Below are 56,535 nucleotides of genomic sequence, written 5' to 3' on the forward strand. Positions count from 1 at the left end.
TGGCACGCTGTTGAGTTCTCAAGGAACGGACGCTTCCTTCGGACCGCCTTCCAGCGGGCCCTCCGGGCGCTTCGTTCTTTCGTGTTTCCAGCTTACCAGATGTTTTCTGCTCCGTTTACCGGGGCTTTTCGCATCTGAAATCTGGTGTTAACCGCCAAGTTGTGGCGACTCGACCAACCATAGCGGGTCGCCAGCCGGAGTGCGAATCGAGGCGCGCTCGGGGTCACTCGGACGGCGGCATGATTTGTTGCTCTCGCGAGCATATACAGCAATGGTCCTGATTCGCCAAGATGCCTGTAGAGTGCGGCGCATCGACCAAGAGGACTAGACCAGTCGCGAGTCGATGTGACGCCGGTCGGTAGACAGGCGGGGGCGTGGGTCTTCGCCCGGGAATGTCGACAGATGTCCGAAGTTGACATGATTTAGGCTTCAGTTGATCGTGTGCCGCACCTCGCGGCCGCTCGCTGAAATGCGCACTTGGGAGGCACAACCATGACCACTGTGACGTCGCCGCTGACCGGGCAGGTCGTCGGGCTCGCCGGCGTGCCGGATCCGGTGTTCTCGGGTGCGATGGTCGGCCCGGGCACCGCGATCGACCCGGTTCGCGAGCCCACCGAGGCGGTCGCTCCGGTGGACGGCGTCGTCGTCTCCATGCACCCGCACGCCTTCGTGGTGGTGGACGCGGACGGGCACGGTGTGCTGACCCACCTCGGGATCGACACGGTGCAGCTGAACGGCGAGGGCTTCGAGCTGCTCGTCAACAAGGGCGACACGGTGACCCGCGGTCAGGCCGTCATCCGGTGGGACCCGGCCGCGGTCGAGGCCGCGGGCAAGTCGCCGATCTCGCCGATCGTGGCGCTGGAGGCCGCCCCCGACTCGCTGGGTGGCCTGGTCGAGTCCGGCAAGGTCCAGGCGGGCGACGAGCTGTTCAGCTGGAGCTGACCCCTCAACCACCGACACACACCCGCCCCGCAGGAGTTGACGGGGCGACCCGGCACTCAGCGGTTCCCGGCGGGGCCGCTCCTCTCAGCGGAGATTAGGTACATGGAGAAGACACTGCGCGGCGTGGGTGTCAGCCACGGGGTCGCGATCGGCCAGGTGCGGCACATGGGCACGGCGGTGCTGGAGCCCCCGACCACCCAGATCCCGACCGAGGACGCCCCGCGCGAGCAGGCTCGCGCCCAGGCGGCCGTCGAGGCCGTCGCCGCCGACCTGATCGCGCGCGGCAACCTGGCCGGCGGCGAGGCGCAGGCCGTGCTGGAGGCCCAGGCGCTGATGGCGCAGGACCCCGAGCTGATGGCCGACGTGTCCCGCCGGATCGCCGTCGGCAGCAGTGCCGAGCGCGGCGTGTACGACGCCTTCGCGGCGTACCGTGCGCTGCTGGCCTCCGCCGGGGAGTACCTGGCCGGGCGCGTCGCCGACCTGGACGACGTGCGCAACCGCATCGTGGCGCGCCTGCTGGGCGTGCCGATGCCGGGCGTGCCGGACAGCGACGAGCCGTACGTGCTGTTCGCGCGGGACCTCGCGCCGGCCGACACCGCGCTGCTGGACCCGACGCTGGTGCTCGGCTTCGTGACCGAGGAGGGCGGGCCGACCAGCCACAGCGCCATCCTGGCGCGGGCCCTGGGCGTGCCGGCCGTGGTCGCGCTGCCGGGGGCGACGGACGTCGCCGAGGGCACCGTCGTCGCGGTGGACGGCAGCTCGGGCGACGTGCTGCTGGACCCCTCGCAGGAGAAGCAGGACGAGCTGCGGGCGATCGCGGCCGAGCGCAAGGCCGCGCTGGCCTCCTCCTCCGGCCCGGGGCGGACCTCGGACGGGCACCGGGTGCCGCTGCTGGCCAACGTCGGCGGCCCGGCGGACGTGCCGGCCGCGCTGGAGAACGGTGCGGAGGGCGTCGGCCTGTTCCGTACCGAGTTCCTGTTCCTGGACGACTCGGCGAAGGCTCCCTCCGAGGAGAAGCAGGTCGAGGCGTACCGCAAGGTGCTGGAGGCCTTCCCGGAGGGCCGGGTCGTGGTCCGGGTGCTGGACGCGGGCGCCGACAAGCCGCTGGACTTCCTGACCCCGGCCGACGAGCCGAACCCGGCGCTGGGCGTGCGCGGTCTGCGCACCCTGCTGGAGCACCCCGAGGTGCTGCGCACCCAGCTGCGGGCGCTGGCCACGGCGGCCGAGGGCCTGCCCGTGCACCTCGAGGTGATGGCCCCGATGGTGGCCGACCGCAAGGACGCCGCGGACTTCGCGGCCGCGTGCCGCGAGGCCGGCCTGGTCGCGAAGTTCGGTGCGATGGTGGAGATCCCGTCGGCCGCGCTGCGCGCCCGGTCGATCCTCCAGGAGGTCGAGTTCCTGTCGCTGGGGACCAACGACCTCGCCCAGTACACCTTCGCCGCCGACCGCCAGGTCGGTGCGCTGGCCCGGCTGCAGGACCCGTGGCAGCCCGCCCTGCTGGACCTGGTCGCCGCTGCCGCCGAGGCGGCGCAGGCGGTCGGCAAGAGCTGCGGCGTCTGCGGCGAGGCGGCCTCGGACCCGCTGCTGGCCGTGGTGCTGACCGGTCTGGGCGTCACCAGCCTCTCCATGGGCTCGGCCTCGATCCCGTACGTGCGGAGCACCCTGGCGAAGTACACGCTGGCGCAGTGCCGCCGGGCGGCCGAGGCGGCCCGGGCCGCGGACAGCGCCGAGGAGGCGCGGGCCGCCGCCCAGCAGGTGCTCTCCGGCGAGTAGGCCAGTAGGCGAGTAGGCAAGCGGTAGCCGCGAAGGGGCGCCCCCACCACACCCGGTGGGGGCGCCCCTTCGGCGTTCTGCGGGCCGGTCAGGCCTGGCGGTCGACCCGGAGCTGCTCGAAGAAGCGCAGGTGGTCGAGGTTGTCGACGGAGCCGGGGTTGACGGCCTGCTCCAGCGGGGTGCCGGAGAGGATCCGCTTGACCGGGACCTCGATGCGCTTGCCGGTGAGGGTGTGCGGCAGGCCGCGGACGGCGATCACCTCGTCCGGGACGTGGCGCGGGGAGAGCTCGGTGCGCAGCGAGGTGCGGATGCGGCCGATGAGGTCCTGGTCGAGTTCGGCGCCGGGGGCGAGGACGACGAACAGCGGCATCCAGTAGCCGCCGTCGGGCTCCTCCAGGCCGATGACCAGGGATTCGGCGATCTCGGGGAGGCGCTCGACCACCTCGTAGATGTCCGAGGAGCCCATCCGGACGCCCTGGCGGTTGAGGGTGGAGTCGGAGCGGCCGTGGATGACGACGGTGCCCCGGGAGGTGACGGTGATCCAGTCGCCGTGGCGCCAGATGCCGGGGTAGGTGTCGAAGTAGCTGTCGTGGTACCGGGTGCCCTCGGGGTCGTTCCAGAAGCCGGTGGGCATCGACGGGATGGGCGCGGTGACGACGAGTTCGCCGACGGTGTCGGTGTGCGGGTGGCCCTGGACGTCCCAGGACTCGACGGCGGCGCCCAGGCAGGGGGCCTGGATCTCGCCGAGGTACACCGGCAGGGTGGGGACGCCGCCGACGAAGCAGGAGCAGACGTCGGTGCCGCCGCTGACCGAGGCGAGCCAGACGTCCTGCTTGACCTCGTCGTAGATCCAGCGGAAGCCGTCGGGCGGGAGCGGGGAGCCGGTGGTGCCGATGCAGCGGACGGCGGAGAGGTCGAGTTCGCGGCCGGGGTGGAGCTCGGCCTTGCGGCTGGCGATGACGTACGCGGCGGAGGTGCCGAGGACGGTGGCGCCGGTGCGGGCGGCGACGGACCACAGGGCGCCGGTGTCGGGGTGGCCCGGGCTGCCGTCGTAGGTCACGATCGTGGCCCCGACCAGGAGGCCGGCCAGCAGGAAGTTCCACATCATCCAGCCGGTGGAGGTGTACCAGAGGAAGCGGTCCCGGGGGCCGAGGTCAAGGTGGAGGCCGGCCTGCTTGAGGTGTTCGAGCAGGATGCCGCCCTGGCTCTGGATGATGGCCTTGGGCAGGCCGGTGGTGCCGGAGGAGTAGAGGACCCAGAGCGGGTGGTCGAAGGGGACGGGCTCGAACACCGGCTCCACGTCGTCGGCCACCAGGTCGTCCCACTGGAGGGCGCCCTCGGGGGCCGGGGCGCCGAGCAGCGGCACGTGCACCACGGTGTGCAGGCTGGGGAGTTCGCGGCGCAGCTCGGCGACGACCTCGGTGCGGTCGTGGTCCTTGCCGCCGTAGTGGTAGCCGTCGACGGCGAAGAGGACCGCGGGTTCGATCTGCTGGAGGCGGTCGAGGACGCTGCGGGCGCCGAAGTCGGGGGCGCAGCTGGTCCAGACGGCGCCGACGGCGGCGGTGGCGAGCAGGGCGACGGCGGCCTGCGGGATGTTGGGCAGGTAGGCGCTGACCCGGTCGCCGGGTCCGACGCCGCGGGCGCGCAGGGCGGCGGCCAGGGAGCCGACCTGGCGGCGCAGCTCGGACCAGGTGAGGACGGCCGGCTGCTCGGTGGTCTCGTCCAGGTGGAGGATCGCCGGGCGGTCGGCGTTGGCAGGATCCTCCGCGGCGCGCAGGGCGTGCTCGGCGTAGTTGAGGCGGGCGCCGGGGAACCAGCGGGCGCCGGGCATCGCCCGGTCGGCGAGGACGGCCTCGGGGGCTTCGGTGAAGCGGACGTCGAACCACTGCGTCACCGCCGTCCAGAAGCGGTCGAGGTCGGCGGTGGACCAGGCGTGCAGGTCCGCGTAGCGCTGGGCGGCCTGCTGGTCGTCGGCGGCCGGGGCGAGCGGGGCGGCCGGGGCGCCGTGGTGTTCGGCGGCCCAGGCCTGGAAGGCGACCAGACTGGTGGCGGCGGCGCGAGCGGGGTTGGGGCGCCAGAGCGGCTGGTCCTGGGAAGGGGTGCTCACGGTGGTGGTCTCCCGGCCGGTGGTCGGGACGGGTGAGCTCGTGGCCAACCCGTCCGGTTGGGCTGTCGGTGCAGACCATGCCATGTGAGCGGCCGCTGCGCCAGGGTCGGCCGGTGGGGCCGGGGCCGGTCAGCGGGGGTCGAACTCGCCGTCGAACCAGCGGCGCAGGATGCCGTTGTGGAAGTCCCAGACGAGCGCGGTGTCGGCGGTGGCGAGCAGCCAGCCCTCGGTCTCGTCGGTGGGGAGCGAGGGCGGGAGCTCGGCGAGCGGGCGGGCGGGGAGCAGTCCGCAGAGCATGACGAAGCGGCCGTTGGGGTCGGAGGCGGTGTGGATCAGGCGGACGTCGGCGGCGTCGGCCAGGATGCCGGTCTCCTCGGCGAGTTCGCGCACGCAGGCCTGCTGCCAGCTCTCGCCGAAGTCCATGTAGCCGCCGGGGAAGGCGAGTTCGCCGTAGCCGGGTTCGATGGTGCGGCGGATGACGACCAGGGCCGGGTCGGCGTCGGGGCGGGTGACGGGCAGGACGGTGACGGCGACGGGGAGCGGGTTGCGGTAGCTGATCTCGGCGCAGCCGGGGCAGGTGCGGGGCCAGCTGTCGGTGCCGGGCGGGTACGGCGTGCCGCAGAAGTGGCAGTGGGAGAACGGCCGGTGGGTGGTGCGGGTCGCTTCGTCGGTGGTCATGGGCGGATGGTAGCCCGGTGCTCAGCGGGGCCGGTCGTCGGTGCCGGATGCTTCGAGGCCCAAGGGCCTCTCCGAAAGAGAGGCCCTAGCCGTCCTCGCGGGCCGGGCGGAGCAGTGCGGGGTGCAGCAGCTGGGCGTCGCCCGCGTGGTAGGTGCGGGCGCGGGGGCCGCCGCGGGCGCCGCCGCGCTCGGTGGTGGAGCCGGTGCTCTCGACGAAGCCGGGGACGGAGAGCACCTTGCGGTGGAAGTTGCCGGGGTGGAGCTTCTCGTCCCAGACGGCCTCGTAGACGGCGCGGAGGTCGGGGATGGTGAAGTCGTAGGGCAGGAAGGCGGTGGCGAGCGGGCTGTACTCCAGCTTGGCGCGCACCCGGTCGAGGCCGTCGGCCAGGATGCGGGCGTGGTCGAAGGCCAGCCGGATCGGGTGCGGTGCGACCGGCCGGGGGCCGGTGTGCCCGTCGACGCCACCCCCGTGGGTGTCGGCGGGCACACCGGCGGCTTTGGCGCGGTCGAGGGACCGCGGGGCCGGGTCGAGGTCGGCCACCGGGTGCCAGGCGGCGGCCGCGGCGTCCGTTCCGGCCTGCGGGTCGGGCAGGTCCGGGGCGAAGGCCAGGTAGGCGACGGAGACGACGTGCATCCGCGGATCCCGCTCGGGGGCGCCGTAGGTGCCGAGCTGTTCGAGGTGCAGGCGGCAGAGCGCGGCCTCGGCCTCGGAGACGCCCTGCAGGCCCGTCTCCTCGGCGAGTTCGCGGGCGGCGGCCTCGTCGAGGCCCTCCTCCCCCGCTCGCAGGAAGCCGCCGGGCAGCGCCCAGCAGCCCTGGTAGGGCGGGGCGCCGCGTTCGACCAGGAGCACGTGCAGCCGGCCGTGCCGCAGTGTCAGTGCCACCACGTCGACGGTGACGGCGATCGGGGCGTAGGCGCGCGGGTCGTACGCGGCGAGCCACTGCTGCTCGGCCGTGGGCCCGGCGGCGGGTTGGGGGGACGCGTCGTCCGCTGCCATCGCCGGCTCCTCTCCGCGCCCTGGGGCACTTGGTGCTGTCGTTCTCGGGATGAGCACAACGTAACGACTTCGTTCCCCGGCGGCAAACGGTTTTCCGGGTCATCGGAGGTCTCCGCCTTCTAGGCTGTGACCAGGAACGACCGCGCCCGAGGAGGCCGAGATGCCCACTGCTGCCCCGCCGGACTTCGCCGCCGCGCTGGCGGCCGGCCCGCTGGTCCTGGACGGCGGGCTGTCCAACCAGTTGGTCTCCGCCGGGCACGACCTGTCGGACGCGCTGTGGTCGGCGCGGTTGCTCGCGGACGACCCGGAGGCGGTGGTCTCGGCGCACCGGGCGTACTTCGCGGCCGGGGCCGAGGTCGCCATCACGGCGAGCTACCAGGCGAGCTTCGAGGGCTTCGCCCGGCGCGGGGTGGGGCACGCGGCGGCGGCCCGGCTGCTGGCGAGCAGCGTGGAGCTGGCCCGGGAGGCGGCGCGGGCCGAGCCGGGCGGGCGGCGGCGCTGGGTGGCGGCCTCGGTCGGCCCGTACGGGGCGGTGCTGGCGGACGGTTCGGAGTACCGCGGCCGGTACGGGCTGGACCACGCGGAGCTGGTGGCGTTCCACCGGCCGCGGCTGGAGGTGCTGGCGGCGGCCCGGCCGGACGTGCTGGCGCTGGAGACGGTGCCGGACGTGGACGAGGCCCGGGCGCTGCTGGAGCTGGTGCGCGGACTGGGGGTGCCGGCCTGGCTGTCGTACAGCGTGGCGGACGGCCGGACCAGGGCCGGGCAGCCGCTGGCCGAGGCGTTCGCGCTGGCCGCCGAGGTGGACGAGGTGCTGGCGGTGGGCGTCAACTGCTGCACCCCGCAGGACGCGGACCTGGCGGTGGCGGTGGCCGCCGAGGTGACCGGGAAGCCGGTGGTGGTCTACCCGAACAGCGGGGAGAACTGGGATCCGGACCGCCGGGACTGGCGCGGGGAGTCGACCTTCCGCTCCGCCCGGGTGGGCGGCTGGCTGGCGGACGGCGCCCGGCTGGTCGGCGGCTGCTGCCGGGTCGGCACCGACGGGATCGCCGCGCTGGCGGCGGAGGTGAGCGTACGGCGCGGGGTGCTGAGCGGGGCGGACGGCTGAGGCGCCCGACCAGGAGGACCGGCGTCGGCGGCGCGGAAGGTTAACACCCGGCTGAGTGCGGGTTACCGAGGGGGAAGGTGCACGGACGGACGGCGGCCTGGCAGACTCGTCCCGTCACCACTGCGGTCGACAATGTCGACCGCCTGTCGCCCGGAGGTATCCATGCCCGGCCCGATCCAGTCGCTCTCCCGGGCCGCCGCGATCATGCGCCTGCTGGCCGGCGGCGAGCGCCGCCTGGGGCTGTCCGAGGTCGCGACGGCGCTGGACCTGGCCAAGGGCACCGCGCACGGCATCCTGCGCACGCTGCAGCAGGAGGGCTTCGTCGAGCAGGACCCGGAGAGCGGGAAGTACCAGCTGGGCGCCGAGCTGCTGCGGCTGGGGCAGAGCTACCTGGACGTGCACGAGCTGCGCGCGCGGGCGCTGGTGTGGGCGGACGACCTGGCCAGGGCGGCCGGCGAGACCGTCTACCTGGGGGTGCTGCACCAGCAGGGCGTGCTGATCGTGCACCACGTGTTCCGGCCCGACGACACCCGGCAAGTGCTGGAGGTCGGTTCGATGCAGCCGCTGCACAGCACCGCGATCGGCAAGGTGCTGGTGGCCTACGACCCGGTCGCGCGCGGGGAGTTGGGCGACGGGCCGTACGAGTCGTACACCGTGCGGACGTTGACCGAGGCGAGCGACCTGGACGCCGAGTGCGCGCTGATCCGCGAGCGCGGCTGGGCGGACTCGATCGAGGAGACCTGGGAGGGCGTGGCCTCGATCGCCGCGCTGATCCAGGACCGCCGGCGCAACCCGGTGGGCGCGGTGTGCATCAACGGGCCGGTGGAACGGGTCTGCGAGGACGGCTTCGTGAAGCCCTCGCTGGTGGCCTCGGTGCGCAGCGCGGCGCGGGCGATCTCCCGCGACCTGGGCGCCGGGCGGTTCTGAGCAACGCGGTCGATTCGTCACGCTGAGGCGCGGACGGGCGGTGAGCCTGTCCGCGCCTTGGCGTTTTGCCCCGATTCGGGGCGCTCCGCTGGGTAACTTCGGGGGACCTTCCGAGGGAAGGGTCACAGCTGCGTAACCCCGCCTTGACGCGGGGCCGACCTGGGGAGGAAGCTTCCGCATGACGGTCGACATTGTCGAACGATGGCCGGGAAGATCACTCCCACAGCGCGCTCACCCGCACAGGGATCCACCGGCCACCTGCCCCCACCCGCACTTCGGGCCATGACAAGGGAGTCTTTGTGTCCGCCATCTCCAACGGCGACGTCTTCGTCGGCGAAACCCTCGGCACCGCCGCCCTGATACTCCTCGGCGGCGGCGTCTGCGCCGCCGTGACCCTCAAGAAGTCGAAGGCCTTCAACGCCGGCTGGCTGGCGATCACCTTCGGCTGGGGCTTCGCGGTCCTCATCGCCGCCTACATGACCGGTGCCAAGTCCGGTGCCCACCTCAACCCGGCCGTCACCATCGCCATCGCCGTCAAGACCGGCGAATGGAGCCAGGTGCCGCTCTACATCGGCTCCCAGCTGCTCGGTGCGATCATCGGCGCCGTCATGGTCTGGCTCGCCTACCTCGGCCAGTTCCAGGCCAACAAGGAGCCCACCCTCGGCATCTTCTCGACCGGGCCCGAGATCCGGAACCCGCTCCAGAACGTGATCACCGAGGTCATCGGCACCTTCGTGCTCTGCATGGCGATCCTCACCCTCGGCACCACCAAGGGCCTGGGTGACAGCGGCATGGGCACCCTGATCGTCGCCCTCACCGTCGTCGGCATCGGCCTCTCCCTCGGTGGCCCGACCGGTTACGCGATCAACCCGGCCCGTGACCTCGGCCCGCGCATCGCCCACACCTTCCTGCCGATCCCCAACAAGGGCGGCTCCGACTGGTCCTACGCCTGGATCCCGGTCGTCGGTCCGATCCTGGGCGGCCTCGCGGCCGGCGGCGTCTACAACGCCCTGTTCTAAAGGCCCGGTCGGAAACCACCGAGCCACGGGGACTGACCGGACGTACGGCTACCGAACGTCCGTGTCAGGCCCACCCACCCCGTAACCCCCGAACTTGAGCCGAGGACCCTCCACATGACCTCCACTGGCAACTACATCGCCGCGATCGACCAGGGCACCACCTCCAGCCGCTGCATCATCTTCGGCGCCGACGGCCGGATCGTCTCCGTCGACCAGCAGGAGCACCGGCAGATCTTCCCCCAGCCCGGCTACGTCGAGCACGACGCCGCCGAGATCTGGACCCGGGTGCAGTCGGTCGTCCGCGGTGCGCTGGAGAAGGCCGGCCTGACCAAGGACGACATCCGCGCGATCGGCATCACCAACCAGCGCGAGACCACCGTCCTGTGGGACAAGAACACCGGTGAGCCGGTGCACAACGCGCTGGTGTGGCAGGACACCCGCACCGAGGCGCTCTGCCGCGAGCTGGGCCGCAACGTCGGCCAGGACCGCTTCCGCCGCGAGACCGGCCTCCCGCTGGCCAGCTACTTCGCCGGCCCGAAGATCCGCTGGCTGCTGGACAACGTCGAGGGCCTGCGCGAGCGCGCCGAGGCCGGCGACATCCTGTTCGGCACCATGGACACCTGGGTGATCTGGAACCTCACCGGCGGTGTGAACGGCGGCAAGCACGTCACCGACGTGACCAACGCCAGCCGCACCATGCTGATGAACCTGAACACCCTGGCCTGGGACGAGAAGATCGCCGACTCGATGGGCGTGCCGCTGGCCGTCCTCCCGGAGATCCGCTCCTCCGCCGAGGTCTACGGCGAGGCCGTCGGCGACCTGGCCGGCGTCCCGGTCGCCGCCGCGCTCGGCGACCAGCAGGCCGCGCTGTTCGGCCAGACCTGCTTCAACGAGGGCGAGGCCAAGTCCACCTACGGCACCGGCACCTTCCTGCTGCTGAACACCGGCGAGAAGATCGTCAACTCGTACCACGGCCTGCTGACCACGGTCGGCTACCGGATCGGCGACCAGGCCCCGGTGTACGCGCTGGAAGGCTCCATCGCCGTCACCGGCTCGCTCGTCCAGTGGCTGCGCGACCAGCTCGGCATCATCTCCACCGCCGCCGAGATCGAGACCCTCGCCAACACCGTCGAGGACAACGGCGGCGCCTACTTCGTCCCGGCCTTCTCCGGCCTGTTCGCCCCGTACTGGCGCTCCGACGCCCGCGGTGTGATCGCCGGTCTGACCCGGTACGTCACCAAGGGCCACCTGGCCCGGGCCGTCCTGGAGGCCACCGCCTGGCAGACCCGCGAGGTCGTCGACGCCATGCAGAAGGACTCCGGGGTCGAGCTCACCGCCCTCAAGGTCGACGGCGGCATGACCAGCAACAACCTGCTCATGCAGAACATCGCCGACGTCCTGGACGCCCCGGTCGAGCGCCCGTACGTGGCCGAGACCACCGCCCTCGGCGCCGCCTACGCGGCCGGTCTCGCCGTCGGCTTCTGGAACGACCTCGACACCCTGCGGGCCAACTGGCACCGCGCCGCCGAGTGGACCCCGCGCATGGACGAGGCCACCCGGGAGCGCGAGTACAAGAAGTGGCTCAAGGCCGTGGAGCGCACCATGGGCTGGGTGGAGGAGGAAGAGACCAACTGACCGACCAGCCGGCCGGGGCCCCGCGCCCCGGTCGGCCGCCCGGTGTTCCGGCACCGGGCGACACCGTGTTTCACCGGCCCGCCGCACCGGGCCGACCGGCCTCTCCAGCAGAGGCCGTACCGCACCCGAGAGGAGTAACGGCGCAGCCGGAACAGCGCGCCGTACACAACCACCATGGCAACCATCCCGACCCTGGGCGCCGAGCGCACCGCCGGCCGCACCGCCTCCCGCGCCGAGACCCGTGAACTGCTCGGCAAGGCCACCTACGACCTGCTGGTGATCGGGGGCGGCATCCTCGGCACGGCCGTCGCCTGGACCGCGTCCCAGGCCGGCCTGAAGGTCGCCATGGTCGACGCCGGCGACTTCGCCGGTGCCACCTCCAGCGCCTCCTCCAAGCTCGTCCACGGCGGTCTGCGCTACCTGCAGACCGGCGCGGTCAAGCTGGTCGCCGAGAACCACAAGGAGCGCCGCGCGCTCTCCACCGACGTGGCCCCGCACCTGGTCAACCCGCTGACCTTCTTCGTGCCGGTCTACAAGGGCGGCCCGCACGGCGCGGCCAAGCTCGGCGCTGGCGTGTTCCTGTACTCGGCGCTGTCCGCCTTCCGCGACGGCATGGGCCGGGTCTCCACCGCCGCCCACGCCGCCCAGCAGGTGCCCGCGCTGCGCACCGAGGGCCTGCGCTCGGTGGCCGTCTACGGCGACCACCAGATGAACGACTCGCGCGTCGCGGTGATGACCGTGCGCGCCGCCGTCGACGCCGGCGCCGTGGTGCTCAACCACGCCGAGGTCACCGGCCTGCGCTTCACCGGCAGCCGGGTCACCGGCGCCGAGCTGCGCGACCGCCTGGACGGCAGCGAGTTCGGCGTGAACGCCCGTCTGGTGCTCAACGCCACCGGCCCGTGGGTCGACCACCTGCGCAAGATGGAGGACGCCGGCGCCGCGCCGTCGATCCGCCTCTCCAAGGGTGCCCACGTCGTCGTCAAGCGCCGCTCGCCGTGGCGCGCCGCGCTGACCATCCCGATCGACAAGTACCGCGTCTCCTTCGCCATCCCGTGGGAGGACCACGTCCTCCTCGGCACCACCGACGAGGAGTACACCGGCGACCCGAAGGACGTCCGGGCCACCGACGCGGACATCGACCAGATCATGGGCGAGGCCGCGCACGCGATCCGCGACGAGCACCTCGACCGCGACCTGATCACCTACTCCTTCGCGGGCCTGCGCGTGCTCCCCGGCGGCCCCGGCGACACCGCCGCCGCCAAGCGCGAGACCGTCGTCACCGAGGGCCGCGGCGGCATGCTGTCGGTCTCCGGCGGCAAGTGGACCACCTACCGGCACATCGGCCGCGCCGTGCTGGAGAAGCTGGCCCACGTGCCCGGCACCGGCCTCGCCGAGGACATGTCCCCGATCGCCCCGACCGTCCCGCTGCCGGGCGTCGGCGCGCCGAACGCCGTCGCGCACCGCCTGCTGATCGACCGCGAGCCGGGCTCCCGGATGGAGCCGCTGGTCGCCAAGCACCTGGCCAGCCACTACGGCACGCTCTCCTTCGACATCGCCCGCATGATCGACGAGAACCCGGAGCTCGGCCGGCCGATCCACGAGGACGGCCCGGACGTCTGGGCGCAGGTCGCCTACGCGGCCGAGAACGAGTGGGCGTACACCGCGGACGACGTGCTGCGGCGCCGCACCACCATGACGGTGCGCGGGCTGGACACGCCGGAGATCCGGGACGAGGTCGAGGCCTTTCTCGCGAAGCGTGGAACCAAGTAAGCACAGCCTCACCAAGCGTGGGACCAAGTAAGCAACTGCTGTACAGCGGGCGGGCGTTCGGGGTTTCCCCGGGCGCCCGCCCGGCGTTTGGCCGGGACCGGACGGTGGCGCGGGCGCTGGCGGACGTCCTGGAGCGGGCACTGCCCGAGCTGGTGCCCCCGGGGGCGGACGCCGGGCAGGCGGCGGTGGTGATCCTGGCGGCGCGCGAGGGCCTGCTGGCCCGGACGGCGGCGGGCGGTGCGGCGGCCGAGGAGCTGCTGGCGGCGACGTCGGCGGTGCTGTCGGGGCTGCTGGGGCACTGACGGGAACAGGCGGGAACGCCGAGGGGCGGCACCCGTACGGTACGGGTGCCGCCCCTCGGCGGTGCTGCGGGTGGGTGCGCTAGATGATCAGGCTCAGCGGCATGATCAGCGCGATCGCGACGACCGAGATGATCGTCTCCATCACCGACCAGGACTTCAGCGTCTGCCCGACGCTCATCCCGAAGTACTCCTTCACCAGCCAGAAGCCGGCGTCGTTGACGTGCGACAGGAACAGCGAGCCGGCCCCGATCGCGAGCACCAGCAGGGCCGCGTGGGTCGAGGACATGTTCGCGGCGAGCGGGGAGACGATGCCGGCCGCGGTGATGGTGGCGACCGTCGCCGAGCCGGTGGCCAGGCGGATCAGCACAGCGATCAGCCAGCCCAGCAGCAGCGCCGAGATGTGCCACTTGCCGGACCACTCGCTCACCGCGTTGCCGACGCCCACGTCGATCAGGGTCTGCTTGAAGCCGCCGCCCGCGCCCACGATGAAGACGATGCCGGCGATCGGACCGAGCGCCTTGCCGACGGTGTCGGAGATCCGGGCCTTGTCGAAGCCGGCCGCCTTGCCGAGGGTCAGCATGCCGAGCAGGGTCGCGGCGAGCAGGGCGATCAGCGGGGAGCCGACGAAGTCGAGGACCCGCTGGCCGGTCGCCTTCGGGTCGTCGATCACCACGTCGGCCAGCGCCTTGCCGAGCATCAGCACCACCGGCAGCAGGATGGTCGCCAGCACCGCACCGAAGGACGGGGTGCGCTCGTGCTTGACGGTCTCCTCGGGGGCCGTGGCGGCCGGGAGCTCCAGCGGGCCGACCCAGCGCTCGGCCACCCGGGCGAACAGCGGGCCGGCCACGATCAGGGTCGGGATCGCGATCAGCAGGCCGAGCGCCAGGGTGATGCCGAGGTCTGCCTTCAGCGCGTCGACGGCGACCAGCGGGCCCGGGTGCGGGGGCACCAGGCCGTGCAGCACCGACAGTCCGGCCAGGGCCGGGATGCCGACCCGCATCAGCGGCACGTTGCCGCGGCGGGCGACCAGCAGCACGATCGGGATCAGCAGGACCACGCCGACCTCGAAGAACAGCGGCAGGCCGAGCACGGCGGCGATCAGCGCCATCGCCCACGGCAGCGCCTTGTTGCCGGTCCGGGACAGCACGGTGTCGGCGATGATGTTGGCGCCGCCCGAGTCCGCGAGCAGCTTGCCGAGCATCGCGCCCAGGCCGATCAGCAGGCCGACGCTGGCCACGGTGGAGCCGAAGCCGGTGGAGAAGCTGCTCAGCAGCTTGTCGAAGGGGGCGCCCGCGACGGCGGCCAGCAGGCCGGAGCCGAGCGTGAGGGCGAGGAACGGGTGCAGCTTCAGCTTGGTGATCAGCACGACGATCGCACCGATGCTGAGCAGCACCGCGATCAGCAGCTGGGAGTCGCTGCCGGTGTGCGGCAGGGCCGGTGGGGCGGCCGCCGCCGCGAGGAGGGTGGGGGCGTTGCTCACGCGAGGTCTCCATTGACGGGCCGCAGCAGCGCCACGGCCATCTCGACGAGTTCTTCGGGGGACGGGCCCACGTCCAGGACCGCGCCGTGCTCGTCCGCACCCAGGGGCTCGAGGGTGGCGTACTGGGATCCGAGCAGCGACGTCGGCATGAAGTGGCCGGCGCGGTGGGAGAGCCGGTCCTCGACCAGCTCGTGACCACCGCTGAGGTGCAGGAAGAAGGCGTCCGGGGCGTCCGCGCGCAGGATGTCGCGGTAGCCGTGCTTCAACGCCGAGCAGGTGACCACGCCGCCGGTGCCGGCCTCGGCGTGCTCCTTGAGCCAGGCGCCGATGGCGCGCAGCCAGGGCGCACGGTCCTGGTCGTCCAGCGGGGTGCCGGCGGACATCTTGGCGATGTTGGCCGGCGGGTGGAACTCGTCCGCCTCGGCGAAGGGGAGGTCGAGGCGGTCGGCCAGGAGGCGGGCCAGGGTGGTCTTGCCGACACCGGAGACGCCCATCACCACGACGGTGAGGGGGGTGCCCGGGAGGGCGCGGTTCTCGACGTTGAGAGCCATCGGTGGTGCTCCTTCGTTGCAGGCCGCCACTATCGCCTCAAAGATATGACGTATTCAAGCGGGGGAAACCAAATCGTCATACTTTTACTTCCTCGCCGTGCGGGACCAGCGGGCGGGGTGGGGGCCGGCGACGGGTGGCGTCTAGGCTGGGCGGATGGAGATCCAGGGGCTGCCCGGTCGGGTGCTTGACGAGCTCGGGCCGGCGATCGCCTCCGGGGAGATCCCCGAGGGCGCGGTGCTGCGCGGGGAGGACCTGGAGGGGCGGTTCGGGGTGTCCCGGACGGTCGTCCGGGAGGCGGTGCGCGTCCTGGAGGGGATGCGCCTGGTGGCGTCCCGGCGGCGGGTCGGGATCACCGTCCAGCCGAAGTCGCTCTGGGACGTCTTCGACCCGATGGTGATCCGCTGGCGCCTGGCCGGCGCGGACCGGCCCGCCCAGCTGCGCTCGCTCGGCTCCCTGCGGGTGGCCGTCGAACCGGCCGCGGCCGCGCTCGCCGCGAGCCACGCGACCGACGACGACCGGCGCGAACTCAGCTCGCTGGCCGTGGAGTTGACGGTCGCCGCCCGGGAGGCCGACCTCACCACCTTCCTCGGGTACGACATCGCCTTCCACGCCCTCGTGCTGCGCGCCTCCGGGAACGAGATGTTCGCCCACCTCGGCGACACCGTCGGGGCGGTGCTCACCGGCCGCACCGAGTACCATCTGATGCCCCATCAGCCGGAGCCGTACGCGATCAGGCTGCACCGGGAGGTCGCCGACGCGATCTGCGGCGGGGACGCCGCGCACGCCGAGCGGGCGATGCGGACGATCGTCACCGGCGCCCTGGAGGAGCTCAACCTGCAGTTGGACTGAAGCCCCGGCCGCCGTCCACCGTCTGCCCGGATGACACGGTTTGGCGGCAGTTCGGTGGATTCGGACGCATGGTCCGGGTTCGACGGGGCAGAGTGAGGCGAGGGGGCGCATTTCGTGTGCACCCGTTCCGCGTCCACCACCCGTCCACCACCGAACCCGCGCCTGGGGGTCGCCCGATGCCCGTGCCACGCCGCCGTCGCCGCCTGCCCGACGAGGTGCGCTCCGCAGCCGTCCGGGCGGTGCTCTGCCTCTCCTTCACGCTGGTGGGCGTGGTGGTCGCGACCCTGGCCTCGTACGCGGGCAGTTGGCTGATGACGCCCGCGCTGATGGCGATGGGGCTCGGGGTGTTCGGCACGATGTGGTGCCTGCTGGAGATCCTGATCTCCCGCCAGGTCGCCGCCCAGCGGATGCGCGGGCCGAACTCGGCGTCGCCGATGGCGGGCAGCCGGGTCGCCCCCGAGCCGCTGGCCGCCCGCCCGTTCCCCCGGACGGGCCCGCGGACCTGACGGCTGGATCGCCCCGCCCGGGGAACCAGCGGCGACCGTACGGTGGTTGGCTGATCGTCAGGAAACGATCCGGTAGTGGGTGGTGAGCCGGCCGTCGCCGTCCAGGACGTGGAAGGCGAGCATCGGCGGGTGGTCGAAGGTGATGCCGCGCCCGCCCTCGCAGGGCAGCGTGATGGTGGAGACCACCCCGGGCGCGACCAGCAGCGGCAGGCCCGCGAAGGTGGTCGCGGCGGGGGTGTGGGAGTGCCCGCAGAGCAGCGCGGCGACCCGGGGGTGGCGGCGCAGCACCTCCGCCAGGCGCGCCTCGCCGAACTGGCGGATGCCGTCGACGTACGGGATGTGCAGCTCGACCGGCGGGTGGTGGAAGGCCACCAGGGCGGGCAACTCCTGGCGACCGGAGGCCAGTTGGGCGTCCAGCCAGTCCAGGGTCGGGTCGTCCAGCAGGCCGTCGTGCTGCCCGGGTATCGAGGAGTCGAGCATCAGCACGTCGGCGCCGGGCAGTCGGTGCAGCCGGTTGACCGGCTCCGCCGAGGGGTCCTCGCCGAGCAGCACCTGCCGGTACGGCGCGCGGACGTCGTGGTTGCCGGGGCAGGTGAGCACCGGGTGCCGCGAGGTCAGCGCCTTGGCGACCTGCTCGTACTCCTCGGGCAGGCCGTGGTCGGCGAGGTCGCCGGTGACCAGCACCGCGTCCAGCGGGCCGGGCAGGGCGTTGAGGTACGCCATCACCTGCTCGGCCCGCCGCCGGGCTCGCTTGCCGCCGTCCCGGCCGTGGACCTGGCCGAGGTGGATGTCACTGAGGTGCGCGATCGTCAGCATGGTGATCACGCTAGTGATTTCACGGCTGGGCGGGAACCTCCGCGGGGCGCTTGAACATCCGGGTGGCGGTGATCTCGCCGTGGATGGTCGGGCCGTCCGGGTCCTGGGGGGCGGGCAGGCCGGGGCGCAGGTGCTCCTCCACCGAGATGTACTTGAGGCCGGCCCGCAGGTCGGCGTCGTTGCGCAGCCGGATCACCAACGGGAACTCGGCGAGCGCGGTGGTGTCGAACAGGCCGGTGGTGTAGATCAGCTGGACGCCGAGCGCGTCCGCGACGGCGCGCTGGAGCTCCAGCAGGTAGGTGGCGTTGGCGCGGCCGATCGGGTTGTCGAGGAACAGCGTTCCGGCGTGCCGCAGTTGGGACTGGCCGCGGTCGTTGGCGCGCAGCGCGGCCATCGTGCAGTAGAGCGCGATCGCGGCGGTGAGCAGCTGGCCGCCGGAGAAGACGTCGGACATCTGGCCGACGCTCACCCGCTCGGCGCGCAGCACCGCGTCGGGCTTGAGGATCTCGACGCTGACGCCCTTGGGGCCGATCGCGGCGGCGACGCCGCGCAGCAGCAGGGACATGCCGTCGCGGCGCAGGTCGCTGTTCTTCCGGACGGCGGCGCGGGTGGCCTCGTCGATGACCTCGCCGAGGCGCTCGACCAGGGTGGCGTGGTCCGGGTCCTCGAAGCGGATCCGCAGGAACTCCTGGCCGGACCACTCCCCCAGGCCCTCGGGCAGCCGGGACAGCCGCTGGGCGGCGCGCAGGGTGGTGAGCGAGGACTCGACCAGTCCGCGCAGCCGGTCGACGATCGAGCCGCGGTTCTTCTCCAGCTGGGTCAGCTCGTCGGTGAGCACCCGCAGCCGGGGGGCGAAGGCGGCGGCCCAGGCGGCGGCGTGCTCGGGCAGCGCGGAGGCGGGCAGTTCGCGGATCTGCTGGCGGGCGGGGGTGCGGACGGCCTCGTAGCGGGCCGCGTTGGCGTGCCGGACCAGCGCGTCGGAGGCGTCCCGGACGGCGAGTTCGGCGGAGGACAGCTCGCCGACGGCGGTCCGCAGGCCGCGGCGGGCGTCGGTGGAGGCGTTGCGGGCCTCGGGCAGCGAGCCGAGGTAGGGCTCGACCGGCTGGCCGTCCTCCTCCTGCTGCTCGCGCAGGCCGTCGCGCAGCTGGCCGGCCAGCTCGTCGAAGTCGGCGCCGGCGGACTGGGCGGCGTCGAAGGTGCGCTGCAGGTCGGCGTGGGCGGTGCGGGCGGTGTCGACGGCCTCGCGGCACTCGGCGAGCCGGCCGGTGGCGGTGCGCAGCAGGGTCTGGGCGTGCTCGGGGTCGGTGGGGACGAGCTCCTCGGGCAGGTCGGTGTGCGCCTCGCCGTCGGCGGGGGCGGAGCGCTCGACCTCGCCGCGCAGCCGGCCGAGCTGCTCGCTGGCGGTGGCGGAGCGGGCCTCGATGGTGGCGACCAGTTCCTCGGCGCGGGCGGCGGCGGCCTGGCGGGCGGGGCCGTCGGCGCCGTCGGGGCTGCCGAGGAGTTCCTCGGCGCGGGTGCGGACCTTGTTGGTGAGGCGGTCGAGCTCGGTCGCGGCGGCGGCCTCGTCGCCTTCGGCGCGGGCCTGTTCGGCGCGCAGGTCGGCGCCGACGCCGACCTTCTCGTACAGCTGGGAGGCGGCCCGGTAGGCCTCGCGCAGGGCGGGCAGCGCGGCGGGGGCGGTCTGCTCGGCGGGCTCGTCGGCCTGCTCGGCGGCGGGGATCTCGGCGCGTTCGGCGCGCAGCGCGCGCACGGTGCGGCGGGCGTCGTCGGCGGCGCGCTGGGCGGCGCGGCGGTCCTCGTCGCAGGTGCGGGCGCGTTCGGCGCAGACGGCCTGGCGGCGGTCGCACTCGGCGGCGTCCTCGGCGAGTTCGCGCTGGCGGCGGGCCCAGTTGGCGCGCTCGCGCAGGCGGAAGGCGAGGCCGGAGAGGGCGTCGGCGCGGCGGCGGGCGCGCTGGGCGGTCTCGCGGTGCTCCTCGTGGGCGGAGGCGGCGGCCGCGTGGTCGGTCTCGGCCTCGTCGTGGTCGGCGCGCAGGGTGGCCAGGGCGGCGGCGGCCTGCTCGGCGTGCTCGCGGGCGGCTTCGGCGGCGGCGGCGAGTTCGGCGAGGGTGCCGGGCGGGCAGCTGGCGTGCCAGGAGGCGAGGCGGGCGGCGAGGGCGCGGTCGGCGCCGAGGCGGCCGGCGAGTTCGCGGATGTGCTCCTCGCGGGCGGCGGCGCGGGCGCGCAGTTCGCGGCGCTCGCCGTCGGCCGCGGACTCGTCGTGCATGGCCGGGTTCGGCGGCACCAGGAAGAAGGCGGGCTCGTCGGTGATCGGGGCGATCAGCGAGGCGGCGGCACCGACGGCGACGGTGGAGCGCGGCAGCAGGGCGGCGGCCTGGAGGGCCTCGCGGGCGCGCTCCAGCGAGGACGGGTCGGTGACGACCACGCCGTCGACGAGTTCGGGGCGGGCGGCGAGGATCGCCTCGTGGTCGGTGGGGTCGACGGACTGGGCGAGGTAGCGCCAGCCGGGCAGGGCGGGGATGCCGTGCTCGGCGAGGTACTCGACGGTGGCCAGCACGTCGGGGCCGGGCGGCAGCAGGCCGCCGTCGCCGAGGGCGGCGAGGATGCGGGAGTCGTCGGCGGCGGCGGTGCGCAGGTCGAACAGGGTGCGTTCGGCGGTGGCGATGGCCTCGTCGAGGAGTTCGCGCAGGTACTCGGCGTTGCGGTCGAGCACGGCGGGGGTGAGGAAGCCGGCGTCCTCCTCGGCGTCCTCTTGGTACGGCGTCAGCGAGAGCAGGTCGGCGAGCCGCTGCTCGGTGGCGAGCAGCGCGGCGGTGCGCTGCTCGGCGGCCAGCGCGCGGGCGGCGTCCTTGCGGGCGTCGCCGGCCCGTTCGGCGGCGAGTTCGGCGCGGGAGGTGGCGGCGGCGGCCTCGCGCAGCCGGACGGCGCCGGCCTCGGCCGCGGCGCGGGCCTGGGCGAGGGCCGCGGCGGCGGCCTTCTCCACGTCGGCGGCGTGCAGGGCGGCGCGGGCCGGGTCCACGTCGCCGTCGGAGTCGATGAAGCCGGCCTCGACGGCGGCCTCGGTCTCCTGCTCGACCTCGGCGAGGCGCTGGCGCAGGTGCTCGGCCTCGCTGCGGGCCTTCTGGGCGGCGGTGGCGGCCTCGGTGGCGTCGGACTGGGCCTTGCCGCCGTCCTCCTGGAGCTCGCTCGCGCGCTGCTCCTCGGTGTCGGCGCGGGTTTCGGCGGCCGCGGCGGCGGCCTCCAGGGCGCGGGCGAGCGCGGTGGCGGCGCGGGCGCGGGCGGCGAGCGCGGGGGCGGCGTCGAGTTCGGCCTCGCGGATCGCGGCGGCGACCCGGGCGACCCGGTCGGCGGCGGCGCGCTGGCGCAGTACGGCCTCGGCGGCCTGCCAGGCGGAGTGCAGGGTGCGGGCGTCGATGAGCTCGCGGCGCAGGGTGGCGGCCTCGGCGGTGGCCGCGGCGAGGCTCAGGGTGGCGTGCCGGTGGGTGAGTTCGTCGGCGATCAGGCCGTGCCGGGTGCGGTCGGACTCGGCGGCGGTGACGGCGGCCGCGGCGGCGGCGACCTCGACGGCGAGGTCCTGGGCGCGGTCGCGCTCGGCGGCGGCCCGGGAGGTGAGGGCGTGGGCGAGGCGGCGGGCGCGGCGTTCGGCGGTGCGGTGGGCCTCGCGGACGGTCTCGCGGGCGGCGGTGGCCTCGACGATGCGTTCCAGCAGGTCGAGCGAGCCTGCGGTGAAGTCGCGTTCGGCGGTGAGTTCGGAGCGCAGGCCGAGCTTGGCGGCGAAGCCGTGGACGAGGTCGGCCAGGCCGTCGGTGTCCCGGGTGTCGGTGACGGCGCGCAGCAGCAGGTCGGTGAAGTCCTTGTCCTGCTTGACCGCGAAGAGGCCGGCCGCCTCGCCCTCGTCGGCGTTCATCTCGCGCTGGTAGCGGAAGAGTTCGGGGTCGAGGCCGAGTTCGCCGAGGTGTTCGGTCCAGCGGTCGTGGCCGTCCTCGAAGACCAGGTCGAGGTGCGGGTGGGCCTTGCCGGCCTCGGTGAGGGCGTCGCGGAAGCCCTTCATGGTGCGGCGGCGGCCGCGGGCCTTCTGGTCGCCGGCCAGGCTGATCCGTTCGGCGACCGGCAGCGAGTCGAGGGTGAGGCCGGGGCCGGGGCGGAAGGAGTACCAGGTCTCGGCGAACTTGCGCGGGTCGGAGGAGACCTGGCGGCCGCGCCACTCGCTGACCTTGCCGACCACGATCGGTTCGCCGGTGACGGTGTGCTGCCACTCCAGGGCGACGTGGCCGCAGTCGTCGGCGAGCAGGAACTTGCGCAGCACGCCGGAGCTGGCGCCGCCGAGGGTGTTGCGGTGGCCGGGGAGCATCACCGAGAAGATCAGCTTGAGCAGGACGGACTTGCCGCCGCCGTTCTCCAGGAAGAGCACGCCGGCCGGGGCGGGGCGGCGGACCGGGCCCTCGGTGTCCTCGCCGAACAGGCCGATCTGCTGCGGGGCCGGGTCGGCGACGGGCTCGCCGACGCCGCGCAGGTCGAGCACCGTGTCGGCGTAGCGCGCGCCGGCCGGTCCGATCGAGTAGAGGCGGACCCGGTTGAGCTCGTACATGTGCGGCGGTTCTCCGTGCGTCTACGTGGGTGTCGGAACGGTGGGGTGGGTCAGAGCGAGTGGAACGGCAGGCCGGCATCGGCGACCAGCTCGTCGGAGGTGTCCGGCGGCAGCAGGCTGGCGGTGCCGTCGGAGACCGGGACGATGCCGAGGTCGAGCAGTTCGGCCATCGCGGCGCTGCCGGCCAGGTCGCGGACCTGGAGCTGGTAGCGGGCGGTGGTGCGGTAGGTGCCGCCGGAGTCGTCGGAGACCTTCTGCAGGAAGCCGGAGTCGACCAGGAACATCACGGCCTTGGCGACGATGCCGATGGTGGAGCCGGAGAGCCGGCGGGCGTCCTTGGTGGCGCCGGTGGCGGTGCGCCGGGCCCAGACCCGCCAGGCGGCCTCCAGGCCGGGGGCGTCGCTGGCCGGGTCGGTGTTGGCGCCGTCGGTGTCGGCCTGCTCCTCCAGCCGGCGGCAGGCCTGGCGGACGAAGGAGTCGACGCCGTTGACGGTGATCCGGCCGAGGTAGCCGTCGTCGGCGAGGTCCTCGGGGCGGGGGAAGGCCATCGCGGCGACGGCGAGGTGGGCCAGTCCGTGCAGGAAGCGGTCGGTGCTCTCGGAGGCGGCGCGGCGCGAGTAGTCGCCCATCCGGACGGCGAACAGCGACTCCTCGGCGGCGGCGACGGCCATGCCGGCCCGCGGCGAGACCTCCAGGACGACCAGGCCCATGCCGGTGGCGATGGCGTCGGCGAGCCGGGCGAACGGGGGGTCCTCGCGGTGGCGGCGGACGAGTTCGGCGTATTCGGCGTCGCGGGCGGGGAGCAGCTTGGCCTGGAGGCCGAAGGAGACCAGCCGGGCGGCGTCGGCGACGTCGGCCGGGGTGATCGGCGCGGGGGCCGCGGGTTCGGTCTCGGCCGCCCAGGACGTGTCGTGGTGGGTCGTCACGGGCGGTGCTCCTCGGGGGTGGCTCGGTGGTGGTGGTGGTGGTTCGTCACGGTGGTGCCTGTGGATGTCCCGGTCGGGCCCGGTCAGCCGGCGTCCTTGCGGTCGGCGGCCATGCCGACGGCGTCGAGCAGGGCGCTGCCGACGATCAGGTCGGCGCCGCCGAACTCCCGGTCGCGCAGCGGGGTGCCGTCGTCCACGGCGAACAGCAGCCGCTCCTCGCCCTGGCGGTAGGCGGTGCCGACCGGCGGGCTGGCCGCGTGCACGGCCAGCAGGGCGACCAGGTACGGGAGTTCCGGGTCCTGCTTGCGGGCGTCGGCGAGCAGGCCGGAGAGCCGGCGGGGGGCGTCCGGGGGCAGGTCGAGGAGTTCCTGGGCGGCTTCCAGCTGGGCTTCGGAGAAGCGGCTGTCGTCCGGGGTGGCGACCAGGTCCGGGTCGGGCAGTTCGGCGCCGAGGTGCTCTCGCTCGACCGGCGGGGTGAGCAGCAGGTCGACCAGGTCGGCGACCCGCACCGAGACGGGCGTGCGCAGGCCGGCGCCGCGGGCGAAGAAGGCGCCGGTGGGGCGGACCGCCTGCTCTATCGGCAGCCGCAGCACGGGGGCGAGCAGCTGCCCGTACAGGTCGATGCCGCTGCGGGCGCCGGGGGTGGCGAAGGCCTGCCGGTCCTGCTCGGCGCGGAACAGCGGACCGGCCTCCAGCAGGCGGGTCTGCAGCTGGGTGTGGCGGCGGATGCAGTCCTTGACGATGTCGACCAGCTCGGCGGCGCGGCGCTTGTGCTCCTGGTCCTCGGCCTCGTCGCGGGCCTTGCGGATGTTGGTGAGAATCGCGTTCTCGTGCCGGTAGCGGTCGGCGATGTGGTCCAGCGCCTCGTCGATGAGGTCCGGGACGGCCTGCATCCAGTCGACCGCGCGGACGTTGCGGCGGGTGGCGTCGAGGGCTCGGCGCAGCGTCTCGGCGTACTGGACGGTGCGGTAGCGGGCCTGTTCGGCGGCCAGCTGGGCGTCGGCCAGGCGGCCGCGGCGGATCAGCACCTCCAGCTTGACCTCGGCGGCGATCTGGGCCGAGGTGACGTCGGTGTCGAGCGCGCCGACCAGGACGTTGACCGCCTCGTCGGTGGTGCGCAGGTAGACGCCGCCGTCGGGGCCGGGGACCTCCTCGATCAGCTTGAAGTCGTAGTCCCGGCGGACGTACTCGCCGTCGGCGCCGAAGGTGCCGTAGACGGCGCGGAAGCCGCGGTCCACGCTGCCGACGTTGATCAGCGACTCCAGCACCCAGCGGGCGACCCGCTCGTGCTCGGGGGCGGGCCGACGCGGGGCCTGGGCGGCGACCCGGGGCAGCATCCGGGCGAGCACTATGTCGCGGTCGGCCCCGGTGTCGAAGTCCATGTGCAGGGTGACCAGGTCGATCGCGGCGAGGCCGACCTCGGCCATCGCGTAGCCGCCGTACTCGCCGGCCAGGTTGACCTTGCGGTTGTCCAGGTCGTGCAGCGGGGCGGTGCAGGCCAGCGCCTTGAGCCGGCGGGCCAGGCCTTCGTCGGCGGCGGGGCCGGGCGCGGGCCGCGGGGCGGGCACGGCGGCGCCGGCGGCCGGGCGCAGGCCGGGCTCGGTGGGCGGGTCAGCGATGACGGTCACGGAGGACAAGATTAGAGGTTCGCACCGACATCGACCGAAACGGCCCTTGTGGACGGGCGACGCGGCAGCTGAGCGGCACTGAAAGGGGCCGAATCAGAACGGGATTTCGACGGGATCCCGCCATTCTCGAACGGGTATGCGAGAAAACCGTGGGGCCGGCGCGGCGGTTCGGTGATGATCGACCCATGATCACCCGACTCGCGAAAGCCGGCCTCGCCGCCGCGCTGTCCGTGACCACCCTCCTCACCGGCGCCGCCGTCGCCGCGGCCGCGCCGACCGACGCACCCGGCCCCTCGGCGCAGCACGTGACGGTCTCGCTGAACGGCTACCTGCCGAGCACCACCCCGCCCGGGCCGGGCGGGTTCTCGGTCACCTGGACCTCGGCGGGGACGGCCGACCTCACCGGGCCGACCCACATCACCCTCGACCTGCCGCAGGGGCTCACCACCGACGGTGCGATGTTCTACTCCACGCCGTACGACTACACCTTCACCGAGACCGTCTCGCCGGACGGCCGCCACCTGGACGCCGTGCTGGTCGGCTCCCGGCGGGTCGGGTTCACCGAGTTCATGAAGCTGAAGGTGTACGGCGACCCGACCAAGGCGTCCGGCCAGCTGGTCGCGACCATCGGCAACCCGAACGACACCGACCCCACCGGCCACGTCGCGATCGCGACCCTGGACGGCAGCACCCCGGCGCCGGTCGTCCCGGACGCGCCGTCCGTGACCGGCCTGGACACCACCACCGGCCCGGGCACCGGCGGCACCGCGGTCACCGTCGGCGGCAGCAACCTGAGCCACGGCATGGTGCTGGTCGGCGGCGTTCCGGCGCCGGGCGGCTGCACCGACACCGCCTGCACGGTGACCACGCCCGGCGGGTCCGGCAGCGCCCCGGTCAGCGTGGTGACCCCCGGCGGCACGGCCGCGGCGCCGGTCGCCTTCGACTACACCGGTGCCGCCTCGCCGGCGCCGCCCGCGCCGACGGTCACGTACCTGGGCCCGGCCAGTGGGCCGGTGGCCGGCGGCACCTCGGTCGCGATCGCGGGCGCGAACCTGACGTACGGGTCGGTGCGGTTCGGCGGGGTGCCGGCCGACCGGGTCTCCTGCGGCCCGAAGTTCTGCACGGCGTACGCGCCGACGGCCGCCCAGCCGGGGCCGGTGGACGTCACGGTCACCACGGCGGGCGGCACCAGCGCGCCGTTCACGTTCACGTACACGGCGTAGCCGCTCCTCCCCCGATGCCCGGGTGCCGCTCCGGCGCCCGGGCATCGGTGCGTCCGGGGACCGGTGGCTTCAGGCAAGTTGAACACGTTCAAATCGAGGGTCTAGAGTCGACCGTACGCAGACGGGACAAGGCCCGGCTGCACATTCGGCATGGGCGCGCGCCCGGCGCGCGCGGGAGGTGTGCGTGATGGACGGCGATCCTGCGGTCATCCTGCGGCGGGTCCGACGGTGGCTCCGGTTCTTCCTGGTCTGCCTGGTGCTGAGCGGCCTGACCGCCTTCCCGCTGGAGACCGAGACCCGCTGGCTGGTCGAGTTCGCCACCGGCCCGGCCGCCCCGCTGACCGACCACGTCCCGGCCGTCACGGCCTGGTTCGAGCGGGTCCACACCGGCATCGCCGAGACCAACCGGCACTACCCGTTCCTGGCCTACGGCACCGACTGGCTGGCCTTCGCCCACCTGGTCATCGGCGCCGCCTTCTGGGGGCCGCTCAAGGACCCGGTCCGCAACATCTGGGTGATCCGCTGGGCGGTGCTCGCCTGCGGCGCGGTGATCCCGCTGGCGCTGATCTGCGGACCGCTGCACGGGATACCGCTCGCCTGGCGATTCATCGACATGTCGTTCGGTGTCTTCGGCGTCATTCCGCTGCTGATCGTGCTGCGCGCCCTGCGTCCGCTGGAACGTTCCTTCCAGGAGCGCCTTGCCGCGAACTGAGTCGGTGGTCCACGGCGCCGCCCCGGGGCGCGGATGAGCAGGCCGCGCGCCGGGGGGCCTGTCGGCCGTCCGGGTCACGGCCGACGGGCTTCATCGCCAGGCCCTACCATCTGGCTCAACAGCTGCTGGGAGGCGGACGCGCGTGGCCGATGCGGTGATCGATCTCAATGCGGACCTCGGAGAGGGGTTCGGGCGCTGGACCCTGACCGACGACGAGGCGCTGCTGTCGGTGGTGACCAGCGCCAACGTCGCCTGCGGCTTCCACGCCGGGGACCCGTCGACGATGCGCCGGGTCTGCTCGCTGGCCGCCGAACGCGGCGTCCGGATCGGCGCCCAGGTCTCCTACCGCGACCTCGCGGGCTTCGGCCGCCGCGCCATGGACGTCCCGCCGGAGGAACTGGCCGACGAGATCGCCTACCAGATCGGCGCCCTCCAGGTCTTCGCCCGGGCCGCCGGCTCCCGGGTCTCCTACGTCAAACCGCACGGCGCGCTCTACAACCGGGTGGTCTCCGACTCCGAGCAGGCCGAGGCCGTGGTGGCCGGGGTGCTGCGGGCGGGCGCGGTCTGCGACGGGCCGCTGCCCGTCCTCGGGCTGCCCGGCTCCCGGCTGCTCGCCGTCGCCGAGGGGGTCGGACTGCCGGTGGTCGCCGAGGCCTTCGCCGACCGCGCCTACACCTGGGCCGGCACCCTCGTCCCGCGCCGCGAGCCCGACGCGGTGGTGCACGACCCCGAGACGGTCATCACCCGCGCCGTCGGGATCGCCCGGGACGGCACGGTGGAGGCCGTCGGCGGCGACCGGATCGCCGTCGAGGCCCGCTCGCTGTGCGTCCACGGGGACACCCCGGGGGCCGCGCAACTCGCCTGGCGGATCCGCGGCGCCCTCGCCTCGGCCGGGGTGCGGGTCGAGGCCTTCTCGTGACGGGCGGGTCCGGCGGGCCGGGTGGGCCCGGCGGGCCGACGCGGCCGGGCGGTTCGGGTTCGGGCGGTTCGGGTCCGGTGCGGCGGGTCGGCGAGCGGGCGCTGCTGGTCGAGCTCCCCGGCACCGCCGAGGTCGCCGCGCTGTACGGGTGGCTGCGGGAGCGGCAGAGCGGCGGGGAGCTCGGCGGGGTCGGCGAGATCGTGCCCGCCGCCCGCACCGTCCTGCTGGACGAGGTCGCGGACATCGCCGCGGTGACCGCGCTGCTGCGCACCGCCCGTCCGACGGCGGCCGCGGCGGCCAGCGGGCCGCTGGTGGAGGTCCCGACCGTGTACGACGGCGCCGACCTCGAGGAGGTCGCGGCGCTGTGGGGCGTCTCCGCGGAGGCGGCCGTACGGATCCACACCGCACCCGAGTACGTGGTCGCCTTCTGCGGCTTCGCCCCCGGCTTCGGCTACCTCACCGGGCTGCCGCCGCAGTACGGGGTACCCCGCCGGGCCACCCCGCGCAGCGCCGTCCCGACCGGCTCGGTCGCCCTGGCCGGGACGTACACCGGCGTCTACCCCAGCCCGTCCCCCGGCGGCTGGCAGCTGATCGGGCGGACGGCGCTGGCGCTCTGGGACCCGGCGCGCGAGCCGGCGGCGCTGCTGGCGCCGGGGACGCGGGTGCGCTTCACGGCGGAACGGGCGTAGCGGCGCGGGCGTAGCGGCGCGAACCGCCGGTGGTACGGCCCGGGCCGCCTAGCTGGGCGCCTGCCGGCCCTCGTCCGCGCCCAGGGCGACGGCGGCCGCAGCCGCGAAGCCGTCCGGGTTGTCGAACATGATGTTGTGCCCGCAGTCCGGCACCTCCACCACCCGCACCCCCGCCGCGCGCAGCCCGTCGGCGCCCGAGGGGCCGTCCGCCTCCGGGTGGAGGAAGGTGCGCGGGAGGTCGAGCCCGAGCAGCATCGCGCGCATGGTCGGTTCGCTCCCCCGGGCGAGGTGCGCGGCGCTGCGGTACAGGCCCTCGGGCCCGGCCAGCCGCATGGTGGACCACCAGGACGGGCCGACCCGTTCGGCCACCTCCGCCCGGCCGCCGGCCAGGAACTCGGCCTCGGTGTAGCCCGCGATCCCGCTGCTGCCGATCCGCTCGGGGTCGGGCGCGATCGGGTCGAGGTTGGCGTCCACCAGGACCAGCCGGGAGACCAGCCCGGGGTGGCGGTGCGCCAGGACGATCGCGATCGCGCCGCCCATGCTGTGGGCGACCACCTCGACCCGGCGGAGTCCGGCCGCCGCGACGGCCGCCGCGACCGTGTCGGCGTGCTCCTCCAGGGTGTAGCCGAAGTCGGTGGGCCGGTCGCTGATCCCGAAGCCGAGCAGGTCGAGCAGCAGCGACCGGCGCCCGGCGAGCAGCGGGTGGGCGGCGGCGGCCGCGAAGTAGACGGGCGAGCTGGCGCCGAGGCCGTGCAGGTAGAGCCGGGCGGGCTCGGCGCCGGGCAGCTCGACCCAGCGGATCCGGTCGCCGTTCGGGGTGACGGGGGTTTCGCGCACGTGCACACGCTCCTGGGTCGGTCGGTACTGTCGAGGCCAGACCATACCTCGACATCGAGGTATACCGGAACCGATATACCGATGCACCGAGACACGGATCTGGGAGAGTGGCCCCATGCTCAAGCTCGCGATCCTCGGGTTCCTGTACGACCGGCCGCTGCACGGCTACGAACTGCGCCGCCACCTCGCCGCGCTCACCGGCCACATCCGCCCGATCAGCGACGGCTCGCTCTACCCCGCGATCAAGCGGCTGGAGGCCGACGGCCTGCTGGTCCGCGAGACCGAGCCCGGCAGCGCCGCCGCACCCCGGCACACCCTCCACCTGACGGCGGCCGGCCGCACCGCACTGCTCGACCGGCTGCGCGAGCCCGAGCCGCTCGACATCAGCGACGGGAACCGCTGGACCACCGTGGTCTCCTTCCTCCGCCACCTCGACGACCCGGCCGCCCAGGCCGCCGTGCTCCGCCGCCGGCTGGCCTTCCTGACCGAGCCCGCCAGCTTCTTCTACGAGGGCGACCGCCCGCGCACCGCCGAGGAGTTCACCGACCCGTTCCGGCGCGGCCTGCTGCTGACCGCCCGGGCCACCACCGAGGCCGAACTCGGCTGGCTGCGCGCCACCCTGGCCGAGCTGGAGCTCCTGACGGGCTGACCGAAAGCCGTCCGGACGCCCTTCCCTCCCCGCCCCGGGCGTGCTCCGATGGCCCCCATGGGCAACGACTTCGACGAGAACGACCCGCACGAGAACGACGATCGACGCGAGGGCTACAGCGGCACCGGCACGGGCGCGATCACCCCGGACGGCTGCGCGGTGGAGGTGTGGACCCGGCTCCCGGCGGGCGACACTCCGGACGTGATCGAGGCGGCCGTCCCGCCCGGCGCCAGCATCCTCGAACTGGGCTGCGGCGTCGGCCGGATGACCCACCCCCTGACCGAGCGCGGCTTCACCGTGACGGCCGTGGACGAGTCCGCCGAGATGCTGGCCCGGGTGCGCCCGGAGGTCCGCACGGTGCGCAGCCCGATCGAACGGCTGGACCTCGGCGAGCGCTTCGACGTCGTGATGCTGGCCTCCTTCCTGGTGCACGCCGGCGATCCGGCCGTGCGCCAGGGCCTGTTGGAGACCTGCCGCCGCCACGTCGCCGAGGACGGCTGCGTGCTGGTGCAGCGTGAGGGCGAGGACTGGCACCGCAACGTGCCCCGGGAGAGCCGGATCGCCGGGACGGACGGGGTGGCCCGGATCCTCTCCACGACACCGATCGGTTCCGGGGTGAATTCGGTCCGGTCCGAATACGTCTTCCCGGACGGCACCTGGAGCCAGACCTTCCTGTCCCGCCCGCTCACCACGGCGGCCTTCGAGGAGGCCCTGGCGGACGCCGGTCTGCGGGTCGAGACCTACCTGACGGAGGACCGCACCTGGGTCCGGGCCCGACCGGCCGGCTAGCCCGGCGCTGGTCCGGGCGCGGGTCCGGCACGACGCTGGTCCGGCCCGGGACGGACGTGAACTCGGCACGGCGGCACGGATCCGGTGCGCAAAGGCGGGTTAAAGGGTGAACAAAGAGTTGTCACCTTCACCCCGTACCATCGGCCGCGCGCCGGGCCCGTGCGCGGCCCGGGGCCGTGCGGGTCGCGGTCGTCCGCCCGCCCCCGACCCGCAAGGACCCCGCCCATGCCGCGCCCGCAGCACACCCGCCCGATACCCCTGGCGGGTGTCCGGTGATCGACTGGTTCCACGGGGCCGTCCTCGGCCTGATCCAGGGGCTCACCGAGTTCCTGCCCATCTCCTCCAGCGCCCATCTGCGGGTGTTCTCCGCCCTGTTGGGCTGGGACGACCCGGGCGCGGCCTTCACCGCCGTGACCCAGCTCGGCACCGAGGCCGCCGTGCTGATCTACTTCCGCCGGGACATCGCCTCGATCGTCCGCACCTGGGCGCTGTCGCTGTTCCGCCCGGCGCTGCGCTCCGATCCGGACGCCGGGATGGGCTGGTTCGTCATTCTCGGCACCCTGCCGATCGGCGTCCTCGGCAAGCTGTTCCAGGACTCCGTCGAGACCCACCTGCGCGATCTGCGGATCATCGGCACCACGCTGATCGTCTTCGGTCTCGTGCTGGCCCTCGCGGACCGCACCCGCGCCGTCCGCCGGGCCAGGCCGATCACCGACCTGACCCTGCCGCACGCGGCCGCCTACGGCTTCGCCCAGGCGCTGGCGCTGATCCCGGGCGTCTCCCGCTCCGGGGGCACGATCAGCGCGGGCCTGCTGCTCGGCTACAGCCGGGAGGCGGCGGCCCGGTACTCGTTCCTGCTGGCGATCCCGGCGGTGCTCGCCTCGGGGATGCTGGAGCTGTTCAAGATCGGCGAGGGCCCGGCCCCGGCCTGGGGGCCGACGATCCTGGCCACCCTGATCGCCTTCGCGGTCGGCTACGCGGCGATCGCCTGGTTCCTCAGGTACATCTCGAACAACAGCTTCCTGCCGTTCGTGGTGTACCGGGTGCTGCTCGGCGCCCTGATCATCGGCCTGGTGGCGGGCGGCGTCCTGGCCCCGGACGCGGGCTCGGTCAAGTAGAACCCCGTTCCACTCGCAGCCGCCCGGAGGAGAACGCAGTGGGGCCGGGACACCGTGTCGGTGCCCCGGCCCCACTGAACGCTGACGGGCCTACCGGCCGGAGTCCCGGGCGGTCAGCCGGCCGCGTACGGCGGCGTGGACCTCGGCCTCCTCGGCCGGGTCGGCGGCGAGCCTCCGCAGCCGCTCCAGCACACGCGCGTCGCCGGTGGTGGCGACGTGGCGCGCGGCGAGCTCGCGGGTGGACTCCTCGCAGTCCCAGAGGCACTCGACGGCGGGCCCCTCGGGGAAGTGCACGTCGGTCGCGGCGAGCGCCCGGGCGGCGCGGCCGCGCAGTTCGGAGGAGGCGGCCTCCCCGTAGATGTGGCGCAGGACCGGGACGGCGTCGGCGGCGGCCAGCCGCCCCGCACCGTCGACCAGCGACCCGAGCCCGGCACCGCTGACCCCGCGCACGGAGATCCAGCGGCGCAGTCCGGCGACCACCAGCGGGGCGTCGGCCGGCTCCCCCGCGTCGGCGAGCAGGCGCACGGCCGTCTCGCCGAGCGCGCTGTCGGCTCCCCCGCTGGCCGGGTCGGCCCAGCGGCGGGCCTGGACCAGCACCTCGGGGCCGCGCATCCGGCCGAGCAGCTCCAACGCTGCCCGGACCATCCGGTCGTCCACGTCAGCTGCGGCGGCCTCGATCAGTTCGAGGGCGGCCTGGTCCCGTTGCTCGACCAGGTAGCGCAGGGCGGCCCGGCGGGCGCCGGGCAGGCCGTCACGGGCGGCCTCCAGCAGGAGGGGACGGTCCTCGGGCCGGACCACGGCGGTCAGACAGCGGGCGGCCGCGGCGGCCCGGCGGTCCACCGCGTCGGGGCCGGAGCGGTCCTCGTCGGTGCGCACCGGCTCGGGGCGGCTCAGGAAGGCGCCGGCGCCGAGGTCGCCCAGCTGGCCCTGGTCGGCCCAGGCCAGGACGTCGGCGGTGGACCAGCCCGGGGTGACGCCGCCGCGGTTGAGCTGGCGCTGCCAGAGGTCGAAGGGTGACTGCTCGCCGGCGGCGGCCACTCTCGGGTGGTAGGCCGCCCAGAGCCGCCAGGGCCGGGGCTCGTAGGCGTTGCGGATGAAGTCGCGCAGCTCGGCGTCGCCCTCGGGGCCCGGCGGGAAGCGGTCCAGCACGGCGGTGCCGAGCAGCAGCAGGCCCCGGTCGTCGTCGCGCAGGGCGAGCTCGTCCAGGGCCCAGGCCCAGTTGGCGCCCGTGGCGGCGTACTCGCGCAGCATCAGCAGCGCGTCGCGCCGGCCGTACGCGGCGAGGTGGCCCAGGACGGAGAGGGCGAGGCCGGTGCGGCTCTCGTCGTCGCTGACGAGGTCCTCGGCGGAGTGGAGGTGGTCCTCGATGCCCTCGAGGGAGGCCTCCAGCTCCATGTAGAGGCGTGCGTAGTAGAGGGAGCGGCTCTCGACCTGCCAGTCGGCCCGCGGATCCCTGGTGACGCATTCCTCCAGCGCGGCGATGGCCTCGGCACGGTCGGCAGCCAGCGCATGGAGCTGCCCGTCTCCACGGCCTCGCTGAAGGAGGCCAAGGAGGCTGGCGCTAGGTGCTATCACTGGCTCGAACATGAGGTCAGCATCCGTTGCGGCGGTCGTAGTGGCAACGGGATTTCCGTCGCCGGGGTCTCTGGTCGGTACTGCGGTGGGCGCCCGGGCGCCGGAATCACCGAAGGTTACCGCCTCGGACCCCCTTCCGCACACAGGGCAACGAAGGCCACTGCCAGGGTGGCATATGCCAGAGGAATTTTGCCTGCGTTCTGTCCAAATCGCCCACACCGGTCGCGACGCTGTGCGACAGTCTTCTCACCACCACCACGCCCCGCGCACGGCGGGGCACACCGAGCGATGGACCCGTCATGAACATGCCCTTAGGCACCGCCCGCCCGCCGGACACCGTCACGGTGGACGGCGCCCGGGCGGGCGCGGACGGCACGGGCACGGACTCCGCCGACGACGGCTCCGACAGCGGAACGGACGGCAGAGTGGACGGCACGGCGCAGGAGCCGTCCGGCCCCCACCTCGGCAAGGCCGGCACCGGGAACGACCGGGCCGTCGGCTCCGCCGAGTGGGACCTGCTCACCGACCGGGTCCGCTGGGACCAGGCGACCTACCTCCTCCTCGGCTGCGACCCGGGCCACGGCCCGCTCAGCCTCGACCGGCTGCCCGACCGCCTCCCCGAGGCGGACCGGCCGCTGCTGCGCCGGATGATGACCGACGCCCTGGTGCACGGCCGTCCGGCCGCCGGCACCCTGCGGATCCGCCGCCCCTGCGGACGGCACGACCACGTCGAGTGCGCGGGCGAACCCGTGCTCGACGCCGACGGCACCGTCACCGCGCTGCGGATGCTGCTCCGGCCGGCCCCGCCGGCCTGAACCCCGCGTCCTTCCCGGGACAGCCCCTCCCGGGCCCTCCCCGACCGGCCGCCCGTCTCACGACGGTCGCGGCCGGTTCTTGGCGTCCGCCGCCCGCAGCTCCCGGCCGAGCTCCGCGCGCAGCTCGTCCACCACCGGCAGCCCCCGGTAACGGGCGGTCAGCCGGTACATCTCACGCAGCCGGTCCCAGGTCCGGTGCGAGGAGTTCTGGCCGATCAGGTTCATCACCATCTTGGCCTGGAACTCCGCCGCGTCCGGCTCCCCGGTGATCCAGTGCACCGAGGCCAGGGTGATCCGGTCGAACAGGGCCGAGCGCAGCTGCCCGGTGCCCTCCCGCAGGGTGATCACCCGCTCCGCGTGCCGCCGCGCCTGCGGGGCCGCGGCCGGGTCGTGCTCGGAGAGGGTGCGCAGCACCAGCGCCTGCATGCCGCGCAGTTCGGCCTCGTCGAAGACCTGCATCCAGGACGGCGGCGGCTCCGATGAGTCCTCGGTGAACAGCTCCTCCGCCTCGCCGAGCAGCCGGTAGGTGTCCTGGGAGTGCCCGATCGAGGCGTGCGCCCAGGCCTCGACGGTGTTGAACATCGCCCGCGTTCTCGGCAGCACCAGGCCGCCCCCCGCCTTGGCCGCCGACATCAGCTCGATCGCGTCGTCGGCCCGGCCGAGGTGCACCATCTGCCGCGCGGCCCGGGAGATCGCCTCGCCGGCCCGCGGCCGGTCGCCGGCCTCCTTGGCGGCCTCGGCCGCGATCATGAAGTACCGCTGGGCGGTGGGCTCCAGGCCCACGTCGTGCGACATCCAGCCGGCCAGCACGGCCAGGTTGGCCGCGACCAGCCACAGCCGCTGCTCCACCACCGGCGCGTGCCGGTGCGTCAACAGGCCGCCGACCTCGTTGAGTTGACCGACCACCGCCTTGCGCTGCAGCCCGCCGCCGCGGGCCGCGTCCCAGGCCCGGAAGACCTGCACCGAGCGTTCCAGCGACTCCACCTCGTCGAGCCCGACCGGGCCCGCGTCGTACACGTCGACCACCGGGCGCGCGCCGCCCCCGGTGACCACCTGGCGCTGGCCGGGCAGGGCGGCCGCGTACGCGACCGCGTCCCCGCCCAGCCAGCCCCGCAGGGAGTCGGCGACGACCGCCCCGGCCGTGAGCGCGGCTCCGGCGCCCACCAATCCACGTCGGTTCAGCATGAGGTCCATTCCCGTGAACTCGGTGAGGACCGCGGCTGTTCGATCCGGCGACCATGGCACTGCTGCGGACGGCTCCGCTCCGGACCTGGTGGGCCGGTGTCGTTCCAGACCGAGGTCCTCAGTGGTGACGACACGTCCGAGCCGCTCCGTGAACACGGCCGCCAGCACCCTCGGCACCGGATCGCGCGGGATCTCCCCCTGCTCGATCCACCGCCGTACCCTCGACGTGTCGGTGGACAGCTGCTGCTGCCCCAGCGCGGCACCCCGACGGTTGACCAACCGGGCCAGCTCGCCCTTGGACCATCCGGTCAGGACGAACAGGTCGGCGAGTCGGGTGTTGGGTTCCCTGCTCAAAATGAAGCCCCCAGGTTCCTCGGCACTTCGAGGCTAGAGGCTCCGGCAAGTGCCAGGCGAGCATTCGCCACCGTTCGCCAGGGCCCGCCAGACTACTAAGCCAGTGCCCGACGGGTGTGTTGTAGGGATGCGCCACCTCGCCCCTCGGGTCGGGCGGCGTCCCACCGGCGTCGGGGCAGTCCCCCGACCGTGGCACGGGACGCTCCCGGTCCTCACCCGAGGGGGTGGCGCGGCCGGGTGGCGCGGGGGCGCCGGGCACGGCCACGGCAGTCCGGTCGACCGCATTCCCCAGGGTGCGGACGACCGGAGCACTGTCGAACAGGGGTTCCTGACCCCGCGTCCGTGCCCGGCGCCCGCGCACCACCCACCGACCGAAGCAGGGCCGCCGTCACGCCAGGAAGCACGCGGCGCCAGCCCTCCCCCGCCCCGCGGGGCGAACCCGCAGACGGACCGGAAGGGACCACCCTCAGCCCATGTACTCCTCAGCGACGACCCCCACGCCGACCGCGACCCGCACCGCGCTGCGCCCCCCCACCGCAGCCACCGGCCGCCCCGGCCCCAAACAGGTGCCCCCGACGAGCCGTCCGGCGGCTCCGCGCGGCACCGAGGGCCGGTCCGCGGACACCCGGGTCCCGTCCGGCCGCACGGTGCTGGGGCTGCGCACCCCCGAGGCCGCCCCGCTGCCCGGCCACCGCCTCCCGCTCGCCCGGCAGGCCGACGGCCAGGTGCTGCGCACCCGGCGGCCCGGCCAGCCGGTCGGGCCCGAGCGGATCGACCCGGCGGCGCTGCAGACCCCGTCGGTGCGGGCCGCGCTGGGGAGCATCGCGCGGATATGTCCGGCGTTCACCCCGCGCCAGGTCCTGCGCGAGGGCAGCCGCCACATCCTGGTGGCGGGCACCATCGGGCGGGCGCCGGTGGTCGCCAAGTGCCTGGCGCCGCAGGCGGTGCGGAGTGAGTACTTCGAGCAGCTGGTGGCCGACTTCCACCACGAGGTCTCGGTCTACCGGGCGTTCGTCCGGCACCGCCCGCCGGTGCGGCTGCCCCGGCTGGTCGCGGCCGACCACGACCGGTGCGTGCTGGTCATGGAGCGCGTCCCCGGCCGTCCGGCCGCCCGGGAGCGCCACCCGGTCAACGCGCCCACCCCGGGCGAGGTCCGGGCGCTGCTCGGCGCCGTCCGGACGCTGAACCTCTGGCGGCCGCCGAGCGACGTCTTCCAGCCGCGTCTGGACTACCAGTTGGAGATCGCCCGCTACCACTCGGTGGGCCAGCTCACCGACCGGGACGCCGGCGACCTGCGCGGCCTGCTGCACGGCCTGGGCCACACCCCGCTGCAGCTGTGCCACGGCGACGCCCTGCTCAGCAACATGCTGCTGGCGCCGTCCGGACCGGTGCTGGTCGACTGGGAGCAGGCCGGCTGGTACCTGCCGGGCTACGACCTGGCGGTGCTGTGGAGCGTGCTCTCCGGCGACACCGCCGCCCGCCGCCAGATCAGCCAACTCGCGCAGAGCGGCGGCACGATGGCCCGGGACGCGTTCCTGGTGAACCTGGTGCTGGTGCTGATGCGGGAGATCCGGCTGTACGACGTGCCGGGCGCCGGCGAGGAGCAGCGGATCATGATCCGCCGGCTCTACGACGACGCCGCGCTGGCCCGCCGCGCGGCCCGGGCGGCGGTCGGCACCCGCTGAACCCCCGGGCCGCCCTGGGGCCCGTCTTCAAACTCCCGTCGTCCGCCCGAAGGGCGGGCGGGGCGGCGTTGGGGTGCGTGCATCGCAAGGCGGAGGAGGGAGTCCATGCGGAGCATCGGCGACCGACGACAACGCGGCGAGGTGCGTGCCCCAGCGTCGCCCCGCAGGCGGGAGTTTGAAGACGGGCCCTGACGCGCTACGCCTTGGCGCCGCGCGCCAGGGCGGCCCGGCCGGCGTCGTCCAGCACGGCCTCCTCGGGCGCCAGGTGCACCCGGCTGCTGAGCACGTCCCGCAGGTAGCGCTCGAGCGGGTGACGCCGGCTCAGCCCCGGGTTGCCGGTGAGCGCGACGGCCTGCTGAACGGCCGTCACGGCGGCCCGGGTGGCCAGCAGGTGGGCCGGACCGGTCCGGCCCACGGCGTCCGGTTCGCCCCGGTCCACCCGGGGGGCCAGGCCGTGCAGCAGCTCCTCGGCGCCGATCAGCTGGGCGTCGATCTCGCCGAGGGCGGCGCGGTAGCGCGGCAGGGTGCCGAGCGGTTCGGTCAGATTGGCCGGAGTCCGCTGGTTCAGGAAGCGGATCAGCCAGGCCTCGGCGGCCCGGGCGACCCCGACCGCCACCGCGGCGAGGGCCAGGTCGTGCCAGGCGCGGGCGAGTTCGGCCTCAGCGCCGTCCTGCTGGCCGGGTGTGCGCAGTCCGAGCCCGAGTTCGAGCGGGACCCGCACCGCGTCGAGGACGACGTCGTGGCTGGCGCTGGCCCGCAGGCCGAGTTGGTCCCAGGTCGGGTCGATCTCCAGGCCCTCGCTCTCGCCCCGGACCAGGAACGTGCCGACCCGCGGCTCGGGTTCGTCGGTCCGGGCGGTGACGGCCATCCAGGCCAGCGCCTCGGCGCCGGTGCAGTACGTCTTCCGGCCGGTCAGCAGCCAGCCCTCGTCGTCCCGTCGGGCGACCGTCCCGGGCGGCGCTCCGGCCCGTCCGCCGGGTTCCGCCCGCAGCGTGTTGACCAGCGCGGGCCCGCGCCGGGACTCGGTGAGCAGCCGCCGGTAGCCGGCCGCCGGCCAGCTCGCGCGGCGGGCCTGCTCGGCGTGCTGGAGCAGCGTGAAGGCGGTGACCACGGCCACCGAGGCGTCCCCGCGGCCGAGTTGGGCCAGCACCCGGACGGTGTCGGCGAGCGTGCCGCCCGGTCCGCCGTACCGCTGGGAGACGGTCAGGGTGAGCAGCCCGGCCTCGTGGACGGCCTCGATGCCCTGGTACGGGAAGGTCGCGTCGCGGTCGTGCTCCTCGGCGCGGGCGGCGAGCAGGTCGACCACCCGGGGCAGCCCGGCCAGCGCGGCCTCGACCGCCGAGCGGTCGGGCCCGGCGGCGGCGACCGGGACGGGCGGCACGGGTGCCGCGGGCCGGGCGGGACGGGTGGGGACCGAGGGGCGCGCGGGCGGGGCCGAGGGCGCGAGGTGGCCGGAATCCGACGGTTCGGTTCGATCACGATCGTTCGGTGAACGATCGTTGGCGGCGATGGTCGTCATGGGACTGGTGCCTCCGGGCGGCAGCGTGGGCTCAGCGGATGCGGGCGGCACGCCGTACGGGCGCGCGGAACGAGCCGGCGGCCCCGGAGGCCGGCCCGCGGCCCACCCCCGACTTCGGCGCCGACCCGGTCCGGTCGGCCGCCCACCGCCACGGGGGCGAGATCCCCCCTCAGCGGCCCGGACACGCCGCGCCGGCGGTCCGGCACAGGTCCAGATGCCTGCGACGGGTCAACAGCGGGAGACGGCACGGCATGTCCGCGACTGTACGAACCGGTGATCGATACCGTCAAGCAGCGTCCAGGCCCCGGGCGGGCCCGGTCAGCCCTGCTGGAACATGTCGGCCGGAAGCGGCTTCAGCAGCTGATACAGGTCGTCCGAAATCGGTCGGTCCCAGGACGCGATGGTGACCAGCACGCCGTCGCTGCGGCCGAACTGGGCGCAGAACACGCGCTCCTCGCTGACCTTGACCTTCTTCACGATCAGCAGGTCGTCCCCGAGCATCACCGGGAAGTCCTCGGCCGAGGCGAACTCGACCGGCTCGTCGTTCTCCAGCGCCGCGAGCAGCTGCCGCACCTCGAAGGGCACGTCGTCACCGGTCTCCCGGGCGGGCGAGCCCTCGGGGAGGTTGCCGATGAACATCGCCGGGCCCCTGCCGCCGAACAGGTCGTAGCGCAGGAAAATCCCCTGACAGGAGCCGTCCGGGCCGGTCATCATGGCCGCACCGAAGTCGCCGGGCCAGTCGCCCGGGTCCATCGCGAGCACGTCGAAGTCCGGGCCGGCGGGCTGTCCGGAGCGACGGCGGAGAAAAGACATGGGAACATCGTACGTGCCCGGCACACCGCACTCACGAGGCGGGTGGGACCCCGACGGGGGACGGGCGGGAGGTCGACGCTCAGAGACCAATGTTGACTCTGAGCAACCGTCCGGGCTACGTTCGGTTCAGCACGACAGCCGTTCTGGGTTTCACCCTCCGGGGGGACGGCATGTCGCAACGCGGCCCTACACGCGTATCCCTCACTGTGCACTCGTCGTGCCGAACTGCCGAGCACCCAGCTTCGTCATCGCACACTGCACAACACACAAGCCAACAGTTCCATTGCAGTTCCTTGCAACAAGAGCCAGATCCGCGGGGCCCCGGCCCGTCGCTCCCGTGGATCTGCTCGGGACGCCGCCGCGTGGGGGCGTGCGGGTCCCGAGCAAACGGTGCCGTCTCCGAGTCGCTCTCGGCGTCGGCGCCAGCCTCCCGGCGACTGCCGGCCCCTCGTGGGCCGGGACCGGCCGACGCACCCCGGTGCGCAGGGGATGACTGGGAGGATGGCCTGGCAATGCTGCCGGGCCGCAACAGCAGGCGCCGTGTCTGGCCGCGTGGGGGCGGTGGGCACGGCGTCTGCCTGTGCTCATACTCTGAGCTGCGTTTGTCTAACAGTCAACAGAAATTCTGACGGGGCACGCTCAAAAGATCATCAGTTGTGATGTTCGGTACCGGGATCCACGGCCCGACCGGCTCGACCTCGGCCCGGCTGCGGTCCGGACACACCGGCGGAGCGGACCCGGACGCCGCAGGTCTTCCTGCAGCTCGGACCGCTCCGCGGGGGCGCCCGGACGGCGCGGGTGGCTCAGGTGAGGTCGAACTCGCCGTCCCGGGCGCCGAGCACGAAGGCCCGCCACTCGGCCGGGGTGAAGACCAGGACCGGCCCGTCCTCCTGACGGCCGTCCCGCATCCCGATGTACCCGTCCACGAACGCGATCTGGACGTCCCCGACGCCCTGGCTGCTGCACAGCCACTCGGCGCCGGTGAAGTCCACCTTCGGCTTCCCGTTCCGCGCGAGCTCCGGCTCGGCGCCGACCGCTCCGCCGTTCACCCCGGCGTCCACCCCGGTGTCCGTCCCGCTGTTGACTGCCACTGACCGATCTCCTCCCGACGGCGTTCCAGCGCCAGCCTAACCACACCTCCCGGCCCCGGTCAGCGGGTTGGCGAGGACTCCCCCGCGCGGGGAGGAGAGGGGCGGAGGGCGGTGGAGGAGCGGTCGGGGGCCGGTGGGGCGTGTCCCGACCGGCCGGGCCGCCGGCAGCTGCCAGAGTGCTGCCAGGACGCCGGGGCGGCCCCTCCAGGGCCCGACGACCACCCAGCCCACCACCTCGCCCCAGGGAGCAGCCGATGAGCCGCCGGGACGGCACCCGCGCCGACGTCATCCCCATCTCCGACGCCCCCTCGGCCCACCCGCCGGCGCCCCGCACCCCGCCCGCGCCCACCCCGCTGCCCCGGCCCACCCCGGCCCGGCCCGGCGCGCACGGCCGGGTCGGGATCGTCCTGGTCTCGCACAGCCAGGAACTGGCCACCGCCGTACGCTCCCTGGCGCTCACTCTGACCGGATCCGACTCCCCCGCGCCGGTCGCCGCGACCGGCGGCGACCCGGCGGACGGACCGGGCATCAGCGCGGTGCTGGTGGCCGCCGCCACCCGGCGGGTCGACCAGGGCCACGGCGTGGTGGTGCTCGCGGACCTGAACGGAGCCGTCAGCACCGTGCGGGCCCTGCTGTCGGAGGCCGACGAGCACGGCCTGCCGTTCCCGGTCCGCTTCGCGAACGCCCCCTTCGTCGAGGGCGCGGTGGCCGCCACCGCGACCGCCACCGCGGGCGGCGACCTGGCCGCGGTCCTGGACGCCGCGGAGGAGGCCTACCGGCAGCAGAAGGGCTGAGTCCCGGCCCGGCCCAGTCCGGCCCGGCCCCGGCCTCAGGGGCGCTCCCGGCCCTCCCAGGTGAACACCGCCGGGCCCTCGCACTCCAGTGCGTGGCGCAGCCGCGCGTGCTCGAAGTCGAGCATCGGCGGCAGCTCGTCCAGCCCGAACCAGCCGACCTCAAGGGACTCGTCGTCGTTCACCCGGGCCTCGCCGCCGACCGCCCGGCAGCGGAAGGTCAGCACCAGGTACTGCGTCACGTCGCCGTTCGGGTAGTGGACCGGAGGGGTCACGGTGGCCGAGGCGAGCAGCTCGGGCACGACCTCCACACCGGTCTCCTCCAGGCACTCGCGCACCACGCCGTCGGCGGGCTGCTCACCGGGGTCGAGGATGCCGCCGACCGAGGCCCACCGGCCGTCGTCGACCCGGCGGGCGAGCAGCACCCGGCCGCGGTCGTCCACGACGATCGCGGCGACGGCGCTCAACCAGAGCGGGCGGGTGCCCACGAGGGAGCGGAGTTCGAGGAGGAAGGGAGGAATCGCCATGCGGCGCAGCCTATCCAGCCCGCCGGGCGGCTTCCGGGGCTGTCGCCGTCCGAATTCATGAGGCGAACACGACAATTCATGGGTGCCTCTCCGCACTTCCCCGCCGGGGCGTTCCGAGTCGAGAGAACGCATTCATGACAGAGGAGCGGAAGCCGTTGTCCGGGAATGCGGAAGAAGGGGGCACGAGATTGTCGGAAGCGATGAAATTCGGTCGTTCTGACCAAATTCGCTCTATCTGTTGATCCATCTGTTGATAAGTTGATCAACCGCATACGACCATCCGGCCCGGCACCCGCCGGAGTGACCCGCCGGGGGCACCCTCAGAGCGCGGCACCCCGCCGACGGACCACCCCGAAGACGATCCGGCCGAGCAGCAGGACACCCGCCGCCAAGCAGCCCGCCACCGCCATCGCCCACGCCGGACCGTCACTGTCCGGAACGATCACGGCCACCACGATGCCCAGCACCAGGCAGGCCACACCCGCCGCCGCCAGCGGAATCCGGTGGGTGACAAGGGCTCCGCCGCTGCACGCGCGGTTCCACCGGGTCGCCCCGTGCAGGTGGAAGGGATCACGGTCCGCATCTGCCATGAGCCCAAGGTACCCCGGGCGGCCCCCCGAAGCAGCCCGCAGGGAGTGAGGCTCCGCGCACCCTGCGCAACCGCCCCGCGGGGGTCCTCCCGGACCGCGACCACGTGTACGGGCTCCACAATCAGTCCACGAAAAATCCTCGTCCCCCCGGTACAACCATCCGCCCGGTGGAGCGGTCTCAATGGCATCGAGTGATCCAGGAGCCGTTCACGGGACGGGTGAAAACCCCCACCGAGAACCGGAATACCCAGGGAGCGGAGCCGCCGCCCCCTGGAGTCGGAGGCCGGGCTCCGTCCTCCGGCGGTACCGCCACGCCGCTCGGCGACCAAGGGGGAACCGTTGCCGCAGACCCAATCCACCCCATCGACCGCCACCGCACGCGCCAGGCCCCGACCCGGCATGCGGCCGCTCCCACCACCCACCGGCTGCGCGTCCGACCACCACGGCGCCGGCCGACCCCGCCCGGCCGTCGAGACCAAGCTCCTCGACCCGGACCTCCTCGAGACGGCATGGCTCGAGAAGCCCCGGGTCGAGACGGCACTGCTCGACACCACCCGGCTCGACGGCACCCTGCTCGACGGCACCCGGCTCGACGGCAAGCGCCTCGGGACGAAGCACGTCGACGCGAAGCACACCGACCAGGAACAGCAGGACGCACGGGGCGAATGGCTGCGGTTCGCCCCCGTACAGCCCCTGTTCCGGGCCCGGGCCGCCCAGCGACTCGCCGTCCTCGCCTACCACGGGGTGACCGACCACCGCTCCTTCGGCGCCCAGCTCGACCGGCTGCGGAGGCTCGCCACCCCGGTCTCGCTGCAGGCCGTCCTCCAGGCCGTCACCGAACAGCGGCCGCTGCCGCCGCGCAGCGTCCTGGTCACCTTCGACGACGCCGACCGGAGCGTCCTCACCCACGCCCTGCCCGCCCTCGACGCCCGCGGCATCCCCGCCACCGCCTTCGTCATCTCCGAACTCATCGGCACCGAACGCCCCTTCTGGTGGCACGAGGCCGACTTCCTCGCCCGCCACGGCGGCCGCGCCCGCTCACTCGACTGCGGCCACCCCTCCCAGCTGCTCCCCCGGCTCAAGGCCATGCCGGACCCGGACCGGCGCCGCAGCCTGCACGAACTGCGGGTCAGCGCCGACCGCCGGCCCCCCAGCCAGGAACAGCTCACCCCCGCCGACCTGCTCGCCCTGCGGGACGGCGGGGTCGCCATCGGCAACCACACCCAGGGGCACCCGTGCCTCGGCCGCTGCGACGACGCCACCGTCCGCGCCGAGATCACCGGCGCCCACGAAGCCCTCACCCACTGGCTCGGCGAACCCCCCATCGCCTTCGCCTACCCCGACGGCGGCCACGACCCCCGTGCGGAAACCGTCCTGCAGGAGCTCGGCTACCGCCTCGGCTTCCTCTCCGACCACCGCCTCGGCCCCCGACTCCCCAACCACCCCCTCCAGATCAGCCGCCTCCAGGTCGACTCCACCACCAGCATCCGCCGCTTCGACACCATCCTCTCCGGCCTCGAACCCGCCTACCGGCGCTGGCGCCGCCAAGAGGTGGCCTGACCGGTGACAGTGCCGCGCAGGAAGCCGCCCGGGGCGGCTTCCTGCGCGGCACCCGTCCCGGCTCGATGCCTGCCAAGCAGGCACGCGCCCTGCCCGGGCGACACGGACCGGGCGCGGGAAGTCGGCGGGGTCGTCTTCCTGTGCGGCACCCATCCCGCGGGATCCGGCCATCCCCGCTCCGGAGGGCCGCGGGCCGATGCCTGCCCAGCAGGCACGCACCCTGCCTGGGCGACACCAACGGGCGCGGGAAGTCGGCGGGGTCGTCTTCCTGTGCGGCATCCATCCTGCGGGATCCGGCCATCCCGGCCCGGAGGGCCGTGGGCCGATGCTTGCCGGGCAGGCACGTGCCCTGCCTGGGCGACACCAACGGGCGCGAGAAGTCGGCGGGGTCGACTTTCTGTGCGGCATCCATCCTGCGGGATCCGGCCATCCCGGCCCGGAGGGCCGTGGGCCGATGCTTGCCGGGCAGGCACGTGCCCTGCCCTGGCGACACCAGCCGGGCACGGGAAGTCGGCCGGGTCGACTTCCTGTGCCGGGGGCGGGGTCGGCGCCCGTGCCGCTGTGGGAGGCGGGTGAGCTTGCTCTGCTCAGGGCCTACGGCGGCTTCGAGGCGGCGCCCCCGGGCGCCGATGGGGCCGGGCACCGAGTGCTCGGGGGCTGCGGGAGGTAGGGGTACCGGAGCGCTGCTCCACCCCCGGGCGCTGACCGGCATCGCCCGGGCGCGCGGGAAGTCGGCTGGGTCGACTTTCTGCGCGAGGTTCGGTGGGCCGTTGCAGGGGGGATCGGGGTCGGCGCCCGTGCCGCTGTGGGAGGTGGGTGAGCTCGCGCTGCTCGAGGGTGCGCGGCTTCGAGGCGCGCTGCCGCCGGGGCCGGGCTCCGGGTGCCTCGGGCTCGGATGCGCGGGAAGTCGGCCGGGCCGACTTCCTGTGCGAGGTATCGAAGCGCGGGCCCCGGGGGCGGGGGTGGGTCAGGCTGGGACGGGGGTGAGGGCGAGGCCCCCGAGGTGGGGGTGGCTCAGGCCGGGACGGCGGTGAGGGTGAGGCCCTGGGGGTAGAGGGTGGCGGTGGGGGGGAGAGTGGCGGGGGCGCCGGCGTGGAGGACGGTGAGGGTGCCGGTGCCGGTGCGGGTGGGGTCGGCGACGCGGCGGAGGGCCTGGGCGGCGACGGCCTCGGCGGAGCCGTGGAGGACGAGGGCCGGGGAGGCGGTGGGGGCGACGGCGGCGCGGATGCGCTCGGCCACGAGTTCGTAGTGGGTGCAGCCGAGCACGAGGACGTCGGTGCCCTCCGGCGTGCGGGCGGCCGCGTCGGCGATGGCCGCGGTGGTGGCCGCGTCGTCGCCGTGTTCGACGGCGTCCGCCAGGCCGGGGCAGGCGACCTCGGTGACCTCGGCGGTGCCGCCGAAGTCGCGGATCAGCCCGCGCTGATAGGCGCTGCCGGTGGTGGCCGGGGTGGCCCAGATGGCGACGCGGCCGCCGAGGGCGGCGGCGGGCTTGATCGCGGGGACGGTGCCGATGACGGGCAGCCCGGGTTCGAGTTCGGCGCGCAGGGTGTCGAGCGCGTGGACCGAGGCCGTGTTGCAGGCGATCACCAGGGCGTCGGGCTCGAGGGCGGCCGCGGCCCGGCAGCAGCCGAGGGCCAGCTCGGTGACCTCTTCGGGCGTGCGCGGCCCCCACGGCATCGAGGCCGGGTTGGAGGAGAGCACCAGATCGGCGTCCGGGCGCAGCTTCCGAATCGCGGCGGCGGCGGCCAGCAGGCCGATTCCGGAGTCCATCAGTGCGATCTTCACGAGGCAAGACTTTAGTCGATCCACCTCTCGCGGCCGGTTCTGCGGCAGACTGCGGGGGTGACCGTCCTGCTCTGGATCGCCGCGTTCTCCCTGCTGGTCTGGCTCTGGCTGGCGTGCTGCCACGGTTCGTTCTGGCGGACCGACGTCCGGCTGCCGCCGCGTCGTCCGCCGGCGCGGTGGCCGGAGGCGGCGGTCGTGGTGCCGGCCCGGGACGAGGCGGCGGTGCTGCCGGTGAGCCTGCCGTCGCTGCTGGCGCAGAAGTACCCGGGGCGGGCACGGGTGATCCTGGTGGACGACCACAGTTCGGACGGCACCGGCGCGCTGGCGGCGGAGCTGCGGACGCTGGACGGGCTGGAGCTGACCGTCACCACCCCTCCCTCGCTGCCGGCGGGCTGGACGGGCAAGCTGTGGGCGCTGCGGCACGGGGTGGAGCTGGCCGGTCCGGACGTGGAGTACCTGCTGCTGACGGACGCGGACATCGCGCACGGCCCGGACTCGCTGGCGGAGCTGGTGGCCGCGGCCGAGTCCAACGGGCTGGACCTGGTGTCGCAGATGGCCCGGCTGCGGGTGGTGACCGGCTGGGAGCGGCTGGTCGTCCCGGCCTTCGTGTACTTCTTCGCCCAGTTGTACCCGTTCCGCCGGAGCAACCGTCCGGGTTCGCGGACGGCGGCCGCGGCGGGCGGCTGTTCGCTGGTGCGGCGGGAGGCGCTGGAGCGGGCGGGCGGGGTGGCGGCGATCCGCGGGGCGGTGATCGACGACGTGTCGCTGGCCCGGGCGGTGAAGTCCACGGGCGGGCGCACCTGGCTGGGCCTGGCCGGGGAGGTGGACAGCGTCCGCCCGTACCCGCGGCTGGAGCAGTTGTGGCGGATGGTGTCGCGCAGCGCGTACGCCCAGTTGCGGCATTCGCCGTTGTTGCTGCTCGGGACGGTGCTGGGGCTGGCGCTGGTGTACCTGGTGCCGCCGGTGGCGACGGTGGCCGGGCTGGTGGCGGGGGTGCCGTGGGTGGCGGTGGCGGGCGGGGCGGCCTGGGCGGTGATGGCGGGCACCTACCTGCCGATGGTCCGGTACTACGGGCAGCCGGCCGCGGCCGTGCTGCTGTTGCCGTTCACCGCCTCGCTGTACCTGCTGATGACGGTGGACTCGGCGGTGCAGCACTGGCGCGGCCGCGGCGCGGCCTGGAAGGGCCGGACGTACTCGCGGGCGTGAGGCCGGACAGGGGAAAGCCCGGCACGACGGGCCGGTCGGGGCCCATACTGCTCGGATGGACCGTCAGCGGATCTCCCGGCTCGCCCATGCCCACCACCCGATCGCGGCGCCCCTGGCGGACGGGTCGGTGTCCCGTCTGCTGGACCGCGCGCTGGGCGGGCGGGAGGCCGGCCGGGTGCTGGACCTCGGCTGCGGCGAGGGCGCCTGGCTGCTGCGGGCGCTGGCCGCGCGGCCGGGCTGGCGCGCGGTGGGGGTGGACGTGGACGCCGGGGCGCTGACCCGGGCCCGGGAGACGGCGACGGCGCTCGGCGTGGTGCGCCGGATCGGCCTGCACCACCGGGACGCCCGGGAGTTCACCGACCGGGAGCCCTTCGACCTGGTGCTCTGCGTGGGCGCCACCCATGCCTTCGGCGGGCTGCTGCCCACGCTCGCGGCGGCGCGTGGACTCCTGGCGCCGGGTGGGCGGTTGCTGGTCGGCGAGGGGTTCTGGGAGCGGGAGCCGTCCCGGGCCGCGCTGGACGGGCTGGGCGCCGCCCGGGAGGACTTCGCGGACCTGGCGACGACCACCGACCGGGTGCTCGCGGACGGCTGGACGCCGGTGTACGGGCACGTCAGCACGGCACGGGAGTGGGACGACTACGAGTTCTCCTGGACGGGTTCGCTGGCCGAGTGGGCGCTGGACCACCCGGAGCACCCGGACGCGGTGGCCGCCCGCGAGGCCGCGGACCACCATCGCGGCGGGTGGCTGCACGGCTACCGGGGGACGCTCGGCTTCGTCACCCATCTGCTGCGCCGCGACTGAACTCCCCCGCCAGCGCAGCTACTTCTGCGTCCGGGCCAGGAAGTCGTCGATCAGCGGGGCGATTTCGGGCAGCTTCTCCTCCAGCGCGAAGTGCCCGGTGTCGAAGACGTGCAGCTCGGCGTCCGGCAGGTCGCGCAGGTAGGCGCGGGCGCCGGCCTCGGTGAAGAAGGCGTCGTTGCGCCCCCAGATCACCAGTGCGGGCGGCTGGTTGGCGCGCAGCCAGGCCTGCCACTCCGGGTAGAGGTCGACGTTGGAGAAGTAGTCGAGGGCGAGTTCGACCTGGATGTCCTTGCGGCCGGGCAGGTCGAGGAAGTGCTGGTCGAGGGTCCAGCCGTCGGGGGCGACCAGGCTCGGGTCGCCGGTGCCGCCCTCGTACTGGCCGCGGGTGACGTCCAGGGTGAGGATCGAGCGGGCGGCGTCCTCGGCGCCGGGGACACCGCGCCGCTGGGCGATGAACCCCCGTGCCAGGTCGGAGAGTCCGTCCTCGTAGGCGTTGCCGTTCTGGACCACCAGGCCGGTGATCCACTCCGGTCGGCGGGTGGCCAGGCGCAGGCCGACGGGGGCGCCGAAGTCGAAGACGTACAGTGCGAAGCGGTCGAGGCCGAGGGCGAGGCAGAAGCGCTCGATGACGTCGGTGAGGGTGTCGAAGCGGTAGCTGAAGGCGTCGGGCGCGGGGCTGTCGCTGTTGCCGAAGCCGGGGTAGTCGGGGGCTATCAGGCGGTAGCGGGTGCCGAGGGCGTCGAGCAGTCGGGCGTACTGGTGGGAGGCGGCGGGGAAGCCGTGCAGCAGCAGGAGGACGGGGGCGTCGGCCGGCCCGGTCTCGCGGTAGAAGACGTTCAGGCCGTCGAGGTCGATGTGGCGGTGGTGCACGTGGGGGATCGTCAGCTCGCTCATGATAACCATTAAAGCGCACCTGAACGGTTAGGCATAGGGGTTTCGCGGAGCGGGCTGACCGATCGTCATCCACCGGTGGTTCAGTGCTTCTGCAACTGCTCCCGCTGCACCAGGTAGTCGAGCACCTCGGGCATCGCGTCGACGCCGCCGGCCGTGCTCGGCGAGGTCCGGTACTCGCCCTGGACGACCACCGTCGGCAGCTCGTTGACGCCGTAGCGGATGAACTGGGCGGCCGCGTCGTCCACCGACTGCCGCACCGCGGTGGAGCGGTAGGCCGCGCGGAAGCTCTGGGCGTCGACGCCGTGGCGCACCGCCCAGTCGGTGGCGGCGGACTCGGTGCCGAGGTCGGCGTGGTCGGTGTGGATCGAGCGGAAGGCGCTGCTCTGCAGGCGCTCGACCAGGCCGAGCCGCTCCAGCGTGTAGTACAGCCGGGCGTGGGCGCGCTGCACGCCCTCCTCCGGACTGCCCGGCCAGATCGCCGGGACCCGGCGCAGCGCGACGTCGGAGCGGTGCTTCTCGACCCAGGCCTGCAGCGGCTGCTCCAGCGCCTGGGAGTGGCCGCAGTCGTACCAGAAGAACTCGACGGCCTCGGTACGGGTGTCCTCACGCACCGGCTGCGGGTGGTCGAGCTTGACGAACTGCTTTCCCTCGGAGGGGGGTTGGTGGGTCATCGCACTGGCCTGGATCGGGGAAGCGGCGATCCCGGCGGCGATGACGAACAGGACGGTGGAGCGCAGCAGCGACTTCGAGTTCACACCGGGCAGTGTGGTGCTGACGGCCCGTTACCGACGAGTCGGTACGGGGCGGCGGGCCCGGATTCGCCCGAACGGCTTAGCTGGGCCCACGGATATTGACGCCCGCGACTCAGCTCGGCGGGCCGCCCGTCCACACCTCGGCGACCAGCCGCTGCCAGTCGTCCACCACCGCGCCCAGCTCGAAGTGCTCCAGCGCGTGCGCCCGGGCGGCCGCGCCGAGGCCCGCGCGGTTGCAGGCCAGCACCTTGGCCAGCGCCTCGGCCAGCGCGAGCGGGTCCCCCGGGGCGACCAGCGCTCCGGTGGCGCCGTCCCGGACCACCTCGCGGACCCAGCCGACGTCGGTGGCCACGGCGGGCACCCCGGCCAGGGCCGCCTCGATCAGCGCGCCGGGCACCCCCTCGCTGTCGCTGGTGAGCAGCAACGCGTCGGCGGCGCGGTAGAGCGGGGCCGGGTCGGGCAGCGGGCCGAGGAAGTGGGCGCGGGCGGCGGCCGGGTGGCGGGCCAGGGCCTCCAGCAGCGGGCCGTCCCCGGCGACGGCCATCCGGACGTCGGGCAGCCGGTCGAGCACGTCGAGGGCGAGGTCGAGCCGCTTCTCGGGGGCTATCGCGCCGATCCAGGCGACCAGCAGGACGTCGGCCGGCAGGCCCAGGGCGTGCCGGGCGGCGCGCCGGTCGTCCCGGCCGTCGGCGGGTGGATAGCTCTCGGCGGCACGGGAGTTGGGGATCACCCGGACCTTGCCGCCGGGCAGCTCGAACTGCTCCTCCAGCACCCCGCGGGCCTCGTCGGTGAGCGTGGTGACGGCGGCGGCGCGGTGCATCAGGGCGCCGCCGCGCAGTCTGCGCAGCCGGTTGGCGGTCCAGTACCGGGGGTGGCCGACCGAGACGTAGACGAAGGGGGTGGGGGTGCCGGCCAGGGCGAGGGCGCAGGCGGCCAGGGTGTCGGAGCCGTGGGCGAGCACCACGTCGGCGGCGCGGGCGGCGGAGCGCAGCGCGAGCAGGGTGCTCGGGCGCAGGCGGCCGGGCCCGAGCACGGCGGCGGCGCGCAGCCGGGCGGTGTCGGGGCAGCCCTCGCCGCAGGTCCCGGGCACGGCCGTCCCGGCGGTGCACACTCCCGGGGTGCCCGCGGTCGGCCGGGCGGGCGGTACGGCGGGGTGCGGGGCGAGGGCGCACAGCGCGGAGGCCTGGCCCCGGCGGCGCAGTTCCCGGTGGAGGTCACGGGCGAAGTTCTGGGCGCCGCCCCGGCGTTCGTCGCTGATCAGGTGCAGGACGCGCGGGCGTGCTCCGGCCGAATCGGCCGCCGTATGGTCGGGCATGGACCGACCTTGGCACAGTGCCCCGCCCGGTACAGCCCCTTCGCGCAACCTGGCGGTGGCCCGTGCGCCCGCGCCCGTACACCCACTGTGCGCTGAGGACCCGCCGTCGTGCGCCGGTTGCGACCGCCGTGCGCCCCGCCTCGCCCCCCGCCGCTCCGTGCGGCCGCCCTCCGCTCCCCCGCACGCCGCGTCGGGGACCGGCTCACGCCGTCGGCGGCGGCCCGCACCGCCGCGTCACCCCAACGGGTCAACCGCGAACCCCCGGCGGCCGGACGGCCGGTACGCGGACGGCCCGGGCCCCGCCCGCGCCTCGGGCGGGCACCGCCGGGACCGGGCCGTCGGGCGGTTACGCGGTTCGGGTGAACGCGGTTGGACCTCGACCCGCGCCGGTCGGCAGGATGTCCGGCCGGGGCGCCCGCCGTTCTGCCCCATCTCCCCCTTCCCCGTTCGGATTTGGAGTCACCCGGTGTTCAAGGGATTCCGCAGCTTCCTGCTGCGCGGCAACGTGGTGGACCTCGCGGTCGGCATCGTGATCGGCGCGGCCTTCACCGCCGTCGTCACCGGGTTCGTCAGCGCCTTCCTCACCCCGCTGATCGGGGTCGCCACCGGCGCGGTCGGCGACTTCACCCAGAAGACCTTCGAGGTGGGCGGCACCAAGTTCCCGTACGGCCTCTTCGTCAACGCGCTGATCGGGTTCGTGCTGGTCAGCGCGCTGATCTACTTCGCCGTGGTGGTGCCGGTCGGCAAGCTGCAGGAGCGCTTCGAGAAGGCCGCTCCGGCGCCCGCCGCCAGGGCGGACTGCCCGGAGTGCCTGAGCTCCATCCCGGCCGCCGCGACCCGCTGCTCCTTCTGCACCACCGAGGTGGCCGCCCGGCCCGGCCTGCCCGCGCAGGCCCAGGCGCTGCAGTCGCACTGACGCCCCGACGACGGGGCCGGCCGGCGGCCGGGAAGAGCTCCCGAGCGCGTCCGGATCCGCCCACTGTGGGCGCTCACGGGAAATTTATTCCCCAAACATTCACGAGCCCCCGCCGCACCGTCGGCGGGGGCTCGAATGCGCCGGCGCACGCCCTGTCCGCAAAAGTTTCTCCATGAGGCCCCCGAGCGTCCACCGGCCGGTCACCGCAAGGCCTTGCGGCAGCTGCGTCCGGGTGCTGTTCGACCACTGACGGGGCATCAGAGCTGTCCGGAACTGAGTGCCGGTATGTCCGTTCTTCCTACTTTCGAAACCTTTGTGCGGGCGAAGACTGTGTAAACACTCGAACTGCTCCCCCTCCCGCTCTCCTCAGCAGGCGCATTGTGGGCTTACCGTATGCCCCATGACCTCGCCCCGCTCCTACGACGGAGTCGGCTACCCCTCTCCGTCCTTCTCCTCCGGCACGCCGATTTACGACAGCCTCGTGGCTGAGCGCGGCGTCCCCCAGATCGCACCCATCAACGTGCCGGCCGCCCTGCCGCCGGCCCTGTCCTCCGGTTACGGATCCGGCCTCGGCCAGACCTACGAGAACCGGTACGGCAACGGGTACGAGAGCGCCGGCAGCAACCTCCCCGCGCTGCCGCCCGCCCGCCTCGCCCTGGGCCCCGGCCCGAGCAGCGGCCCCTCCGCCGGCCCCGCCACGGCGTACATCCCGGCGCAGCCCGCTCCGGCGTACGCCTCCGCGCCGCAGCCGCCCGTCCCCGGTTACGGCGCCCCCCAGCCGTACCAGCGGCAGCAGCCCGCCGCCCCGGCCTTCGCGCAGACCGCCAGCGGCGGCTACCAGCCGTCCGGCGGCCAGAGCTTCGGCGGCCAGAACACCTTCATCGGCCAGGGCGGCCAGCAGACCTTCGGCGCGCAGCCGACCGGCGGACCGGCCGGTTTCGGCCAGGGCCAGCCCGGCGGCCTCCCGCAGGGCGGTCCGCAGAGCTTCGGCGGCCAGCAGTCCTTCGGCGGCCCGAACCCGGCCGGTCCCGGCTTCCAGGGCCAGGGCGGCGACCAGGGCTTCGGCGGCGGTCAGCTGCGCCCGGCGATGGCGCCGGTCGCGCCGGTCCGCCCGATGCAGCCGCAGCGCCCGGGCCCGTACGGCGAGCCCGGCGGCTACCAGCAGGGCGGCTACCAGCCGCAGGGCCAGGGCTACTGAGCCAACCCGCACCACGGGGCCGACCCCACCGGCCCGCACCCGCACCACCTGAGCACCACCCGGCGCCCCCCGTACGCCGGGCGAACGGAGAACGGGTCATCCACGGACCGCCCGGCACGCCCCCCACGGCGTACCGGGCGGTCCGTGCGCGTACGGGGGCCTCCGGAGCCGGCCGCACCGTACGGGACCGCACGGAACCGTACGAAACCGCACGGATCCGCACCCGCCCGGGCCGCCCCGGGGCAGCTGCGTCCGGCCGGATCGCTGCTGGCAGGATGGGGGAATGCACCTCACCGGACTTCACGTCTACCCCGTCAAGTCGATGTACCGCCTGAGCCCGGACACCGCCGCGGTCCATCCCTGGGGTCTGGCCGGAGACCGCCGCTGGATGCTCGCCGACCCCACCGGACGCTTCGTCAGCCAGCGCGAGAACCCCGCCCTCGGACAGATCCGGGTCGACCTGCTGCCCACCGGCGCACTGGCGCTGACCGCCCCCGGCGGTTCCCGGATCGAGGTCGCCGCCCCCGCCGCCACCGCCGGTGACCCGGTCGCCGAGGTCCAGGTCTGGGGCACCCGCTTCCAGGCCGTCGAGGCCGCCAAGGACGCCCACGACTGGATCGCCGACCACCTCGGCGACTACCGCCTGGTGCACCTGGACGACCCGCACGCCCGGCCCGTCGACCAGGAGTACGGCCGGGACGGCGACACCGTCTCGATGGCCGACGGCTTCCCGCTGCTGCTCACCACCACCGCCTCGCTGGAGCGGCTCAACGAGCTGATCGCCGCCGAGCACCCGGAGGGCCACGAGACCCTCCCGATGGAACGTTTCCGCCCCAATGTGGTGATCGGCGGCTCCGAGGCCTGGGCCGAGGACGGCTGGCGCCGGGTCCGGATCGGCGCGCTCACCTTCCTGGTGGTCAAGCCCTGCGGCCGCTGCGTGGTCACCACCACCGACCAGGAGAGCGGCGAGCGGCGCGGCCCCGAACCGCTGCGCACCCTGGCTCGGCACCACAAGCTGATGCGCAAGGCCGCGTTCGGGCAGAACCTGATCCCCGAGCGCCCGGCCGGCGTCGAGGGCGACCTGCTGGGGACGCTGCGCGTCGGCGACGACGTCGAGGTCCTGGAGGACGGGGCGCACTGGCCCGCCGACGGGCGCTGAACCGCCGCCGCGCCCTGCCCGGAGCTCCGTGACCTCCCCGGTGGCCCGGCCCGGACTTTCGCGACCGGACCGCCGCGACCGACCCGGACTTTCGCGACCGGCCCGCCCGGACGGAACTCCGGCTGTGCGCGCTCGTTGAAACAAGTGGTCGGAACCTGTGGCCGGGGTGGGCGCCCCCGGTGTCCGCGCCGCGACGGAGCGCCGGGCCGAGCCGCCCGGACCGGTCCGTACGAGCGGACGGATCACCCGTCCGGGCGCGCTACGGTGGGCGGACGGCCCGCGCACCCCCGCGCCCACGGCCCGTTCGCCGGCACGACGAAGGTGGGGACGACAGACCGTCATGGCTGAGCACAGGGTCCGGGTCACCCAGGACAGCGCATCCCGCTGGCGCCGCCGCGCGGGCGAGTACGACACGCTCGCGGAGGCCCTGGCCGCCGCCGAGCCGGGCGACACCGTGACCGTCCGGCCCGGCACCTTCCGGGAGAACCTGCTGCTGGACAAGCCGGTGACGATCGTTCCGGCCCAGGGCCCGGGCACCGTGCGGATCGAACCGGCCTCCGGAGTGGCGATCACCGTCACCGCCGCCGCGACCGTGCGCGACCTGGTGGTCGAGGGCGGCGACAGCTCCGCCCCCGCCGTCCTGGTCACCGGAGCGCAGGCGACGCCCGCCTTCAGCGGCTGCCGGATCGAGACCCGCTCCGCCACCGGCGTCGAGATCAGCGGCGGCGCCCGCCCGACCCTGCGCGGCTGCGTGGTCGCCAACCCCGGCGGACTCGGCCTGCGGCTGCGCGGCGAGGGCACCGCCGCCGCCTTCGAGGACTGCGAGGTCGCCGCGGCCGGCCAGGCCGGACTCGCCGTCCTCGGCGGGGCCACCGCCGCCCTGGACCGCTGCCGCATCCACCACGCCTCCGGCGCCGGAGTGCTGCTCTCCGACCCGGGCAGCGCCGCCGAGCTCACCGGCTGCGAGATCTACGAGATCCGCGGCAGCGGCGTGCAGGCCGAGGCGCAGGCCGGCGGGCGGCTGGTCGACTGCGACATCCACCGGGTCACCGGCAACGGCCTCACCCTGGACGGCGAGGCCGAACTGGTGCTCACCGGCTGCCGGGTGCACGACCTGCCGGAGAACGGCGCCGACCTGCGCGGACGCGCCAAGCTGACCCTCTCCAACAGCACCGTGCGGGACTTCGGACGCGGCGCGCTGTCGGTCTGGGACCAGGGCACCGAGGCGGTCGCCGAGTCCTGCCGGATCCACGGCTCCAGCGGCGAGTACCCGGCGCTGTGGGTCAGCGACGGCGCCCGGCTCACCCTTACCGACTGCTCGCTGTACGACCTGCCGGACGCGCTGTTCGTCCTCGACCGGGACTCCGCCGCCGTCGCCCGGGGGTGCTCGTTCAGCCGGATCCGCAGCTCCGCGGTCTCGGTCAGCGGCGGGGCCACCGTCGAGCTCGCCTCCTGCCGGGTGCAGGAGGCCGGGACCGGGCTCTGGTTCCGCGACCACGGCAGCGGCGGGCTGCTCACCGACTGCGAGATCGCCGACGTCGCCACCGGGGTGATCGTCACCAAGGGCGCCGACCCGGTGCTGCGCGAGTGCACCGTACGGGCGAGCACGGACGCCGGGGTGTACGTCTCGGCCCAGGGCCGCGGCACCTTCGAGGACTGCCGGGTCTCGCACGGCAAGGGCTTCGGCTTCCACATCATCGACGGGTGCCGCACCCAGCTCATCCGGTGCCGGGCGGAGCAGAACGAACGGGCCGGGTTCGAGTTCTCCGAGCCCGGACCGATCGCGGAGGGGTGCACCTCGGACGACGTGGCACCGCTCGCCCCGACCGGCCCGCCGGCCTCCGGGCGGCCCGAGCTGCCGACCCCGAGGTCATCCCAACTACCTTCCACCACACCGGTGTTGACCGCCCCCTCGATGGTGTCGGCGGCGCCCCCCGCAGCCGCGGCGACGGCCGCGATCGCCCCGATCCCGGACTGCCGGCCGGCCGACGAGGCGCTCGCCGAACTGGACTCGCTGGTCGGCCTGGCCACGGTGAAGCAGGAGGTGCGCACCCTGATCGACCTGATCTCGGTCGGCCGACGCCGCCGCCAGGCCGGCCTCAAGGCCCCCTCGCTGCGCCGGCACCTGGTCTTCACCGGCGCCCCCGGCACCGGCAAGACCACCGTCGCCCGGCTGTACGGCGAGATCCTCGCCTCGCTCGGGGTGCTCCAGCGCGGACACCTGGTCGAGGTCGCCCGGGTCGACCTGGTCGGCGAGCACATCGGCTCCACCGCGATCCGCACCGCCGCCGCCTTCGACCGGGCGCGCGGCGGGGTGCTGTTCATCGACGAGGCGTACGCGCTCGCCCCCGAGGACGGTGCCCGGGACTTCGGGCGCGAGGCGATCGACACCCTGGTCAAGCTGATGGAGGACCACCGGGACGAGGTGGTCGTCATCGTGGCCGGCTACACCGCCGAGATGGAGCGCTTC

Annotated in this window: 49 protein-coding genes (1 of these 49 only partly in view); 27 read left to right on the plus strand and 22 right to left on the minus strand. The window is 74.3% G+C overall.

Features of this window, described 5'->3' with window-relative positions; genetic code table 11:
• The first annotated feature begins 492 nt into the window (after positions 1–492).
• Entirely contained in the window at positions 493–942 is a 450-nt protein-coding gene (locus ACFVXG_RS38560) for a PTS glucose transporter subunit IIA (protein WP_387934682.1), read from the plus strand.
• 102 nt (positions 943–1,044) lie between these two features.
• A complete protein-coding gene (gene ptsP, locus ACFVXG_RS38565) occupies positions 1,045–2,715 on the plus strand; it encodes a phosphoenolpyruvate--protein phosphotransferase (RefSeq protein ID WP_387934683.1) in 1,671 nt (556 codons plus the stop codon).
• 88 nt (positions 2,716–2,803) lie between these two features.
• Here ptsP and ACFVXG_RS38570 read toward each other — a convergent pair whose 3' ends face one another.
• From ACFVXG_RS38570 to ACFVXG_RS38580, 3 genes are all read right to left on the minus strand, one after another.
• Positions 2,804–4,906, minus strand: a complete 2,103-nt coding sequence (locus ACFVXG_RS38570; protein WP_387934685.1) for an acetoacetate--CoA ligase — start codon at positions 4,904–4,906, stop codon at positions 2,804–2,806.
• A gap of 45 nt (positions 4,907–4,951) precedes the next feature.
• Positions 4,952–5,500, minus strand: a complete 549-nt coding sequence (locus tag ACFVXG_RS38575; protein WP_387934687.1) for an NUDIX domain-containing protein — start codon at positions 5,498–5,500, stop codon at positions 4,952–4,954.
• 85 nt (positions 5,501–5,585) lie between these two features.
• On the minus strand, positions 5,586–6,497 hold the full coding sequence (locus ACFVXG_RS38580; RefSeq protein WP_387934688.1) for an NUDIX domain-containing protein: 912 nt from the start codon (positions 6,495–6,497) through the stop codon (positions 5,586–5,588).
• 160 nt (positions 6,498–6,657) lie between these two features.
• On the opposite strand from ACFVXG_RS38580, the gene mmuM reads away from it, so the two are divergent.
• The 6 genes from mmuM to ACFVXG_RS38610 all read left to right on the plus strand — a co-directional run bounded on the left by mmuM (position 6,658) and on the right by ACFVXG_RS38610 (position 13,255).
• Positions 6,658–7,602, plus strand: a complete 945-nt coding sequence (mmuM, locus tag ACFVXG_RS38585) for a homocysteine S-methyltransferase (RefSeq protein WP_387934690.1) — start codon at positions 6,658–6,660, stop codon at positions 7,600–7,602.
• Between the two features lie 162 nt (positions 7,603–7,764).
• Positions 7,765–8,529, plus strand: a complete 765-nt coding sequence (locus ACFVXG_RS38590) for an IclR family transcriptional regulator (protein WP_387934692.1) — start codon at positions 7,765–7,767, stop codon at positions 8,527–8,529.
• A 308-nt stretch (positions 8,530–8,837) separates the two neighbouring features.
• Entirely contained in the window at positions 8,838–9,548 is a 711-nt protein-coding gene (locus ACFVXG_RS38595) for an MIP/aquaporin family protein (protein WP_375892419.1), read from the plus strand.
• Positions 9,549–9,662: 114 nt separating this feature from the next.
• On the plus strand, positions 9,663–11,183 hold the full coding sequence (gene glpK / locus ACFVXG_RS38600) for a glycerol kinase GlpK (protein WP_387934694.1): 1,521 nt from the start codon (positions 9,663–9,665) through the stop codon (positions 11,181–11,183).
• A gap of 174 nt (positions 11,184–11,357) precedes the next feature.
• Positions 11,358–12,953 carry a glycerol-3-phosphate dehydrogenase/oxidase gene (locus tag ACFVXG_RS38605; protein WP_350508920.1) on the plus strand — a complete coding sequence of 532 codons (1,596 nt, stop codon included), beginning with the start codon at positions 11,358–11,360 and terminating at the stop codon, positions 12,951–12,953.
• Positions 12,954–12,970: 17 nt separating this feature from the next.
• The gene (locus ACFVXG_RS38610) at positions 12,971–13,255 is read left to right on the plus strand and encodes a hypothetical protein (protein WP_387934696.1); all 285 of its coding nucleotides are present in this window, start codon (positions 12,971–12,973) and stop codon (positions 13,253–13,255) included.
• Between the two features lie 79 nt (positions 13,256–13,334).
• On the opposite strand, the gene ACFVXG_RS38615 is transcribed toward ACFVXG_RS38610, so the two are convergent.
• Positions 13,335–14,687, minus strand: a complete 1,353-nt coding sequence (locus ACFVXG_RS38615) for a gluconate:H+ symporter (protein WP_387934793.1) — start codon at positions 14,685–14,687, stop codon at positions 13,335–13,337.
• 44 nt (positions 14,688–14,731) lie between these two features.
• On the minus strand, positions 14,732–15,286 hold the full coding sequence (locus ACFVXG_RS38620; protein WP_387934698.1) for a gluconokinase: 555 nt from the start codon (positions 15,284–15,286) through the stop codon (positions 14,732–14,734).
• A 154-nt stretch (positions 15,287–15,440) separates the two neighbouring features.
• Here ACFVXG_RS38620 and ACFVXG_RS38625 point away from each other — a divergent pair, with 154 nt between their 5' ends.
• Together ACFVXG_RS38625 and ACFVXG_RS38630 are read left to right on the plus strand one after the other, a co-directional pair.
• Positions 15,441–16,136 carry a FadR/GntR family transcriptional regulator gene (locus tag ACFVXG_RS38625; RefSeq protein WP_387934699.1) on the plus strand — a complete coding sequence of 232 codons (696 nt, stop codon included), beginning with the start codon at positions 15,441–15,443 and terminating at the stop codon, positions 16,134–16,136.
• Between the two features lie 176 nt (positions 16,137–16,312).
• Complete coding sequence (locus ACFVXG_RS38630; RefSeq protein ID WP_387934701.1) at positions 16,313–16,642, plus strand: hypothetical protein; 330 nt, start codon at positions 16,313–16,315, stop codon at positions 16,640–16,642.
• Between the two features lie 57 nt (positions 16,643–16,699).
• Here the strand turns inward: ACFVXG_RS38630 and ACFVXG_RS38635 are convergent, their stop codons facing one another.
• The 4 genes from ACFVXG_RS38635 to ACFVXG_RS38650 form a co-directional block, all read right to left on the minus strand.
• On the minus strand, positions 16,700–17,458 hold the full coding sequence (locus ACFVXG_RS38635) for a phosphodiesterase (protein ID WP_387934703.1): 759 nt from the start codon (positions 17,456–17,458) through the stop codon (positions 16,700–16,702).
• 19 nt (positions 17,459–17,477) lie between these two features.
• On the minus strand, positions 17,478–22,043 hold the full coding sequence (locus ACFVXG_RS38640) for a hypothetical protein (RefSeq protein WP_387934705.1): 4,566 nt from the start codon (positions 22,041–22,043) through the stop codon (positions 17,478–17,480).
• Between the two features lie 50 nt (positions 22,044–22,093).
• Entirely contained in the window at positions 22,094–22,969 is an 876-nt protein-coding gene (locus tag ACFVXG_RS38645; protein ID WP_387934706.1) for a hypothetical protein, read from the minus strand.
• Between the two features lie 83 nt (positions 22,970–23,052).
• Positions 23,053–24,561: a hypothetical protein gene (locus ACFVXG_RS38650; protein WP_387934795.1), complete on the minus strand. Its 1,509-nt coding sequence runs from the start codon at positions 24,559–24,561 to the stop codon at positions 23,053–23,055.
• A 221-nt stretch (positions 24,562–24,782) separates the two neighbouring features.
• Here ACFVXG_RS38650 and ACFVXG_RS38655 point away from each other — a divergent pair, with 221 nt between their 5' ends.
• The 4 genes from ACFVXG_RS38655 (at position 24,783) to pxpB (ending at position 28,140) form a co-directional block, all read left to right on the plus strand.
• On the plus strand, positions 24,783–25,820 hold the full coding sequence (locus tag ACFVXG_RS38655) for an IPT/TIG domain-containing protein (RefSeq protein ID WP_387934708.1): 1,038 nt from the start codon (positions 24,783–24,785) through the stop codon (positions 25,818–25,820).
• Positions 25,821–26,007: 187 nt separating this feature from the next.
• Complete coding sequence (locus ACFVXG_RS38660; RefSeq protein WP_387934709.1) at positions 26,008–26,532, plus strand: hypothetical protein; 525 nt, start codon at positions 26,008–26,010, stop codon at positions 26,530–26,532.
• A gap of 142 nt (positions 26,533–26,674) precedes the next feature.
• The gene (locus ACFVXG_RS38665; RefSeq protein ID WP_387934710.1) at positions 26,675–27,451 is read left to right on the plus strand and encodes a LamB/YcsF family protein; all 777 of its coding nucleotides are present in this window, start codon (positions 26,675–26,677) and stop codon (positions 27,449–27,451) included.
• Between the two features lie 77 nt (positions 27,452–27,528).
• Positions 27,529–28,140: a 5-oxoprolinase subunit PxpB gene (gene pxpB, locus ACFVXG_RS38670; RefSeq protein WP_387934712.1), complete on the plus strand. Its 612-nt coding sequence runs from the start codon at positions 27,529–27,531 to the stop codon at positions 28,138–28,140.
• Between the two features lie 48 nt (positions 28,141–28,188).
• Here pxpB and ACFVXG_RS38675 read toward each other — a convergent pair whose 3' ends face one another.
• On the minus strand, positions 28,189–28,977 hold the full coding sequence (locus ACFVXG_RS38675) for an alpha/beta fold hydrolase (protein ID WP_387934714.1): 789 nt from the start codon (positions 28,975–28,977) through the stop codon (positions 28,189–28,191).
• Positions 28,978–29,092: 115 nt separating this feature from the next.
• On the opposite strand from ACFVXG_RS38675, the gene ACFVXG_RS38680 reads away from it, so the two are divergent.
• The 3 genes from ACFVXG_RS38680 (at position 29,093) to ACFVXG_RS38690 (ending at position 31,533) form a co-directional block, all read left to right on the plus strand.
• Complete coding sequence (locus ACFVXG_RS38680; RefSeq protein WP_387934716.1) at positions 29,093–29,626, plus strand: PadR family transcriptional regulator; 534 nt, start codon at positions 29,093–29,095, stop codon at positions 29,624–29,626.
• 57 nt (positions 29,627–29,683) lie between these two features.
• A complete protein-coding gene (locus tag ACFVXG_RS38685; RefSeq protein WP_387934718.1) occupies positions 29,684–30,415 on the plus strand; it encodes a class I SAM-dependent methyltransferase in 732 nt (243 codons plus the stop codon).
• Positions 30,416–30,690: 275 nt separating this feature from the next.
• Entirely contained in the window at positions 30,691–31,533 is an 843-nt protein-coding gene (locus ACFVXG_RS38690) for an undecaprenyl-diphosphate phosphatase (RefSeq protein ID WP_387934797.1), read from the plus strand.
• A 90-nt stretch (positions 31,534–31,623) separates the two neighbouring features.
• Here the strand turns inward: ACFVXG_RS38690 and ACFVXG_RS38695 are convergent, their stop codons facing one another.
• Positions 31,624–33,120: a HEAT repeat domain-containing protein gene (locus tag ACFVXG_RS38695; protein ID WP_387934720.1), complete on the minus strand. Its 1,497-nt coding sequence runs from the start codon at positions 33,118–33,120 to the stop codon at positions 31,624–31,626.
• Positions 33,121–33,407: 287 nt separating this feature from the next.
• On the opposite strand from ACFVXG_RS38695, the gene ACFVXG_RS38700 reads away from it, so the two are divergent.
• The gene (locus ACFVXG_RS38700) at positions 33,408–33,923 is read left to right on the plus strand and encodes a PAS domain-containing protein (RefSeq protein ID WP_387934721.1); all 516 of its coding nucleotides are present in this window, start codon (positions 33,408–33,410) and stop codon (positions 33,921–33,923) included.
• Between the two features lie 57 nt (positions 33,924–33,980).
• Here the strand turns inward: ACFVXG_RS38700 and ACFVXG_RS38705 are convergent, their stop codons facing one another.
• A complete protein-coding gene (locus tag ACFVXG_RS38705) occupies positions 33,981–35,462 on the minus strand; it encodes a hypothetical protein (protein ID WP_387934723.1) in 1,482 nt (493 codons plus the stop codon).
• A 473-nt stretch (positions 35,463–35,935) separates the two neighbouring features.
• Between ACFVXG_RS38705 and ACFVXG_RS38710 the strand changes: the two genes are divergently transcribed.
• Positions 35,936–37,147, plus strand: coding sequence for a phosphotransferase (locus tag ACFVXG_RS38710; RefSeq protein ID WP_387934725.1), 1,212 nt, complete (start codon positions 35,936–35,938; stop codon positions 37,145–37,147).
• Positions 37,148–37,343: 196 nt separating this feature from the next.
• Here ACFVXG_RS38710 and ACFVXG_RS38715 read toward each other — a convergent pair whose 3' ends face one another.
• From ACFVXG_RS38715 to ACFVXG_RS38730, 4 genes are all read right to left on the minus strand, one after another.
• Positions 37,344–38,528, minus strand: a complete 1,185-nt coding sequence (locus ACFVXG_RS38715) for an acyl-CoA dehydrogenase family protein (protein ID WP_387934727.1) — start codon at positions 38,526–38,528, stop codon at positions 37,344–37,346.
• Positions 38,529–38,835: 307 nt separating this feature from the next.
• The gene (locus ACFVXG_RS38720) at positions 38,836–38,919 is read right to left on the minus strand and encodes a putative leader peptide (RefSeq protein WP_350508934.1); all 84 of its coding nucleotides are present in this window, start codon (positions 38,917–38,919) and stop codon (positions 38,836–38,838) included.
• 65 nt (positions 38,920–38,984) lie between these two features.
• Positions 38,985–39,479, minus strand: coding sequence for a hypothetical protein (locus ACFVXG_RS38725; RefSeq protein ID WP_188295628.1), 495 nt, complete (start codon positions 39,477–39,479; stop codon positions 38,985–38,987).
• Positions 39,480–40,282: 803 nt separating this feature from the next.
• Positions 40,283–40,528 carry a DUF397 domain-containing protein gene (locus ACFVXG_RS38730; protein ID WP_350508933.1) on the minus strand — a complete coding sequence of 82 codons (246 nt, stop codon included), beginning with the start codon at positions 40,526–40,528 and terminating at the stop codon, positions 40,283–40,285.
• A 296-nt stretch (positions 40,529–40,824) separates the two neighbouring features.
• Between ACFVXG_RS38730 and ACFVXG_RS38735 the strand changes: the two genes are divergently transcribed.
• Positions 40,825–41,364: a PTS-dependent dihydroxyacetone kinase phosphotransferase subunit DhaM gene (locus tag ACFVXG_RS38735; RefSeq protein WP_387934729.1), complete on the plus strand. Its 540-nt coding sequence runs from the start codon at positions 40,825–40,827 to the stop codon at positions 41,362–41,364.
• A 35-nt stretch (positions 41,365–41,399) separates the two neighbouring features.
• Here the strand turns inward: ACFVXG_RS38735 and ACFVXG_RS38740 are convergent, their stop codons facing one another.
• Together ACFVXG_RS38740 and ACFVXG_RS38745 are read right to left on the minus strand one after the other, a co-directional pair.
• A complete protein-coding gene (locus tag ACFVXG_RS38740; protein WP_387934730.1) occupies positions 41,400–41,888 on the minus strand; it encodes an NUDIX domain-containing protein in 489 nt (162 codons plus the stop codon).
• Between the two features lie 320 nt (positions 41,889–42,208).
• The gene (locus tag ACFVXG_RS38745; protein WP_350508898.1) at positions 42,209–42,478 is read right to left on the minus strand and encodes a hypothetical protein; all 270 of its coding nucleotides are present in this window, start codon (positions 42,476–42,478) and stop codon (positions 42,209–42,211) included.
• Between the two features lie 399 nt (positions 42,479–42,877).
• Between ACFVXG_RS38745 and ACFVXG_RS38750 the strand changes: the two genes are divergently transcribed.
• Positions 42,878–44,038, plus strand: coding sequence for a polysaccharide deacetylase family protein (locus ACFVXG_RS38750; protein WP_387934732.1), 1,161 nt, complete (start codon positions 42,878–42,880; stop codon positions 44,036–44,038).
• A gap of 1,014 nt (positions 44,039–45,052) precedes the next feature.
• Here ACFVXG_RS38750 and ACFVXG_RS38755 read toward each other — a convergent pair.
• Positions 45,053–45,823 carry a glutamate racemase gene (locus tag ACFVXG_RS38755; protein ID WP_387934734.1) on the minus strand — a complete coding sequence of 257 codons (771 nt, stop codon included), beginning with the start codon at positions 45,821–45,823 and terminating at the stop codon, positions 45,053–45,055.
• A gap of 66 nt (positions 45,824–45,889) precedes the next feature.
• Here ACFVXG_RS38755 and ACFVXG_RS38760 point away from each other — a divergent pair, with 66 nt between their 5' ends.
• Positions 45,890–47,029 (plus strand): glycosyltransferase, encoded by a 1,140-nt coding sequence (locus tag ACFVXG_RS38760; RefSeq protein WP_387934800.1) that lies wholly within the window; start codon positions 45,890–45,892, stop codon positions 47,027–47,029.
• 55 nt (positions 47,030–47,084) lie between these two features.
• On the plus strand, positions 47,085–47,831 hold the full coding sequence (locus ACFVXG_RS38765; protein WP_387934736.1) for an SAM-dependent methyltransferase: 747 nt from the start codon (positions 47,085–47,087) through the stop codon (positions 47,829–47,831).
• Between the two features lie 18 nt (positions 47,832–47,849).
• Here ACFVXG_RS38765 and ACFVXG_RS38770 read toward each other — a convergent pair whose 3' ends face one another.
• The 3 genes from ACFVXG_RS38770 to ACFVXG_RS38780 all read right to left on the minus strand — a co-directional run bounded on the left by ACFVXG_RS38770 (position 47,850) and on the right by ACFVXG_RS38780 (position 50,792).
• Positions 47,850–48,725 (minus strand): alpha/beta fold hydrolase, encoded by an 876-nt coding sequence (locus ACFVXG_RS38770; protein WP_387934737.1) that lies wholly within the window; start codon positions 48,723–48,725, stop codon positions 47,850–47,852.
• Positions 48,726–48,805: 80 nt separating this feature from the next.
• The gene (locus ACFVXG_RS38775; RefSeq protein ID WP_387934739.1) at positions 48,806–49,480 is read right to left on the minus strand and encodes a thiol:disulfide interchange protein DsbA/DsbL; all 675 of its coding nucleotides are present in this window, start codon (positions 49,478–49,480) and stop codon (positions 48,806–48,808) included.
• A gap of 109 nt (positions 49,481–49,589) precedes the next feature.
• Entirely contained in the window at positions 49,590–50,792 is a 1,203-nt protein-coding gene (locus ACFVXG_RS38780; protein ID WP_387934740.1) for a glycosyltransferase family 4 protein, read from the minus strand.
• Positions 50,793–51,258: 466 nt separating this feature from the next.
• Between ACFVXG_RS38780 and mscL the strand changes: the two genes are divergently transcribed.
• From mscL to ACFVXG_RS38800, 4 genes are all read left to right on the plus strand, one after another.
• A complete protein-coding gene (gene mscL / locus ACFVXG_RS38785; RefSeq protein ID WP_387934742.1) occupies positions 51,259–51,708 on the plus strand; it encodes a large conductance mechanosensitive channel protein MscL in 450 nt (149 codons plus the stop codon).
• A 400-nt stretch (positions 51,709–52,108) separates the two neighbouring features.
• Entirely contained in the window at positions 52,109–52,906 is a 798-nt protein-coding gene (locus ACFVXG_RS38790) for a DUF6643 family protein (RefSeq protein ID WP_387934744.1), read from the plus strand.
• 283 nt (positions 52,907–53,189) lie between these two features.
• On the plus strand, positions 53,190–54,065 hold the full coding sequence (locus ACFVXG_RS38795; RefSeq protein ID WP_387934746.1) for an MOSC domain-containing protein: 876 nt from the start codon (positions 53,190–53,192) through the stop codon (positions 54,063–54,065).
• Between the two features lie 340 nt (positions 54,066–54,405).
• A protein-coding gene (locus ACFVXG_RS38800; protein WP_387934747.1) for a right-handed parallel beta-helix repeat-containing protein crosses the window boundary here: on the plus strand, positions 54,406–56,535 show its 5' portion. It continues 324 nt past the right edge of the window; only the first 2,130 of its 2,454 coding nucleotides appear in the window; the start codon lies at positions 54,406–54,408; its stop codon lies beyond the right edge, outside the window.

Source organism: Kitasatospora sp. NPDC058162, assembly GCF_042884005.1.
In the GTDB taxonomy this organism is placed as follows: domain Bacteria; phylum Actinomycetota; class Actinomycetes; order Streptomycetales; family Streptomycetaceae; genus Kitasatospora.

What these genes read in the sequence shown, in the direction of transcription:
- ACFVXG_RS38560 (WP_387934682.1), top strand. Translation starts at nt 493, where the DNA reads ATGACCACTGTGACGTCGCCGCTGACCGGGCAGGTCGTCGGGCTCGCC.
- ptsP (WP_387934683.1), top strand. Translation starts at nt 1,045, where the DNA reads ATGGAGAAGACACTGCGCGGCGTGGGTGTCAGCCACGGGGTCGCGATC.
- ACFVXG_RS38570 (WP_387934685.1), bottom strand. Translation starts at nt 4,906, where the DNA reads ATGGCATGGTCTGCACCGACAGCCCAACCGGACGGGTTGGCCACGAGC.
- ACFVXG_RS38575 (WP_387934687.1), bottom strand. Translation starts at nt 5,500, where the DNA reads ATGACCACCGACGAAGCGACCCGCACCACCCACCGGCCGTTCTCCCAC.
- ACFVXG_RS38580 (WP_387934688.1), bottom strand. Translation starts at nt 6,497, where the DNA reads ATGGCAGCGGACGACGCGTCCCCCCAACCCGCCGCCGGGCCCACGGCC.
- mmuM (WP_387934690.1), top strand. Translation starts at nt 6,658, where the DNA reads ATGCCCACTGCTGCCCCGCCGGACTTCGCCGCCGCGCTGGCGGCCGGC.
- ACFVXG_RS38590 (WP_387934692.1), top strand. Translation starts at nt 7,765, where the DNA reads ATGCCCGGCCCGATCCAGTCGCTCTCCCGGGCCGCCGCGATCATGCGC.
- glpK (WP_387934694.1), top strand. Translation starts at nt 9,663, where the DNA reads ATGACCTCCACTGGCAACTACATCGCCGCGATCGACCAGGGCACCACC.
- ACFVXG_RS38605 (WP_350508920.1), top strand. Translation starts at nt 11,358, where the DNA reads ATGGCAACCATCCCGACCCTGGGCGCCGAGCGCACCGCCGGCCGCACC.
- ACFVXG_RS38620 (WP_387934698.1), bottom strand. Translation starts at nt 15,286, where the DNA reads ATGGCTCTCAACGTCGAGAACCGCGCCCTCCCGGGCACCCCCCTCACC.
- ACFVXG_RS38625 (WP_387934699.1), top strand. Translation starts at nt 15,441, where the DNA reads ATGGAGATCCAGGGGCTGCCCGGTCGGGTGCTTGACGAGCTCGGGCCG.
- ACFVXG_RS38630 (WP_387934701.1), top strand. Translation starts at nt 16,313, where the DNA reads ATGCCCGTGCCACGCCGCCGTCGCCGCCTGCCCGACGAGGTGCGCTCC.
- ACFVXG_RS38635 (WP_387934703.1), bottom strand. Translation starts at nt 17,458, where the DNA reads ATGCTGACGATCGCGCACCTCAGTGACATCCACCTCGGCCAGGTCCAC.
- ACFVXG_RS38640 (WP_387934705.1), bottom strand. Translation starts at nt 22,043, where the DNA reads ATGTACGAGCTCAACCGGGTCCGCCTCTACTCGATCGGACCGGCCGGC.
- ACFVXG_RS38655 (WP_387934708.1), top strand. Translation starts at nt 24,783, where the DNA reads ATGATCACCCGACTCGCGAAAGCCGGCCTCGCCGCCGCGCTGTCCGTG.
- ACFVXG_RS38660 (WP_387934709.1), top strand. Translation starts at nt 26,008, where the DNA reads ATGGACGGCGATCCTGCGGTCATCCTGCGGCGGGTCCGACGGTGGCTC.
- ACFVXG_RS38680 (WP_387934716.1), top strand. Translation starts at nt 29,093, where the DNA reads ATGCTCAAGCTCGCGATCCTCGGGTTCCTGTACGACCGGCCGCTGCAC.
- ACFVXG_RS38685 (WP_387934718.1), top strand. Translation starts at nt 29,684, where the DNA reads ATGGGCAACGACTTCGACGAGAACGACCCGCACGAGAACGACGATCGA.
- ACFVXG_RS38695 (WP_387934720.1), bottom strand. Translation starts at nt 33,120, where the DNA reads ATGTTCGAGCCAGTGATAGCACCTAGCGCCAGCCTCCTTGGCCTCCTT.
- ACFVXG_RS38700 (WP_387934721.1), top strand. Translation starts at nt 33,408, where the DNA reads ATGAACATGCCCTTAGGCACCGCCCGCCCGCCGGACACCGTCACGGTG.
- ACFVXG_RS38710 (WP_387934725.1), top strand. Translation starts at nt 35,936, where the DNA reads ATGTACTCCTCAGCGACGACCCCCACGCCGACCGCGACCCGCACCGCG.
- ACFVXG_RS38720 (WP_350508934.1), bottom strand. Translation starts at nt 38,919, where the DNA reads ATGCCGTGCCGTCTCCCGCTGTTGACCCGTCGCAGGCATCTGGACCTG.
- ACFVXG_RS38725 (WP_188295628.1), bottom strand. Translation starts at nt 39,479, where the DNA reads ATGTCTTTTCTCCGCCGTCGCTCCGGACAGCCCGCCGGCCCGGACTTC.
- ACFVXG_RS38735 (WP_387934729.1), top strand. Translation starts at nt 40,825, where the DNA reads ATGAGCCGCCGGGACGGCACCCGCGCCGACGTCATCCCCATCTCCGAC.
- ACFVXG_RS38740 (WP_387934730.1), bottom strand. Translation starts at nt 41,888, where the DNA reads ATGGCGATTCCTCCCTTCCTCCTCGAACTCCGCTCCCTCGTGGGCACC.
- ACFVXG_RS38745 (WP_350508898.1), bottom strand. Translation starts at nt 42,478, where the DNA reads ATGGCAGATGCGGACCGTGATCCCTTCCACCTGCACGGGGCGACCCGG.
- ACFVXG_RS38750 (WP_387934732.1), top strand. Translation starts at nt 42,878, where the DNA reads ATGCGGCCGCTCCCACCACCCACCGGCTGCGCGTCCGACCACCACGGC.
- ACFVXG_RS38765 (WP_387934736.1), top strand. Translation starts at nt 47,085, where the DNA reads ATGGACCGTCAGCGGATCTCCCGGCTCGCCCATGCCCACCACCCGATC.
- ACFVXG_RS38770 (WP_387934737.1), bottom strand. Translation starts at nt 48,725, where the DNA reads ATGAGCGAGCTGACGATCCCCCACGTGCACCACCGCCACATCGACCTC.
- ACFVXG_RS38780 (WP_387934740.1), bottom strand. Translation starts at nt 50,792, where the DNA reads ATGCCCGACCATACGGCGGCCGATTCGGCCGGAGCACGCCCGCGCGTC.
- ACFVXG_RS38790 (WP_387934744.1), top strand. Translation starts at nt 52,109, where the DNA reads ATGACCTCGCCCCGCTCCTACGACGGAGTCGGCTACCCCTCTCCGTCC.
- ACFVXG_RS38795 (WP_387934746.1), top strand. Translation starts at nt 53,190, where the DNA reads ATGCACCTCACCGGACTTCACGTCTACCCCGTCAAGTCGATGTACCGC.